At 61.7% G+C, this 43,780-nt stretch carries 38 protein-coding genes (1 of these 38 cut by a window edge); 8 read left to right on the top strand and 30 right to left on the bottom strand.

From position 1 onward, the window contains the following. Window positions 1-215 precede the first annotated feature (215 nt). Together queD and M5B42_RS23225 are read right to left on the bottom strand one after the other, a co-directional pair. Complete coding sequence (gene queD, locus M5B42_RS23230; protein WP_100940057.1) at window positions 216-572, bottom strand: 6-carboxytetrahydropterin synthase QueD; 357 nt, start codon at window positions 570-572, stop codon at window positions 216-218. An 83-nt stretch (window positions 573-655) separates the two neighbouring features. Next, window positions 656-1,735 (bottom strand): hypothetical protein, encoded by a 1,080-nt coding sequence (locus tag M5B42_RS23225; protein WP_103499623.1) that lies wholly within the window; start codon window positions 1,733-1,735, stop codon window positions 656-658. Between the two features lie 286 nt (window positions 1,736-2,021). Between M5B42_RS23225 and M5B42_RS23220 the strand changes: the two genes are divergently transcribed. The 5 genes from M5B42_RS23220 to M5B42_RS23200 all read left to right on the top strand — a co-directional run bounded on the left by M5B42_RS23220 (window position 2,022) and on the right by M5B42_RS23200 (window position 8,118). Next, on the top strand, window positions 2,022-2,330 hold the full coding sequence (locus M5B42_RS23220) for a PepSY domain-containing protein (RefSeq protein ID WP_248747138.1): 309 nt from the start codon (window positions 2,022-2,024) through the stop codon (window positions 2,328-2,330). Further along, the gene (locus tag M5B42_RS23215) at window positions 2,330-2,998 is read left to right on the top strand and encodes a response regulator transcription factor (protein ID WP_248747137.1); all 669 of its coding nucleotides are present in this window, start codon (window positions 2,330-2,332) and stop codon (window positions 2,996-2,998) included. The genes M5B42_RS23220 and M5B42_RS23215 overlap by 1 nt, the downstream gene beginning before the upstream one ends. Beyond that, on the top strand, window positions 2,995-4,308 hold the full coding sequence (locus tag M5B42_RS23210) for an ATP-binding protein (protein WP_248747136.1): 1,314 nt from the start codon (window positions 2,995-2,997) through the stop codon (window positions 4,306-4,308). Before M5B42_RS23215 ends, M5B42_RS23210 begins: the two co-directional genes overlap by 4 nt. A gap of 301 nt (window positions 4,309-4,609) precedes the next feature. Continuing rightward, the gene (locus M5B42_RS23205; RefSeq protein WP_248747135.1) at window positions 4,610-6,292 is read left to right on the top strand and encodes a methyl-accepting chemotaxis protein; all 1,683 of its coding nucleotides are present in this window, start codon (window positions 4,610-4,612) and stop codon (window positions 6,290-6,292) included. A gap of 143 nt (window positions 6,293-6,435) precedes the next feature. Continuing rightward, window positions 6,436-8,118, top strand: coding sequence for a methyl-accepting chemotaxis protein (locus M5B42_RS23200; RefSeq protein ID WP_177104248.1), 1,683 nt, complete (start codon window positions 6,436-6,438; stop codon window positions 8,116-8,118). A 114-nt stretch (window positions 8,119-8,232) separates the two neighbouring features. Here M5B42_RS23200 and yegQ read toward each other — a convergent pair whose 3' ends face one another. The 23 genes from yegQ to M5B42_RS23085 form a co-directional block, all read right to left on the bottom strand. Continuing rightward, on the bottom strand, window positions 8,233-9,567 hold the full coding sequence (gene yegQ, locus M5B42_RS23195; protein ID WP_152739818.1) for a tRNA 5-hydroxyuridine modification protein YegQ: 1,335 nt from the start codon (window positions 9,565-9,567) through the stop codon (window positions 8,233-8,235). A 238-nt stretch (window positions 9,568-9,805) separates the two neighbouring features. Beyond that, on the bottom strand, window positions 9,806-11,269 hold the full coding sequence (gene nuoN, locus M5B42_RS23190) for an NADH-quinone oxidoreductase subunit NuoN (protein ID WP_103495044.1): 1,464 nt from the start codon (window positions 11,267-11,269) through the stop codon (window positions 9,806-9,808). A 7-nt stretch (window positions 11,270-11,276) separates the two neighbouring features. Beyond that, window positions 11,277-12,809, bottom strand: a complete 1,533-nt coding sequence (gene nuoM, locus M5B42_RS23185; protein ID WP_103495045.1) for an NADH-quinone oxidoreductase subunit M — start codon at window positions 12,807-12,809, stop codon at window positions 11,277-11,279. Between the two features lie 40 nt (window positions 12,810-12,849). Beyond that, entirely contained in the window at window positions 12,850-14,703 is a 1,854-nt protein-coding gene (gene nuoL, locus M5B42_RS23180; protein ID WP_152739819.1) for an NADH-quinone oxidoreductase subunit L, read from the bottom strand. Further along, entirely contained in the window at window positions 14,700-15,008 is a 309-nt protein-coding gene (gene nuoK, locus M5B42_RS23175) for an NADH-quinone oxidoreductase subunit NuoK (protein ID WP_100940069.1), read from the bottom strand. Before nuoK ends, nuoL begins: the two co-directional genes overlap by 4 nt. 3 nt (window positions 15,009-15,011) lie before the next feature. Further along, window positions 15,012-15,512, bottom strand: a complete 501-nt coding sequence (gene nuoJ / locus M5B42_RS23170; protein WP_100940070.1) for an NADH-quinone oxidoreductase subunit J — start codon at window positions 15,510-15,512, stop codon at window positions 15,012-15,014. Window positions 15,513-15,521: 9 nt separating this feature from the next. After that, complete coding sequence (gene nuoI, locus M5B42_RS23165; RefSeq protein ID WP_032627864.1) at window positions 15,522-16,070, bottom strand: NADH-quinone oxidoreductase subunit NuoI; 549 nt, start codon at window positions 16,068-16,070, stop codon at window positions 15,522-15,524. Between the two features lie 11 nt (window positions 16,071-16,081). Continuing rightward, window positions 16,082-17,089, bottom strand: coding sequence for an NADH-quinone oxidoreductase subunit NuoH (nuoH, locus tag M5B42_RS23160; RefSeq protein WP_100940071.1), 1,008 nt, complete (start codon window positions 17,087-17,089; stop codon window positions 16,082-16,084). Continuing rightward, window positions 17,086-19,800, bottom strand: coding sequence for an NADH-quinone oxidoreductase subunit NuoG (gene nuoG / locus M5B42_RS23155; protein WP_177104242.1), 2,715 nt, complete (start codon window positions 19,798-19,800; stop codon window positions 17,086-17,088). Before nuoG ends, nuoH begins: the two co-directional genes overlap by 4 nt. 129 nt (window positions 19,801-19,929) lie before the next feature. Next, window positions 19,930-21,285 (bottom strand): NADH-quinone oxidoreductase subunit NuoF, encoded by a 1,356-nt coding sequence (nuoF, locus tag M5B42_RS23150; RefSeq protein WP_103495049.1) that lies wholly within the window; start codon window positions 21,283-21,285, stop codon window positions 19,930-19,932. Continuing rightward, window positions 21,282-21,779, bottom strand: a complete 498-nt coding sequence (gene nuoE, locus M5B42_RS23145) for an NADH-quinone oxidoreductase subunit NuoE (protein ID WP_040069325.1) — start codon at window positions 21,777-21,779, stop codon at window positions 21,282-21,284. Before nuoE ends, nuoF begins: the two co-directional genes overlap by 4 nt. Before the next feature lie 2 nt (window positions 21,780-21,781). Beyond that, entirely contained in the window at window positions 21,782-23,566 is a 1,785-nt protein-coding gene (nuoC, locus tag M5B42_RS23140; RefSeq protein ID WP_248747134.1) for an NADH-quinone oxidoreductase subunit C/D, read from the bottom strand. A 73-nt stretch (window positions 23,567-23,639) separates the two neighbouring features. Next, window positions 23,640-24,314, bottom strand: a complete 675-nt coding sequence (locus M5B42_RS23135; RefSeq protein WP_100940076.1) for an NADH-quinone oxidoreductase subunit B — start codon at window positions 24,312-24,314, stop codon at window positions 23,640-23,642. A 10-nt stretch (window positions 24,315-24,324) separates the two neighbouring features. After that, window positions 24,325-24,738, bottom strand: coding sequence for an NADH-quinone oxidoreductase subunit A (locus tag M5B42_RS23130; RefSeq protein WP_010444610.1), 414 nt, complete (start codon window positions 24,736-24,738; stop codon window positions 24,325-24,327). A gap of 639 nt (window positions 24,739-25,377) precedes the next feature. After that, window positions 25,378-26,703 (bottom strand): isocitrate lyase, encoded by a 1,326-nt coding sequence (aceA, locus tag M5B42_RS23125; RefSeq protein ID WP_103495052.1) that lies wholly within the window; start codon window positions 26,701-26,703, stop codon window positions 25,378-25,380. 501 nt (window positions 26,704-27,204) lie between these two features. Next, window positions 27,205-28,002: a secretin N-terminal domain-containing protein gene (locus M5B42_RS23120; RefSeq protein WP_152739823.1), complete on the bottom strand. Its 798-nt coding sequence runs from the start codon at window positions 28,000-28,002 to the stop codon at window positions 27,205-27,207. A gap of 256 nt (window positions 28,003-28,258) precedes the next feature. After that, the gene (locus tag M5B42_RS23115; protein ID WP_152739824.1) at window positions 28,259-28,684 is read right to left on the bottom strand and encodes a GNAT family N-acetyltransferase; all 426 of its coding nucleotides are present in this window, start codon (window positions 28,682-28,684) and stop codon (window positions 28,259-28,261) included. Further along, window positions 28,677-29,843, bottom strand: coding sequence for a cupin domain-containing protein (locus M5B42_RS23110; RefSeq protein WP_152739825.1), 1,167 nt, complete (start codon window positions 29,841-29,843; stop codon window positions 28,677-28,679). The genes M5B42_RS23115 and M5B42_RS23110 overlap by 8 nt, the downstream gene beginning before the upstream one ends. A gap of 84 nt (window positions 29,844-29,927) precedes the next feature. Continuing rightward, window positions 29,928-31,298, bottom strand: coding sequence for an adenylosuccinate lyase (gene purB / locus M5B42_RS23105; protein WP_248747133.1), 1,371 nt, complete (start codon window positions 31,296-31,298; stop codon window positions 29,928-29,930). Between the two features lie 112 nt (window positions 31,299-31,410). Next, complete coding sequence (hflD, locus tag M5B42_RS23100) at window positions 31,411-32,034, bottom strand: high frequency lysogenization protein HflD (RefSeq protein ID WP_103494152.1); 624 nt, start codon at window positions 32,032-32,034, stop codon at window positions 31,411-31,413. Further along, entirely contained in the window at window positions 32,031-33,164 is a 1,134-nt protein-coding gene (mnmA, locus tag M5B42_RS23095; protein WP_177104230.1) for a tRNA 2-thiouridine(34) synthase MnmA, read from the bottom strand. Before mnmA ends, hflD begins: the two co-directional genes overlap by 4 nt. A gap of 60 nt (window positions 33,165-33,224) precedes the next feature. Continuing rightward, window positions 33,225-33,671, bottom strand: coding sequence for an NUDIX hydrolase (locus tag M5B42_RS23090; protein WP_177104228.1), 447 nt, complete (start codon window positions 33,669-33,671; stop codon window positions 33,225-33,227). A gap of 71 nt (window positions 33,672-33,742) precedes the next feature. After that, window positions 33,743-35,968, bottom strand: a complete 2,226-nt coding sequence (locus tag M5B42_RS23085; RefSeq protein ID WP_248747132.1) for an NADP-dependent isocitrate dehydrogenase — start codon at window positions 35,966-35,968, stop codon at window positions 33,743-33,745. A gap of 496 nt (window positions 35,969-36,464) precedes the next feature. Here M5B42_RS23085 and icd point away from each other — a divergent pair, with 496 nt between their 5' ends. Further along, window positions 36,465-37,721 (top strand): NADP-dependent isocitrate dehydrogenase, encoded by a 1,257-nt coding sequence (gene icd / locus M5B42_RS23080; RefSeq protein ID WP_103494147.1) that lies wholly within the window; start codon window positions 36,465-36,467, stop codon window positions 37,719-37,721. 76 nt (window positions 37,722-37,797) lie between these two features. Here the strand turns inward: icd and cspD are convergent, their stop codons facing one another. Then, window positions 37,798-38,079 (bottom strand): cold shock domain-containing protein CspD, encoded by a 282-nt coding sequence (gene cspD, locus M5B42_RS23075; RefSeq protein WP_305123111.1) that lies wholly within the window; start codon window positions 38,077-38,079, stop codon window positions 37,798-37,800. A gap of 221 nt (window positions 38,080-38,300) precedes the next feature. Between cspD and clpS the strand changes: the two genes are divergently transcribed. Both clpS and clpA read left to right on the top strand, forming a co-directional pair. Next, on the top strand, window positions 38,301-38,663 hold the full coding sequence (gene clpS / locus M5B42_RS23070) for an ATP-dependent Clp protease adapter ClpS (protein ID WP_040069302.1): 363 nt from the start codon (window positions 38,301-38,303) through the stop codon (window positions 38,661-38,663). 28 nt (window positions 38,664-38,691) lie between these two features. Further along, window positions 38,692-40,962: an ATP-dependent Clp protease ATP-binding subunit ClpA gene (gene clpA, locus M5B42_RS23065; RefSeq protein WP_103494146.1), complete on the top strand. Its 2,271-nt coding sequence runs from the start codon at window positions 38,692-38,694 to the stop codon at window positions 40,960-40,962. A gap of 181 nt (window positions 40,963-41,143) precedes the next feature. On the opposite strand, the gene infA is transcribed toward clpA, so the two are convergent. The 4 genes from infA to trxB all read right to left on the bottom strand — a co-directional run. Further along, window positions 41,144-41,362 carry a translation initiation factor IF-1 gene (gene infA, locus M5B42_RS23060; protein WP_002553999.1) on the bottom strand — a complete coding sequence of 73 codons (219 nt, stop codon included), beginning with the start codon at window positions 41,360-41,362 and terminating at the stop codon, window positions 41,144-41,146. A 146-nt stretch (window positions 41,363-41,508) separates the two neighbouring features. Then, window positions 41,509-42,216, bottom strand: a complete 708-nt coding sequence (locus M5B42_RS23055; protein WP_103498215.1) for an arginyltransferase — start codon at window positions 42,214-42,216, stop codon at window positions 41,509-41,511. A gap of 102 nt (window positions 42,217-42,318) precedes the next feature. Next, entirely contained in the window at window positions 42,319-42,999 is a 681-nt protein-coding gene (aat, locus tag M5B42_RS23050) for a leucyl/phenylalanyl-tRNA--protein transferase (protein ID WP_248747131.1), read from the bottom strand. Further along, window positions 42,999-43,780: the 3' portion of a thioredoxin-disulfide reductase gene (gene trxB / locus M5B42_RS23045; protein ID WP_103498217.1), read on the bottom strand. 169 nt of this gene lie beyond the right edge of the window; only the last 782 of its 951 coding nucleotides appear in the window; its start codon lies beyond the right edge, outside the window — the gene reads right to left on this strand; its stop codon occupies window positions 42,999-43,001. The genes aat and trxB overlap by 1 nt, the downstream gene beginning before the upstream one ends.

The following is a 43,780-nucleotide window of genomic DNA, read 5'->3' as shown; positions in this document are numbered from 1 at the left end:
TTAGGGCCTCTTCGCGGGCAAGCCCTGCTCCTACAGTGTGGTGTCGTTCACCGATCTTGTGTACGGCACAGGACTGTAGGAGCCGGGCTTGCCCGCGAAGAGGCCGGTTCAGGCGCTGCAAGGCTTGCCGGCGATGGCGTCGGTTCAGGCGCTGCGGGACTCAAATCCCAGACATAAAAAAACCACCTGCACAGGTGGTTTTTTATAAGCGGGCTTTATTCTCCGCGATAGATACAGCCACTGGTGCAGGTCTCGTGGATGCGAATCGCCGACAGCTCGGGCAGCAACGGCTTCAACTCCTGCCAGATCCACTTCGCCAGGTTCTCGCTGGTGGGGTTCTCAAGGCCGGGAATATCATTCAGGTAGTTGTGGTCCAGGCGCTCATACAGCGGCTTGAAGATCGCCTTGATCTCCGAGAAGTCACGGATCCAGCCGGTATGCGGGTCCATATCGCCGCTCAGATGAATCGCCACCTTGAACGAGTGACCATGCAGGCGGCCACATTTATGCCCGTCCGGCACGTGGGGCAGTTTATGGGCGGATTCGAACGTAAATTCTTTGAAGATTTCCACGGTAATGTCAGCTCTGAAGGTGGCCAGCGCGCAGCCGATAAATGCAGGCCGGCAGTTTAACAGCTTGCGCGGCGGCAATCGCCTCAAAGCGCCAACAGGCGTTCACCCAGGCGGCCATTGTCGACCAGTTCGAGAAACTCGTCGCCCAGCCGTCGGCTCTGCTCCATCGCCTTGCGCCAATAGGCCTGGCGGCCCTTATCGTCGCCCATATAACGCTTGAAGTCGTTACGGTCGGGCAGCTTGCCGTGGGGCAGGTGGGCCAGGTATTCCCGCGAGGGGGCGATCAGCAGCACGTCCTGCAACCTGTCCGGGTTGCCCCGGCGCCAGGGCAGGGTCTTGTCGAACCAGCCGGGGATGACCTTGTCGGTGAAATGCGGATACAGCACCACATCATCGCCGCTGTAGGGCAGGTCCAGGTGATAGTCCAGCAGCCCGCCATCGCGGTAGGTACCGGCACCGACCCCGGCGATATCGCGCACGCCTTCCATCACCATCGGAATGGAACCGGACGCCAGCAGGCCCTGGCGCAGATTGTCGGCAGCCAAGGGCAGGCAGCGTGACGGAAAGTCAGTGAGCGCCTGCAGGGGAGGGGCCAGTCGCGGATCATGCAGGATGACCCTCTCGAAATGCCGTGACAGGCGTGAGCGTTTGACCAGGTTGTCGGCGATCACCGACGACAGCCCAAGCCCCAGGCGCCCCCGATGATCATGGGCGAGCAGGCCATGGCTCTTCACGATCACCACGTTCAGGCGGTAATGGTGGTTGGTCAGGATCGATGCGTCGCGGCCATCGAGCAGGTCATGGAGCATGCGCCGGCAGCTCTCGCTGACCTGGGCCATGGTCACGCCCTTGGCGAAGCTCTGCTCATTGTAGAGCTGTCCCAACCGCGTGATGCCCTCGGCGGCATTCGGCAGGCAGGCACTGGCGAAGCGCCAGGCACCGATAGAGGCGCCGATCAGCGAGCGTTCCCGCGGGCTGGCCGGCAGCCACTCACCGAACAGGGCCAGGTCCAGCCCCTGGATACCGAGGGCCTTGGGACCGCCGGCCGCACCGGGCAAGGTGCCGACATCGGCGGCTTTCAAGCCCTGTTCGCGAATGCGTTGCAGGGTCCGCTTGCCGGCCTTGAGGGTCAAGGCGGGAAACTTGATATGGATGGCGGTCATACAGGCCTCGTTCTACCGGGGCAGTGATTATAAGGGCGCTCGCCGGCTTCGCGGGTGGTTGTTCCGCCCAAGACAGTGCCTGGGCTGATAAGGCTCTGAAAAATTCAGTTTCGATTAAGTTGCCGTGTCTACCCTGTGAAACTGACGGATCAGCCAAGGCTGAGCGGAACAGGCAAGATGGCGACTTCACTTATCGGATAGAACTGCGCGACGCTCAGGGAGTTGAGTGGGAGGTTGAATCGGACGCCATCGGCGGGCAGGTTCCCAAGGATCATCAGGACAGTTAATGACATTGAATCTGCACGCTTGCACCCTGCTCGCGCTCGCGATCTTTTGCTCAACGGTTTCGGCCAATAACCTGGACCAGGACGAAGCCCTGCGCCTGCGTAGCCAGGGCGTCATCATGCCGCTGGAGCAACTGCTGCAGCAGGCCTTGAATCATTACCCCGGGGCAAAGCTGCTGGAGGCCGAACTGGTGAGCCGGCATGACGTCTATGTCTATGACGTCGAGCTGCTGACCCGTGCCGGTGTCGTTCGTGATATCGAGCTGGATGCCAGCAGTGGTCGTTTATTAAAAGACAAGGAAGACGATTGATGCGGTTGTTGTTGGTGGAAGACCATGTGCCCCTGGCGGACGAGCTATTGGCCGGCCTGACCCGCCAGGGCTATGCCGTCGACTGGTTGGCCGATGGGCGCGATGCGCTCTTCCAGGGCGCGGTCGAGCCCTATGACCTGATCATTCTCGATCTCGGTCTGCCGGGCTTGCCGGGGCTTGAGGTGTTGCACAAATGGCGTGCCGACAGCCTGGCGGTGCCGGTACTGATCCTCACCGCACGGGGTTCCTGGGCCGAACGTATCGAGGGGCTCAAGGCCGGTGCCGACGATTACCTGACCAAGCCGTTTCACCCGCAGGAGTTGCAGTTGCGGGTCCAGTCGCTATTGCGCCGGGCTCGTGGCCAGGCCAACCAGCCGACCCTGAAGGCCGCCGGCCTGCACCTGGACGAAGGCCGCCAATGCGTCAGCCGCGAGGGTGGCGATGTCCAGCTCACAGCGGCCGAATTCAGGCTGTTGCGTTACTTCATGCTGCACCCGGAACAGATCCTCTCGAAAAGCCATCTGGCCGAGCATCTCTACGACGGCGAAACCGAGCGCGACTCCAATGTGCTGGAGGTCCACGTCAATCACCTGCGGCGCAAGCTCGGGCGCGGGGTGATCGAAACCCGTCGCGGCCAGGGTTATCGCTTTGGTGGCGCGGCCCGGTGAAGTCGATTCAGCGCCGTTTGAGCCTGGGGCTGGTCAGTGTCTTGCTCGTCGCCGGACTGGTGGTGGCGCCGACCAGCCTCTGGCTGTTCGAGCTGGGCCTGCAGCGCTATCTGGAAGACGGCCTGCATGCTGACAGCGAGAGCCTGCTGGTGGCGCTGGTACGCACCCCTCAGGGGCTGAGGCTGGATGAGCGACGTTTGTCGCCAGCCTATCAGCGGCCTTTTTCCGGGCACTACTTTCGGATCGATTTCGCCGATCAACACTGGCGCTCGCGTTCACTCTGGGATCAGGAACTGCCCATCGTCGAAAAGGCCGGGCTGCACGCCAACCTGCAACTGGGGCCGGAAGGGCAGATGCTGCTGGTGCTGCGTTCGGACTATCGGCGGCTGGGGCAATCGATCAGTATCAGCGTGGCCCAGGACTACACCCCGGTCCGCCGCAGTTTCCAGCTGATGCAGCGTATCGGCCTGGGCATCGGCCTGGCGGCGCTGATCGCGATTCTGTTGTTGCAGCGGGTCACCGTGCGCCGGGCCCTGCGTCCGCTGGAGAACGCCCGCAAGCAGATTGCCCAGCTGCAACAAGGCCAACGTTCGCAACTCGATACCCAGGTGCCGGTGGAACTGGAACCGCTGGTGTCGCAGATCAATCGCCTGCTGGCCCACACCGAGGGCAGCCTCAAGCGTTCGCGTAACGCCCTGGGCAATCTCGGTCATGCGCTGAAGACCCCGCTGGCGGTCATGCTGAGCCTGACCTCCAGCGCCGAATTGGAAGCCCATCCGCTGCTGCGCCAGACCTTGCGTGAGCAACTGGAGCAGATTCGGCAACGCCTGGAACGGGAACTGGGGCGTGCCCGACTGGCGGGAGACACCTTGTCTGGCGCGGTCTTTGATTGCGATACGGAACTGCCGGCGCTGTTCTCGACCCTGCGCATGATCCATGGCGAGCACCTGCAACTCGAGCATGAGGTTGCGCCCGGCTTGCAGTTGCCCTGGGATCGAGAGGACCTGCTGGAACTGCTCGGCAACCTGCTGGACAACGCCTGCAAATGGGCCGATGCGCAGGTGCGCTTGAGTATTGTCGAAGTGTCGGCGGGTTATCGCCTGGAGATCGAGGATGATGGTCCGGGTATTCCGGCGCAGAGCAGGGCGGAAGTCTTCAGCCGCGGTACCCGCCTGGATGAACAGACCCGCGGGCATGGATTGGGTCTGGGGATCGTGCGCGATGTCGTCGAGGCCTGGGGCGGCGATCTGCGTTTGTCGAGCAGCCCGCTGGGCGGGCTGTTGGTAACGGTCGATGTGCCGCGTCGCTAGGCCCGACCTCCGAGCTGTGCTTCATACGATGTGAAGTTTTTTTATTTATTTAATTGCTCAATAAAAAATAAATAAAAACCTTCAGATAATCTCTATATCACTGAAAAATATAATGTTATCGAGCAAGTCGTGGCCGTTTCACAGGTGCCAGGATTCGGCGCGGAGGGAGAATAACGTCAACCGGTAATTGGCTGATATCCGTAGTGCGTCATTTGCGTGTATCAATAGCCACTATGCTCAACTTTGCTCGTCCCAAGCCGTTAACCTGTTAGACCGTCTATTCCTATAAGAGAGAACCATCATGGGTCTGAGCCTGAAGGCCAAAGTCGTGTCCCTCGCAGTGCTGCCGGTATTGCTCTGCGCACTGGTGATCAGTCTGACCACGGTATGGATGTTGCAGAATCAGGCCAAGGATGAGGTGGAGGAAACCCGTCAGCGCTTGCTGTCGGAGTCCAAGACGACGTTGCAGAATTACGTCACCCAGGTGATGACCGCGATCAAGCCGCTCTACGATGCTTCGGCCCCGGGCGACATGGCGGCCAGGGCCCAGGCGGTAAAGCTGCTGTCGAGCATCAAGTATGGCAAGGACGGTTATTTTTTCGGCTATGACTCGCAGGTCGTGCGGGTGTTCAAGAGTGACAACCCGGATGGCGTCGGCAAGAGTTTCAAGGATGCTCGCGACCCGAATGGCGTGTACGTCAACCGTGACCTGGTCCAGGTCGCCAAGGACGGTACCCATTACCTGAAATACAGCGCGTCGTTGGCCACCAACGACCAGGTGCTGGTACCCAAGATCGGTTACACCGAATTCCTGCCCAAGTGGGACATAGCCATCGGTACCTTCGTCAACCTCGATGGCCTCGAGGCCCAGGTCGCCGAGGTGGAGGCCAAGGTCCATCAGCGTCTGGAGGGCGTGATTCTGAGCATTCTCGGGATCACTCTGGTGGTGCTGCTGGTGATCGCGGTCCTCGGAATACTGGTGGCCAATACCATTTTGCGCCCGTTGCAACTGATGAAGCTCAGTCTGGACGATATCGCGGCCGGTGAGGGTGACTTGACGCGGCGCCTGGCGGTCACCAGCCAGGACGAACTGGGGCAGTTGGCCGGTTCCTTCAACCGCTTTGTCGACAAGATCCATGGGCTGGTGCGGCAGATCAGCGAAATGACCGTGCAACTGACCACGCTGGTGTCCCAGGTCAGCGATCAGGCCCAGCGTTCGGAACAGGCGATGGAGCGTCAGCGCCACGAAACCGACCAGGTGGCCACGGCCATCAACCAGATGTCCTCGGCAGCCCAGGAAGTGGCACGTGGCGCGCAAGGGGCGGCAGTCGCCGCGCAGCAGACCGATGCCGAGGGCAAAACCGCCAAGCGTGTGGTCGATGGCAGCATCCAGCAGATCCATGCACTGGTGAAGGATATTCGCCACAGCGGCACCACCCTGGACAGCCTGCAGCAGGACGTGACCTCGATTGTCAGCGTGCTCGGGGTGATTCGTTCCATTGCCGAACAGACTAACCTGCTGGCCCTCAACGCGGCCATCGAGGCCGCGCGGGCCGGCGAGGCGGGACGTGGTTTTGCGGTGGTGGCCGATGAGGTACGGGCGCTGGCCAGCAGGACCCAGCAGAGCACCCAGGAAATCCAGGGCATGATCGACCGGCTGCAAACGGGGACGCAGGTGGCGGTGGAGGCCATGCGTCGTTCCAGCGAGGCCGGTGACGGCACCTCGGACCGGGCCAACGAGGCGGGTGTGTCGCTGGATACCATGGCGCAGTTGATCGGCACCATCAACGCAATGAACGCACAGATCGCCAGCGCGGCCGACGAGCAGACCTCGGTGGCCGAAGAGATCAACCGCAGCGTGCACCAGATCGCTTCGGCGGTGGACAGCGTGGCGGATGAAACCCAGCGCAGCGCCCAGACCTCCCGCAGCCTGGCGGAGCTGGGACAGCGCCTGGGCAAGCTGGTGGGGCAGTTCCGGATCTAACAATCCGGCCCGACAGGGGCCGTGTTCGGCTTTAACTGCGTGGCGTCAGGGTTTGCCCGTTCGCCACAGTGTATTGTTCGCCGGTTGTGACATTCCGAGTCTGCAAGCCGGACCGCAACTCCACTCCATAAGAGAGAACCAATATGCGCCTGAGTCTGAAGACCAAAGTCGTGTCCCTCGCGGTACTGCCGGTATTACTCTGCGCCCTGGTGATCAGCCTGACCATGGTGTGGATCCTGCAGAACCAGGCCAAGGATGAAGTGGAGGAAACCCGTCAGCGCTTGCTCTCGGAAGCCAAGGTGACCTTGCAGAATTACGTCAACCTGGCGATCACCGCGATCAAGCCGCTCTACGATGCGTCAGCCCAGGGCGACATGGTGGCCAGGGCCCAGGCGGTGAAGCTGCTGTCGAGTATCAAGTATGGCAAGGACGGTTACTTTTTCGGCACCGATTCGCAGATCGTCCGAGTGTTCAAGAGCGATAACCCGGATGGCATCGGCAAGAACTTCAACGATGCCCGCGACCCGAATGGCGTCTACTTCACCCGCGAGCTGGTCCGGGTGGCCAAGGACGGTAGCCATTACCTGAGATACAGCGCGTCGCTGGCCACCAACGAACAGGTACTGGTGCCCAAGATCGCCTACACCGAGTTCCTGCCCAAGTGGGATATGGCCATCGGTACCTTCGTCAACCTCGACAATATCGAGATCCAGGTGGCGGAGGTGGAGGCCAAGGTCCACCAGCGCATGGAAGGGGTGATCCTGAGTATCTTCGGGATTGCGCTGGTGGTGCTGCTGGTGATTGCGGTGATCGGGGTATTGATGGGCAATGGCATTCTGCGGCCGTTGCTGCTGATGAAACTCAGCCTGGACGATATTGCCGCCGGGGAGGGCGATCTGACCCGGCGCCTGGGGGTCACCAGCGAGGATGAACTGGGGCAGTTGGCCGGTTCCTTCAATCGCTTTGTCGACAAGATCCATGGCCTGGTGCGGCAGATCAGCGAAATGACCGTGCAATTGACCACGCTGGTGGCCCAGGTCAGTGAGCAGACCCAGCGCTCGGAGCAGGCGATGGAGCGTCAACGCCACGAAACCGACCAGGTGGCCACCGCGATCAACCAGATGTCCTCGGCGGCCCAGGAAGTGGCACGTGGCGCGCAAGGGGCGGCGGTCGCCGCGCAGCAGACCGATGCCGAGGGCAAGACCGCCAAGCGCGTGGTCGATGGCAGCATCCAGCAGATCCATGCACTGGTGAAGGATATCCGCCACAGCGGCACCACCCTGGACAGCCTGCAGCAGGATGTGACCTCGATTGTCAGCGTGCTCGGGGTGATTCGTTCCATTGCCGAGCAGACCAACCTGTTGGCCCTCAACGCGGCCATCGAGGCCGCGCGAGCGGGTGAGGCGGGGCGTGGTTTTGCGGTGGTGGCCGATGAAGTGCGGGCGCTGGCCAGCCGGACCCAGCAAAGCACCCAGGAAATCCAGGGCATGATCGATCGTCTGCAAACGGGGACGCAGGTGGCGGTGGAGGCCATGCGTCGTTCCAGCGAGGCCGGTGACGGTACTTCGGACCGGGCCAACGAGGCGGGTGTGTCGCTGGATACCATGGCGCAGTTGATCGGCACCATCAATACGATGAACGCGCAGATCGCCAGCGCCGCCGACGAGCAGACCTCGGTGGCCGAGGAGATCAACCGCAGCGTGCACCAGATCGCCTCGGCGGTGGACAGCGTGGCGGATGAGACCCAGCGCAGCGCCCAGACCTCCCGCAGCCTGGCGGAATTGGGACGGAACCTGGGCAAGTTGGTAGGACAGTTCCGGATCTAAGAGGCCGGCCCCTACAGTTTTGTGTCTGACGCAATTCCTGCGTACGGCACAGATACTGTGGGAGCGTGTCCGGCTTTAACTGGGTGGTATCAGGGCTTGCTTGCCATCCACAGTTTATTGTTCGCCAGTCGTGACATCCCGCATCAACAACCCAAACCGCAACTCCACACCCTCCGGAACCGGCAGGTACACCGTGTGCCCATCCCCGGGTGCCACCGTGATCCGCTCGCCACGCTCGTTGTGCAGCTCATCCAGATCAAAATGCAGATTGCCCTCGGGCGTCATCAGTTCCAGATGATCACCGAGCCCAAACCGATTCTTCACCTTGACCTGTGCCAACCCCTCACGCCGCTCCCCCGTCAGCTCCCCGACAAACTGTTGGCGTTCCGAGACCGAACTGCCGTGCTGGTAGTTCTGGTACTCGTCATGCACATGCCGACGCAGAAAACCCTCGGTATAGCCGCGCTGGGCCAATGACTCGAGGTCATGCATCAGGCTGCGATCAAACGCTCGCCCGGCCACCGCGTCGTCAATCGCCCGACGATAGACCTGGGTCGTTCGCGCACAGTAGAAATGCGATTTGGTCCGGCCTTCGATCTTCAGCGAATGCACGCCCATGCGGGTCAGCCGCTCGACATGCTGCACGGCGCGCAGGTCCTTGGCGTTCATGATGTAGGTGCCGTGCTCGTCCTCGAAGGCCGGCATCGACTCATCCGGTCGCTGGGCCTCCTGGAGCAGGAACACCTGCTCGGTCGGCGCCCCGAGGCCCAGGGTCGGTTCGACCGGATCGAACGCCTGGACAATCTCGCCCAGCAGGTTTTCCGCCGCCGGCTGCGCCTTGTACTGCCAGCGGCAGGCATTGGTGCAACTGCCCTGGTTGGCGTCGCGACGATTCATGTACCCGGAGAGCAGGCAGCGCCCGGAATAGGCCATGCACAGCGCCCCGTGGACGAACACCTCCAGCTCCATATCCGGCACCTGCTCGCGGATCTCGCCGATCTCCTCCAGGGACAGCTCCCGGGAGAGGATGATCCGGCTCAGCCCCAGTTGTTGCCAGAACCGCACGCTGGCCCAGTTCACCGTATTGGCCTGCACCGACAGATGAATCGGCATCTGCGGGAAATGCTCGCGCACCAGCATGATCAGGCCAGGGTCGGACATGATCAGCGCATCGGGCGCCATGGCGATCACCGGCGCCAGGTCCTTGAGAAAGGTCTTGAGCTTGGCATTGTGCGGGGCGATGTTCACCACCACATAGAAGCGCTTGCCCTGGGCCTGGGCTTCCTGGATGCCGAGGGCCAGGTTGGCGTGGTCGAATTCGTTGTTGCGCACCCGCAGGCTGTAGCGCGGTTGGCCGGCGTAGACTGCATCGGCGCCATAGGCGAAGGCGTAGCGCATGTTCTTCAGGGTGCCGGCGGGCGCCAGCAGTTCGGGGGAGGGGAGGGCCATGGTCGGATCGTTCGCAAAAGGTCGCGAGACTAAGGTATCGGACCGTGCGCAGTATTGATCCAGGTCTACTGTAGGAGCGAGCTTGCTCGCGATGGGCGTCAACGATAACGCGGGGCACCTGATACCCAGCGGTGCCTGGACTACCATCGCGAGCAAGCTCGCTCCTACAAGGGAAGTAGAAACAAAACACCCCGCCGGAGTTGCCTCGGGCGGGGTGTCGGGTACAGCCGGCGACTGCTTAGCTCGCCAGTACCGCGTGTTGCACCAGTTCCAGCAGCGGTTGCGGGTACAGGCCGAGGAAGAAGGCCAGTACCGCGATCGCCAGCAGCATCACGCCGCCCGCGCGCTGTTCCCAGTGCAGCTGGGCATCGACACGACGCAGGTTCGGTTCGATCAGGTACAGGGTGACCATCACGCGCAGGTAGTAGAACACGCCGATGGCGCTGCCCAGCACCAGCGAACCGATCAGCCACCAGTGATGGGACTCGACACCGGTCGCGATGATGTAGAACTTGCCGATAAAGCCGGCGGTCAGCGGGATACCGGCCAGGGAAAGCATCATCACGGTCAGTACGGCGGTCAGGTACGGACGGCGCCAGAACAGGCCGCGGTATTCGTACAGGGCATCCGCGTCACGGCCTTTGTAAGGCGAGGACATCAGGGTGATCACGCCGAAGGCGCCGAGGCTGGTGATCACGTAGGTGACCAGGTACACGCCCATGGCTTCCATGGCCATGCCCTTGCTCGCCACCAGGGCGATCAGCAGGTAGCCGAAGTGGGCGATGGACGAATAACCCAGCAGACGCTTGAGGTTGTTCTGGGTCAGCGCCAGCAGGTTACCGATCAGGATCGACGCGATGGCGATCACCGCCAGCACATTGCTCAGGACGCCACTGCTGGCCACCGGAGAGATCTGGAACAGACGGATCATCACCGCGAACACGGCGACCTTGCTGGCGGTGGCAAGGAATGCCGCCACCGGCGCAGGGGCGCCTTCGTAAACGTCCGGGGTCCACAGGTGGAAGGGCACCAGCGACAGCTTGAACGCCAGGCCGACCAGCATCATGCCCAGGCCCAGTTGGGCAATCGGGCTTGGCAGGCCGGTGGCCGCCAGGGCGTGACCGATACCGGTGAAGCTCAGGGTGCCGGCTTCAGCGTAGAGCAGGGCCATACCGAACAGCAGGAAGGCCGAACCCGCCGCCGACAGCACCATGTACTTGATGCCGGCTTCCAGCGAACGCTTGTTGAAGAAGGCGTAGGCCACCAGGCCGTAGACCGGTACCGAGAGCAGTTCCAGGCCGATAAACAGGCTGGCCAGGTGCTGCGCGCTGACCAGGACCAGACCGCCGGCGGCGGCCATCAGGATCAGCAGGTAGAGTTCTTCACGGTTGCCCGGGTAGCCGTCGCCGCCATCGCCCAGATAGGCATGGGCCAGGGTGACGCAGGCCAGGGTGGCGACCAGGATCAGCGCCATGTACAGGCAGGCGAAGTCGTCGATCTGGATCAGCGCTGTCACCGCCAGTGGCGCGACTTTCAGCGCCGGGATGATCGACAGCAGCGCCAGGTTGAGACCGGCCACCGAGAGCAGGAAGGTCTGTGAGTGGTTGCGGCGCCAGGCGATCGCCAGCATCACCACGACAACGGTGAGACTGGTGATCAGCAGCGGTGCAAGCGCAATAAAGTGTTGAGTCGTCAGGTCCATAGCGCTCTTACCGGGCCGAAGCGAGTTGAGTGAAGGCGGTGCCGATCCACTGCTGCACACCATGCATGGTGGCGGCGGAAGTATCGAGGAACGGTTGCGGGTACACGCCGATGTAGATCAGCAGTACCGCCAGTCCCAGCACCATGATCAGTTCGCGGCCATCCATGCCGTGCAGCACGGCATCGGATTTGGACGGGCCGAAGTAGGCACGGTGGATCATGATCAGCGAATAGACCGAACCGAACACCAGGCCCGAGGTGGCAATCGCGGTGATCCACGGTGCCGCGACGAAGGTGCCGATCAGGATCAGGAACTCGCCGACGAAGTTGCCGGTCCCCGGCAGGCCCAGGGAAGCGGCCGCGAAGAACAGGCTGATGGCCGGCAGGTAGGCGATCTTCGACCACAGGCCACCCATTTCACGCATGTCGCGGGTGTGGGTGCGCTCGTAGAGCTGGCCGCTTAGGATAAAGAGTGCCGCCGCCGACAGACCGTGGGCGAGCATCTGGATCACCGCGCCTTGCAGGGCCTGCTGGCTGCCGGAGTAGATCCCGATCAGCACGAAACCCATGTGCGAGACGCTGGAGAAGGCGATCAGGCGCTTGATGTCGGTTTGGGCGAAGGCCAGGAATGCACCGTAGAAGATCCCGATCAGACCCAGGGTCATGGCAATCGGCGCGAATTCCGCCGAGGCATTCGGGAACAACGGCAGGGCGAAACGCAACAGACCGTAGGCGGCGGTTTTCAGCAAGATACCGGCCAGGTCCACGGAACCGGCGGTCGGCGCCTGGGCGTGGGCGTCCGGCAGCCAGGAGTGGAACGGCACCACCGGCAGTTTCACCGCGAAGGCGATGAAGAAGCCGAGCATCAGGATGTACTCGGTGGTCAGCGACATCTTGGTTTTCAACAGGTCGGCGTAGTTGAAGGTAATCACGCCGGTGTTGTTGAAGTTGACCAGGACCAGGCCGAGGATCGCCACCAACATGATCAGGCCGGAAGCCTGGGTGAAGATGAAGAACTTGGTCGCCGCGTAGATCCGGGTTTTCTTGCCGTCCGAAGAACTGTGACCCCAGAGCGCGATGAGGAAGTACATCGGCACCAGCATCATTTCCCAGAAGAAGAAGAACATGAACAGGTCGAGGGCGAGGAACACGCCGACGACACCGCCCAGGATCCACATCAGGTTCAGGTGGAAGAAGCCCACGTGACGCTGGATCTCTTTCCACGAGCAGAGTACCGAAAGGATACCCAGCAGGCCGGTCAGCAGGATCATCAGCAGCGACAGGCCGTCGAGGGCCAGGTGCACGTTGATGCCGAAGCGCTCGATCCAGACGTGCTTGAACTCAAGCGCGAAGGTCGGAGCGGCGCCAGGCGCCGGTGCCAGATGGAAATCCCCGTGGGCCCACAGCCAGAGGCCGAGGGCGAGTTCGAGGGACATGGTCAGCAGCGCAATCCAGCGGGGGAGGGTGGAGCCGAAACGCTCACCCATCCAGCACAGCAGGCCGCCGATAAAGGGGATCAGGATTAGCCAAGGCAGAATCATGACGGGCTCAATTCCTTTCGCAATGTCGCAAGGTTCATAGTCAGACCGCTACCAGCACAATGGCGCCCAGCACCACGACGGCACCGGCGGCGAGCGACGCGGCATACCAGCGCAGCTGACCGGTCTCGGTACGGCTCAGGGCGGTGTTGCCGCCTTTGGCCATACGCGGGATCAGGCCGATGGTCTGGTCGAGCGGGTCTTTGCGCAGCAGATGACTGATCGCCAGGTACGGCTTGACGAACAGCTTGTCGTAGATCCAGTCGAAGCCCCAGGCGGCGAACCACCAGGCCGAGAGGAAACGGCCGATGCCGCTGTTGGCGACCGCGGTCACGAAGCGACGCTTGCCGAGGAACAGCACGGCAGCCAGCAGGATACCGGCCAGGGCAATGGCACCCGAGGCGATTTCCAGGCTGTGCTTGGCTTCGCCGCCAGCATGACCGGCGCTTTCCGGCAGGACACCGGCCAGTGGCGGATGAATCCAGGCACCGACGAAGGTCGACAGCACGATCAGCACGCCCAGTGGCAGCCAGTGGGAAATCCCGTGGCCGGCGTGGGCTTCGGTCTTGGCTTCACCGTGGAAGGTGATGAAGATCAGGCGGAAGGTGTAGAGCGACGTCATGAACGCGCCGACCAGACCTGCATAGAGCAGATTGTGGTTACCGCTGGCGAAGGCTTCCCAGAGGATTTCGTCCTTGGAGTAGAAACCGGCGGTCACGATCGGCAGGGCGGACAGGGCGGCACCACCGACGATGAAGCTGGCGTAGGCCAACGGCAGTTTCTTCCACAGGCCGCCCATCTTGAAGATGTTCTGCTCGTGATGGCAGGCGACGATCACCGCACCGGACGCGAGGAACAGCAGGGCCTTGAAGAAGGCGTGGGTCATCAGGTGGAAGATCGCGCCTTCCCAGGCACCGACGCCCAGGGCCAGGAACATGTAGCCGATCTGGCTCATGGTCGAGTAGGCGAGGATCCGCTTGATGTCGGTCTGGACCAGGGCGGCGAAGCCGGCCAGGACCAGGGTCACGCCACCGACGATGCCCACCAGGTGCAGGATATCCGGCGCCAGGGTGAACAGGCCGTGGGTACGGGCGATCAGGTAGACACCGGCGGTCACCATGGTTGCGGCGTGGATCAGTGCCGAAACCGGGGTAGGACCGGCCATCGCGTCCGCCAGCCAGGTCTGCAGCGGCAGTTGCGCGGATTTACCGACCGCACCACCGAGCAGCATCAGGGTCGCCAGGACGATCCAGAAGTCGCCGACCTGGAAGTGTTGAGGGGCCTTGACCAGCAGTTCCTGGATATTCAGCGTGCCCAACTGGGTGAACAGGATGAACAGGCCGATGGCCATGAACACGTCGCCGATACGGGTGACGATAAAGGCCTTGAGGGCGGCGTTACCGTTGTTGCGGTTGCTGTAGTAGAAACCGATCAACAGGTAGGAGCACAGGCCCACGCCTTCCCAACCGAAGTACAGGAACAACAGGTTATCGCCCAGGACCAGGAACAGCATGCTGGCGATAAACAGGTTGGTGTAGGCGAAGAAGCGCGAGTAACCGTCTTCACCGCGCATGTACCAGGAGGCGAACAGGTGGATCAGGAAACCCACGCCGACCACCACGCCGAGCATGGTGATCGACAGGCCGTCGACGTACAGGGCGAAGTTGGGGGCAAAGCCCTCCACCGACATCCACTGCCACAGCACCAGGGTGTAGTGGCCACCCTCGGGCGGCGCGACGTTGAATTGCCAGATCACATAGGCGGCGACGATGGCCGACAGGCCGATGGAGCCGACCCCGATCAGGGCCGAGAGGTTTTCCGAGAGGCGTCCACGGGAGAACGACAGCAGCAGGAAACCGATCAGGGGGAATACGAAAGTCAGAAAGATCATGTTCATCCGCGCATCTCACTGGCAGCGTCGATATCGAGCGTGTGGAAGCGGCGATACAGTTGCAGCAGGATCGCCAGGCCGATACTGGCCTCGGCGGCTGCCAGGCTGATCACCAGGATGAACATGATCTGTCCATCCGGCTGCGCCCAACGTGAGCCCGCGACGATGAAGGCCAGGGCGGCGGCGTTCATCATCACCTCCAGGCTCATCAGCACGAAGAGAATGTTGCGGCGAACCATCAGGCCGATCAGGCCGAGGCTGAACAGGATACCGGCGACAGCCAGGCCATGTTCCAAAGGGATAGCAGGCATGAATTACTCCTTCGCCTCGTTGCGGCCCAGGTGGAATGCCGTGATGGCTGCGGCGAGCAGCAGCATCGAGGCGAGTTCGACCACCAGCAGGTACGGACCGAACAGGCTGATGCCCACGGCCTTGGCGCCTACGGTGGTTTGACCGAGAGCTGCGCCGCTGCTGTGGCTGAACAGCACATAGAGCAGTTCGACCAGCAGCAGGGCGCAGAGGATCACCGGACCGATCCAGATCCCCGGCTTGAGCCAGTCGCGCTCTTGCAGCACCGAGGCGGGCCCCAGGTTCAGCATCATCACCACGAACACAAACAGCACCATGATGGCACCGGCGTAGGCGATCACTTCCAGGGCACCGGCAAAGGGTGCACCGAGGCTGAAGAAGGTCATCGCCACGGCAATCAGCGAGATAATCAGGTAGAGCAGGGCATGCACAGGGTTGGTGTTGGTGATCACGCGCAGCGTGGACAGAACAGCGACACCCGATGCGAAATAGAAAGCGAATTCCATCGTTCTTCCTTAAGGCAGCAAGCTCTTCACGTTGATCGGCTCGGCTTCGTTCTGGGCAGCGCCTTTCGGCTTCCCGGCAACGGCCATCCCTGCAACACGATAGAAGTTGTAATCAGGGTTCTTGCCGGGGCCGGAGATCAGCAGATCTTCTTTCTCGTACACCAGGTCCTGACGTTTGAACTCGGCCATTTCGAAATCCGGTGTCAGCTGGATCGCGGTGGTCGGGCAGGCTTCCTCGCAGAGGCCGCAGAAAATGCAGCGCGAGAAGTTGATGCGGAAGAACTCCGGGTACCAACGACCGTCGTCGGTTTCGGCTTTCTGCAGCGAGATGCAACCCACCGGGCACGCCACGGCGCACAGGTTGCAGGCCACGCAGCGCTCTTCGCCGTCGGGGTCGCGGGTCAGTACGATGCGACCGCGATAACGCGGCGGCAGGTACACCGCTTCTTCCGGGTATTGCAGGGTGTCGCGTTTGCGGAAGCCATGGCCGAAAACCATCACCAGGCTTCGCAACTGGGTACCGGTACCCTTAACGATGTCGCCAATATATTTGAACATGGGTCAAATCCTCACTGAACCGCGCCCGCAGGCGTGTTCAACAACACAATCGCAGCGGTCACCAGCAAATTGATCAGGGTCAGCGGCAGGCAGAATTTCCAGCTGAAGTCCATCACCTGGTCATAGCGTGGGCGCGGAATCGAAGCGCGCAGCAGGATGAACAGCATGATGAAGAACGCGGTCTTCAGGGCGAACCAGATGAACGACAGTTGCGGCAGGATGTCGAACGGACCGTGCCAGCCACCGAAGAACAAGGTGACCAGCAACGCCGAGATCAGGATGATGCCGATGTACTCGCCAACGAAGAACATGCCCCATTTCATGCCGGCATATTCAATGTGGTAACCGTCGGCCAGTTCCTGTTCCGCTTCCGGCTGGTCGAAGGGGTGACGGTGAGTCACGGCCACGCCGGCGATGAAGAAGGTCAGGAAACCGAAGATCTGCGGGATCACGAACCACAGGTGTTGAGCCTGGTATTCGACGATATCGCGCATGTTGAACGAGCCGACCTGGACCACGATGCCCATCAGCGACAGGCCCATGAACACTTCATAGGACACGGTCTGCGCCGAGGCACGCAAGCTGCCCAGCAGGGCGTACTTGTTGGCGCTCGACCAACCGGCGAATAGCACCGCGTACACCGACAGACCGGCCATGGCGAAGAAGAACAGCAGGCCGATGTTCAGGTCCGCGACACCCCAGGTCGGGGTGATCGGGATGACCGCGAAGGCGATCAGCAGGGCGCTCATGGCCACCACCGGTGCCAGGGTGAAGATCACTTTGTCGGCAAAGGGTGGCGTCCAGTCTTCCTTGAAGAACATCTTCAGCATGTCGGCGGCGATCTGGAACATGCCGAACGGGCCGACGCGGTTCGGACCGTAGCGGTCCTGCCACCAGCCCAGCAGGCGACGTTCGACGAAGCTCAGCAGGGCGCCGCAGACCACCACGGCCAGCAGCACCACGATGGCCTTGACGACCGAGAGGATCACGTCGATCACTTCAGGGGTGAACCAGGTCATTGAGCTGCCTCCTGCAGACCGTCAACGGATTTGCCGAAAATCGCCGGAGGAATGCCCGCCAGGCCGGCCGGCAAGGCCACCAGGCCGGCACCCAGCTCTTCGTTGATCCGCAGCGGCAGACGCAGGGTCTGGCCGGCAACGTTCAAACTGAGCAAGGCACCGTCGTTGACGCCCAGGCGATCGGCTTCGGACTTGGCCAGGGACACGTAGGCGGCCGGGATGCGCTCTTGTACCGGAGCGGCTTTCGAGGAGGTTTCCTCGCTGCCGAACAGGTGGAAGAACGGCACCACTTGCCAGGTACCCTGGGCCGGGTTGAAGGCGCGTGGCACGTTGGCGAACCAGTTCAGCGAATCACCCTGGCTTTCGATCAGGCGGGTGCCCGGGTCGCCAGCGCGGATATGACCACCGACTTCGTCCTGGAACTTGTTCCAGGCCTGCGGCGAGTTCCAGCCCGGCGACCAGGCGAACGGCACCTGTTGGCGTGGTTCGACGGAGCCCGAGTAACCTTCCATGGAGAAGGCGAACGCGGTGTCGACGTCCTGGGAGGTACGCGGCTCGTGCACGCTGATATTGGCGCGCATGGCGGTCCGGCCGGAGTAACGCAGCGGTTCGCGGGCCAGTTTCATGCCCTTGATGCGGAACGCGGCGGAAGGGGCTGCGTCGACGATACGGGCCAGTTGCGGGGTGCTCGAAGCGCAGGCGGCGGTGACGTGGTCCAGTTGGGTCCAGTCGATTGGCTGGTTCAGCAGGGTCGCGCGCAGGGCATGCAGCCAGCGCCAGCCTTCGTGAACCAGGATGCTCGCGTCGAGGTACTTCGGATCGAAGACCTGGAAGAAGCGCTGGGCACGGCCTTCCTGGCTGACCAGGGTGCCGTCGCCTTCGGCGAAGCTGGCGGCCGGCAGAACCAGGTGGGCGCGGTCGCTGGTGGCGGTTTTCTGGTGGTCGGCAACGATCACGACTTTCGCAGCGTTCAGTGCGGCGTCGACCTTGGCCTTGTCGGTGCGGGTGTACAGATCGTTTTCCAGCACGACGATGGCGTCGGCCTTGCCGTCGATCACCGCTTGCAGGGCAGCGTCCAGGGACTCGCCACCGAACATGGCCAGGCCCAGGCTGTTGGCTTCCGGCACGATCAGGCTGATGGAACCGTTCTTCTCGCGCAGCTTCAAGGCCTTGGCGATGTTGGCCGCGGCTTCGATCAGCGCCTTGGAACCCAGGGAGGTGCCGGCGATGATCAGTGGGCGCTTGGCCGCCAGCAGGGCGTCGGCAATGCGTTGGGCCAGTGCCTGGGCTTCGGCGTCCAGGCCTTCAACGGCCGGGGCGCTGGCGTCGAGGGCGTGGGCCACGGCGAAACCGATGCGGGCCAGGTCGTCGGGCGCGGCGTGCACGCACTCTTCGGCGATATCGTCGAGCTTGGTTTCAGCGAGGCTGGCGATAAACAGCGGGTTCAGCGCGTGCTGGCCAATGTTCTTCACCGCGGCATCGAGCCAAGGCTGGACACGCATGGCCTCGGCCATGTCCTCGGCCTTGCCCTTGACCGACTGGCGCAGGGCCAGGGCCATGCGCGCGGCGGTCTGGGTCAGGTCTTCACCGAGGACGAACACGGCGTCGTGGTCTTCGATGTCGCGCATGTTCGGAACCGGCAGCGGGCTGTCGTTCAGGACTTGCAGGACCAGGCGGATACGCTCCAGCTCAGCCGCTTCGATGCCCGAGTAGAAGTGCTCGGCACCCACCAGCTCGCGCAGGGCGAAGTTGCTTTCCAGGCTGGCGCGGGGCGAGCCGATACCGACGATATTGCGACCGCGCAGCAGCTCGGCGGCTTTATCCAGGGCTTCGTCCAGGCTCAGCTTGGCGCCGTTGGCCAGCAGTGGCTGACGTGGGCGGTCTTCGCGGTTGACGTAGCCATAGCCGAAACGGCCACGGTCGCAGAGGAAGTACTGGTTGACCGAACCGTTGAAGCGGTTTTCGATCCGACGCAGTTCACCGTAGCGCTCGCCCGGGCTGATGTTGCAACCGCTGGAGCAGCCATGGCAGATGCTCGGCGAGAACTGCATGTCCCACTTGCGGTTGTAGCGCTCGGAGTGGGTCTTGTCGGTGAACACACCGGTCGGGCAGACCTCGGTGAGGTTGCCGGAGAATTCGCTTTCCAGGGTGCCGTCTTCGACGCGACCGAAGTACACGTTGTCGTGGGCACCGAACACACCGAGGTCAGTACCGCCGGCGTAGTCCTTGTAGAAGCGCACGCAGCGATAGCAGGCGATGCAGCGGTTCATTTCGTGGGAAATGAACGGGCCCAGTTGCTGGTTCTGGTGGGTACGCTTGGTGAAGCGATAACGGCGCTCGTTGTGGCCGGTCATCACGGTCATGTCTTGCAGGTGGCAGTGACCGCCTTCCTCGCAGACCGGGCAGTCGTGCGGGTGGTTGGTCATCAGCCATTCGACGACGCTGGCGCGGAAGACTTTCGCTTCCTCGTCGTCGATGGAGATCCAGCTGCCGTCGGAAGCCGGGGTCATGCAGGACATGACGATACGACCACGCTTGTCGTTCTCGTCGTTGAACTGCTTGACCGCGCACTGGCGACAGGCACCGACGCTACCGAGCGCGGGGTGCCAGCAGAAATAAGGGATGTCGAGGCCTAGCGACAGACACGCCTGTAACAGGTTGTCTGCCCCATCGACTTCGAGCGCTTTGCCGTCTACGTGGATAGTGGCCATGGTTCAAAGTTCTTCGTTGGCCCGCGTCCGCGGGCGTGGCTAATGGAATCCTGGTCCTCGCCTGGCGCATCACAAGTGCGTCTTCAGGCGAGCAAGAGGGCGGCACGGACCGCCCTCCCTTTCGATACGTTATGCGCCGACTACGATCGGCCGCGCCAAAGGCGGGACGGCTGCACTTTTGTGTGCGATGCCAGCCTCGAACTCCGGACGGAAATACTTGATGGCGCTGCCCAATGGCTCGATGGCACCCGGTGCGTGAGCACAGAAGGTCTTGCCCGGGCCGAGGAAGCCGACCAGACCCAGCAGGGTCTCGATATCGCCGGCCTGGCCTTCGCCGTTCTCCAGCGCGCGCAGCAGCTTGACGCTCCACGGCAGGCCATCGCGGCAAGGGGTGCAGAAACCGCACGACTCACGGGCGAAGAACTCTTCCATGTTGCGCAGCAGCGACACCATGTTGACGCTGTCGTCCACCGCCATGGCCAGGCCGGTGCCCATACGGGTGCCGACCTTGCCGATGCCGCCGGCATACATCTGCGCTTCCAGGTGTTCGGGCAGGAGGAAACCGGTACCGGCGCCGCCGGGCTGCCAGCACTTGAGCTTGAAGCCATCGCGCATGCCGCCGGCGTAGTCTTCGAACAGCTCGCGGGCGGTGATGCCGAATGGCAGTTCCCACAGGCCAGGGTTCTTCACTTTGCCGGAGAAGCCCATCAGCTTGGTGCCGTGGTCTTCGCTGCCTTCGCGGGCGAGGGATTTGTACCAGTCGATGCCGTTGCCGATGATCGCCGGCACGTTGCACAGGGTCTCGACGTTGTTCACGCAGGTCGGCTTGCCCCAGACGCCGACGGCGGCGGGGAAGGGCGGCTTGGAGCGCGGGTTGGCGCGACGGCCTTCGAGGGAGTTGATCAGTGCGGTTTCTTCACCGCAGATATAACGCCCGGCGCCGGTGTGGACGAACAGCTCGAAGTCGAAGCCGCTGCCCAGGATGTTCTTGCCCAGCAGGCCCGCTGCCTTGGCTTCTTCCACCGCACGGTTGAGGTGCTTGGCGGCGGTGACGTATTCGCCGCGCAGGAAGATGTAGCCCCGGTAGGTCTTCAGCGCGCGGGCGCTGATCAGCATGCCTTCGATCAGCAGATGGGGCAGTTGCTCCATCAGCATGCGGTCTTTCCAGGTGTTCGGCTCCATTTCATCCGCGTTGCACAGCAGGTAGCGGATGTTCATGGATTCGTCTTTGGGCATCAGGCCCCACTTCACCCCGGTGGGGAAGCCCGCGCCACCGCGACCCTTGAGACCGGCGTCCTTCACGGTCTGGACGATATCGTCCGTGGCCATGTCGGCGAAGGCCTTGCGGGCGGCGGCATAGCCGTCCTTGGCCTGGTATTCGTCGAGCCACACGGGCTCGGCGTCATCACGCAGGCGCCAGGTCAGCGGGTGGGTTTCTGCCGAACGCGCAATGCGGTTGGCAGGGCCGAAGGAAGTCAGGGTCATACGTAGCCCTCCAGCAGTTTGGCAACGCCAGCAGGCTGGACGTCGCCGAAGGTGTCGTCATCGATCATCAGCGCCGGGGCCTTGTCGCAGTTGCCGAGGCAGCAGACGGGCAGCAGGGTGAAGCGACCGTCGGCGGTGGTTTGACCCAGGCCGATGCCGAGCTTGCTCTGGATTTCGCCGACCACCGACTCGTGGCCGCCGATGTAGCAGACCATGCTGTCGCAGACGCGAATGATGTGACGACCCACCGGCTGGCGGAAGATCTGGCTGTAGAAGGTCGCGACGCCTTCGACGTCGCTGGCCGGAATGCCGAGGATCTCGCCGATGGCGTAGAGCGCGCCGTCAGGCACCCAGCCACGTTCCTTCTGGACGATCTTCAGGGCTTCGATGGACGCCGCGCGCGGGTCCTCGTAGTGATGCAACTCGTGCTCGATGGCCGAGCGCTCGGTTTCGCTGAGGGCGAAACGGTCTGTCTGGATAAGCGGGCTGTTCATGCTTAGCGGTCCACGTCGGCCATAACGAAGTCGATACTACCCAGGTACGCGATCAAGTCCGCGACCATGCTGCCTTTGATCACCGAAGGGATCTGTTGCAGATGGGGGAAGCTTGGGGTGCGGATCCGGGTACGGTAGCTCATGGTGCCGCCGTCGCTCGTCAGGTAATAACTGTTGATGCCCTTGGTCGCTTCGATCATCTGGAAGGATTCGTTGGCCGGCATCACCGGGCCCCACGAAACTTGCAGGAAGTGCGTGATCAAGGTCTCGATGTGCTGCAACGTGCGCTCTTTCGGTGGCGGCGTGGTCAGCGGGTGATCCGCCTTGTACGGGCCTTCCGGCATGTTGCGCAGGCACTGGTCGATGATCTTGATGCTCTGGCGCATTTCTTCGACGCGCACCATGCAGCGATCGTAGGCGTCGCCGTTGGCCGCCAGCGGGACTTCGAATTCGAAGTTCTCGTAGCCGGAGTACGGGCGCGCTTTACGCAGGTCGAAATCGCAACCGGTGGAACGCAGGCCGGCACCGGTGACGCCCCATTCCAGGGCTTCCTTGGTGTTGTAGGCGGCGACACCGATGGTCCGACCCTTGAGGATGCTGTTCTGCAGGGCGGCCTTGGTGTACTCGTCGAGGCGTTTTGGCAGCCAGTCGACGAACTCCTTGACCAGCTTGTCCCAGCCACGTGGCAGGTCGTGGGCGACGCCGCCGATGCGGTACCAGGCCGGGTGCAGGCGGAAGCCGGTGATGGCTTCGATGACCTTGTAGGCGCGCTGGCGGTCGGTGAAGGTGAAGAACACCGGGGTCATGGCGCCGACGTCCTGGATATAGGTCCCCAGGAACAGCAGGTGGCTGGTGATCCGGAAGAACTCGGCCATCATAATGCGGATGGTGTCGACCCGGTCCGGCACCTTGATGCCGGCCAGCTTCTCGACCGAGAGCACGTACGGCAGGTTGTTCATCACCCCGCCGAGGTAGTCGATACGGTCGGTGTAGGGGATGAAGCTGTGCCAGGACTGGCGCTCGGCCATTTTCTCGGCACCACGGTGGTGGTAGCCGATGTCCGGGACGCAGTCGACGACTTCTTCGCCGTCCAGTTGCAGGATGATCCGGAAGGCGCCGTGGGCCGAAGGGTGGTTCGGGCCCAGGTTGAGGAACATGTAGTCCTCGTTGGCGCCGGAACGCTTCATGCCCCAGTCTTCAGGACAGAAGCGCGCGGCTTCTTCTTCCAACTGTTGCTTGGCCAGGGTCAGGCTGAACGGATCGAACTCGGTGGCACGGGCCGGGAAGTCCTTGCGCAGCGGGTGACCTTCCCAGGTCGGCGGCATCATGATGCGCGACAGGTGCGGGTGGCCGGGGAAATCGATGCCGAACATGTCCCAGACTTCACGCTCGTACCAGTTGGCGTTTGGCCAGATACCGGTCACGGTCGGGAGGCTCAGGTCGCCTTCGGAAAGGGCGACCTTGATCATCACATCGCTGTTACGTTCCAGCGACATCAGGTGATAGAACACGGTGAAATCGGCGCCGCTCGGCAGGCCCTGGCGCTTGGTGCGCAGACGCTCGTCCACGCCGTGCAGGTCATAGAGCATGACGTACGGCTTGGGCAGGTTGCGCAGGAAGGTCAGGACTTCGACGAGCTTGGCCCGGGTCACCCACAGCACCGGCATGCCGGTGCGGGTGGCCTGGGCGGTAAAGGCCTCGGGGCCGAAACGGTTGTTCAGTTCGACGACCACATCCTGGTCGTCAGCCTTGTAAGGCGGGATGTACAGAGCACTGCCTGTAGTCATGGTTTCTTATCGCTTTGGGTCAACGTAAAGAATGAAGCCAGCTTCTCGTTTCTTTTTACAGAGCGGATCTGGATCAGACTTCGTCAGGGCTGCGCAGGTTGGTGACCTGGATACGCTGTTCGCGGCGCTGTTCCTTTTGCGACGGCATCTCGGCGCGATATACGCCTTGATCACCGACGACCCAGGAAAGTGGGCGACGCTCCTGGCCAATCGACTCCTGCAACAGCATCAAGCCTTGCAGGAAAGCCTCGGGGCGGGGCGGGCAGCCAGGCACGTAGACGTCCACGGGCAGGAACTTGTCCACCCCTTGAACCACGGAGTAGATGTCGTACATGCCACCGGAGTTGGCGCACGAACCCATGGAGATGACCCACTTCGGCTCGAGCATTTGCTCGTAGAGGCGCTGGATGATCGGCGCCATCTTGATGAAGCAGGTGCCGGCAATAACCATGAAATCCGCCTGGCGCGGCGATGCCCGGATAACTTCGGCGCCGAAGCGGGCGATGTCGTGGGGCGCCGTGAAGGCGGTGGTCATTTCCACATAGCAGCACGACAAGCCGAAGTTGTACGGCCACAGGGAGTTTTTGCGCCCCCAGTTGACCGCGCCGTTCAGCACGTCTTCCAGCTTGCCCATGTAGATGTTTTTGTGGACTTGATCTTCTAACGGATCGGAAACGGTTTCCCGTTGGCCGATCGGGTACTGCTCGTTAGGCGCATCCGGGTCGATTCGAGTGAGATTGTATTGCATTGCCAAAGCCTCATTGTTTCAGCTTCGCCTGCCGCTTCTGACGAGCTTGCGGAGCCCAATCAAGCGCCCCCACTCGGTAAAGGTAGACAAGACCTGCCAACAGAATTGCTATGAAAACGAGAGCTTCGACGAATCCGGTCCAGCCGCTTTCGCGGACGGACACAGACCATGCAAAGAGAAAGAGGGCTTCGATATCGAAGATCACGAACAGCATCGCGACCAGATAGAATTTGGCGGAGAGCCGCAAGCGGGCGCTACCGGTGGGTAGCATGCCGGACTCGAACGGTTCGTTTTTGCTGCGTCCCCAGGCTTTTGACCCGAGAAGGCTGGAAAGACCGAGCATGAAGGCGCAGAGGCCGACGACGCCGAGCAGGAAAATAGCAAAGCCCCAGTTGTGGGCCATGAGTCCGGTCGCTTCGGTCATGCGGGTAATCCTTAACAGAGCGCAAGGGTCTCTGAGCGTGATAAAGAAGTAAAAGCAGTGACGATATGTCGCAGTGCAATCTATCCCGGTGATTTTATGGCTAAACACCGGGCAAGTAAATTTTCTATAGCGAAATTATTGGCTGGAATAAGGACATGTAGAGGTCTCGATGGCTTGCAGGCCATGTACTGTGGGCATTAGGGGCCTTTTTGTTAATTATGTTTTATCCGCATTGTAATGAACGAAGTGAATATTGAATGATAATTGATATCATCTAGGTCGCTCCAATGCTGGTGGTCGCCCGCGAAGGGAAGTGTAGTGGCTTTAAACGCCGGCGCGATGAAAGTTGCATCGCGCGTCGTTTTAGCGCTTTTTGTCGCAATTGATACCGCTCTGGATCAATGTTTTGCATCGTCACGGCGAACGCATTCCTGTAGGAGCAGGGCTTGCCCGCGAAGAGGCCCCTGAGTTCTGCGCCGCTCATCCGGCCGCCTTCGCGGGCAAGCCCTGCTCCTACAAAGTGCGGTGGCGAGTCTGTAGGCGACAGGCAAAAAAACGCCCCGAACCAGTCGGGGCGTCAGGTCTTCAGGCATTCCAGTTAGTTCTGCTTCGCTCTGGAATGGCCGCTTGCTCGCTTACTCAGTGGAACTGCTCTTCTTCGGTCGAACCGGTCAGCGCGGTCACCGAGGACGAGCCGCCCTGGATCACGGTGGTCATGTCGTCGAAGTAGCCGGTACCGACTTCCTGCTGGTGCGCGACGAAGGTGTAACCCTTGGCAGCGTCAGCGAATTCCTGCTCCTGCAGTTTCACGTAGGCGGTCATGTCGTTGCGGGCGTAGTCGTGCGCCAGGTTGAACATGCTGTGCCACATGTTGTGGATACCCGCCAGGGTAATGAACTGGTGCTTGTAGCCCATGGCCGACAGTTCGCGCTGGAACTTGGCGATGGTCGCGTCGTCCAGGTTCTTCTTCCAGTTGAAGGAAGGCGAGCAGTTGTAGGACAGCAGCTGGTCCGGGTATTCCTTCTTGATGGCCTCGGCGAAGCGACGGGCTTCGTCCAGGTCCGGCTTGGCGGTTTCACACCAGATCAGGTCGGCGTACGGCGCGTAGGCCAGGCCGCGGGCGATGGCCTGGTCGAGGCCGGCGCGGACTTTATAGAAACCTTCCTGGGTGCGTTCGCCAGTCACGAACGGCTGGTCGTACGGATCGCAATCCGAAGTCAGCAGGTCGGCGGCGTTGGCGTCGGTACGGGCCAGGATGATGGTCGGCGTACCGGCAACGTCGGCGGCCAGGCGAGCAGCGGTCAGCTTCTGCACGGCTTCCTGGGTCGGTACCAGTACCTTGCCGCCCATGTGGCCGCATTTCTTCACGGAAGCCAGCTGGTCTTCGAAGTGCACGCCGGCGGCGCCCGCTTCGATCATGCTCTTCATCAGCTCGTAGGCGTTCAGCACGCCGCCGAAACCGGCTTCGGCGTCGGCCACGATGGGTGCGAAGTAGTCGATGTAGCCTTCATCGCCCGGGTTCTTGCCGGCTTTCCACTGGATCTGGTCGGCGCGACGGAACGAGTTGTTGATGCGCTTGACCACGGTCGGCACGGAGTCCACCGGGTACAGCGACTGGTCGGGGTACATGGATTCTGCGGAGTTGTTGTCCGCGGCCACTTGCCAGCCCGACAGGTAGATTGCCTGGATACCGGCCTTGACTTGTTGCACGGCCTGGCCGCCGGTCAGGGCGCCCATGCAGTTGACGAAATCCTTGTCCGGACGGAAGGACGGCTTGGCGCCCTGGGTCACCAGGTTCCACAGTTTCTCGGCGCCCATGCGGGCCAGGGTGTGCTCAGGTTGAACCGAGCCACGCAGGCGGACCACGTCAGCGGCGGAGTAAGTGCGTGTCACGCCTTTCCAGCGCGGGTTTTCAGCCCAGTCTTTTTCAAGGGCTGCAATTTGCTGTTCGCGTGTCAGTGCCATGGAGATAAACCTCGTCGCATAGGTCTTAGGTGGAGAATTCCTTGCTCCGCCGAATGCTCAAGGGAAGGCTTGGGCAAACGGCTGCTCGCTGACCAGAAGCTTAGGCGCTCAGGTGCGGTTCGGCGGGGAAGGCGACGATTGAACGATGGGCTCAAGGGGGAAGTGAGCGAGGCGAGGGCGAGCCGTCGGGCGCATTGGGGCATCGTGGGCCTTTGTGCGGACTTCAGGGATCTTGCCGTTCTACCTATTACGCTTCCGTCCCTCGGGACAACTTCGTTCCAGTCGCAACCTCGTCAAACGCGCCTTGTGGGCGGTACAGACACGAATCGGCTCAGGTGGGTAGGTTAGAGCGGCGATCCGAAGGCCCTTGCCAGGGCCCCTGATTAGCGGGAGCGAGGCCATCATGCCTTCGGTTTTTTGGCTCGTCAAACATTTTGTAGTGCTTTTTTTCAGGCACTACATCTTTAGTCTAATACGACTCGTCGGTCAGTTTTTGGTGCTTTAGTCCAGGCTGTCGACTTTCACCCGCAAAGTCATGTCGTTACGCCCAGAGGTCGAGTAGCTGCGGGTTAGCGCCTGTCGGTCGGCCTGGCTCTGGCCATTGACGCCGGCCAGGGTGATCCACTCGCCCAGGCGCCCGCTGACGGTTGTGTCGGTGCTTTGCACGTTCACTACATCCTGACGCTCCTGGCTGATCCGGTCACGATTGGTACTGATGGACAGGTGAACGATGTCGCCGGTGACGCTGGCGGTGACGTAGAAACCCTGGGTCACGTTGCGGTATTGGCTCTGGATCTGCGTCAGGGGCTGTTGATTGGGGTTCTGATTCTGGTTCGAGCCGTTACCCTGGGTCTGGTTGGTGCTGATGGCGGTGGTCAGCGGTACGCTCTGGCCGACCTGGATCAGCGCCGGGGTGCCTTCGACGGTCTGCACCTGCTGGATGCCGCCGTCGCGACTGGCGGTGCCATAGTTGATGACGCGGGTCTGGTTCTGGCCGTTGATCGTGTAGCCGTTGTTCTGGTCGTTGTTTTCGCTGGTGTCGACGCTGATCAGCAGGCGCTTGGCCGGGGTGTCGAGTTGGCCGAGGAAGTCACGCAGTTCCTTGATCTTGGAAGGTTCCGCATTGACGATCAGTTGGTTCTGGTAGGCGCTGGCCTTGCCGTCCTTGCCGAGAAAGTCCTGGGCTACCGGCAGCAGGTCGGCGCTGGTGCGGTAGTTCAGGGGAATGATTTCGGTGGCGGCCTGGGCGCTGAGGGTGCAGCTCAGTAGCAGGCCGGTGAGCAGGGTGCGTAGGGACATGTCCGTTATCTCCGCGTTGGACTGGGCAATGGGTTGAGTTTGACAGTTTCTCGGCCATTGGTGGGTCAAGTTGAATCGCGGACGGCAAAACGCCCCGGCATCGGGGATGGCGGGGCGTTCTGCGGTGTTCTTGCTGGCGTCTTCGCGGGCAAGCTCCGCTCCCACAGGGTCCATGCAACACCGAGGATGGGTGAGTGGGCACGGACATTGTGGGAGCGGAGCTTGCCCGCGAATGGCTGCGCAGCAGCACCGGCTTTTAAACCGAGTGGCGCACCATGTCGACGTGGGGAATCCCGGCTTCGAGAAACTCCTCGCTGACGATGCTGAACCCCAGGCGCTCATAGAACCGGGTCGCCTGGACCTGGGCACTGAGCATCTGTTGCTTGAGGCCACGTTTCTCGGCCTCGCCGATCACCGCCTGCATCAGCGCGTCACCGACCTTCAGCCCGCGCCAGTCCTTGAGGACCGAGACCCGGCCGATATGGCCGTCCGGCAACAGCCGGGCGGTGCCGATCGGGAAGTCCCCCTCGACGGCCAGGAAGTGCACGGCGCCACTGTCATCGGCGTCCCACTCCAGCTCCGGCGGAACCGACTGCTCGGCAATAAACACTGACTCACGAATGCGCCGAATCTCGGCGTTATCCTTTTGCCAGTCCGCGACACGTACGTGAATTCTATTCATCGGCAAATCCCAGGCTTCCTTGTTTGACCAGCTGACACAGCAGGCTGCGGCCGTCTTCATCGGCCAACCATGGCGCCAGATTATCCGCGTGCAGCGCATCGGCCGCACAGATCATTTTCAACAGCTCGCGCAGTTTGCCTGGCAACAGGCGGCTCTGTCCGCTGGCGAACAGCAGCAGGTCGTCGTCGACTTCGGACCAGGCCAGGCGCGCGCTCGGGTTGCGGATCAGGATCGCGCCATCCTGCAGGCCGCTGAGCAGGTCTTCTTCTTCGAGTTCCGGGCCCACCACCAGTTCCGGATAACGCGGCTCGGTCATGAACTGGCCGAACCAGGTCAGCAGCAGGCGTTCGTCGCTCATATGCTCGGCCAGCAGGCTTTTCAGGCGGTCGAGGGCGTCGTGCTGGATCTGGTGCGGGTCAGCCACCGGTTGCGCGTCGGCATCGGTGTAGCGTTCTTCGTCCGGCAGGAACTGGGCGAGGAAGTCGGTGAAGTGGGTCAGCACTTCGGCGGCGCTCGGTGCGCGGAAGCCGACCGAATAGGTCATGCAGTCATCCACGGCCACGCCGCAATGGGCCAGGCGCGGTGGCAGGTAGAGCATGTCGCCGGGTTCCAGGGTCCACTCGGCGGTTTCCTCGAATTCGGCGAGGATGCGCAGGTCGGCGTGTTCCAGCAGCGGGCTGGCGGAATCGCACATCTGGCCGATTTTCCAGTTGCGCTTGCCGTGGCCCTGGAGCAGGAACACATCGTAGTTGTCGAAGTGCGGACCGACGCTGCCGCCGGGCGCGGCAAAGCTGATCATCACGTCGTCGATGCGCCAGCTCGGCAGGAAGCGGAAGTGCTCCAGCAGTTCGGCGACTTCCGGGACGAACTGATCCACGGCCTGCACCAGCAGGGTCCACTCACGCTCCGGCAGTTGGCTGAAGGCGTCTTCGGCGAACGGGCCGCGGCGCAGTTCCCAGGGGCGTTCGCCGTGCTCGATGATCAGGCGCGATTCGACTTCTTCTTCCAGGGCCAGGCCGGCCAGCTCGTCGGCGTCGATCGGGCTTTCGAAATCCGGAATGGCCTGTCGGATCAGCAGGGGTTTCTTCTGCCAGTAGTCACGCAGGAATTCCCGGGCGGTGATGCCGCCCAGAAGTTGCAGAGGAGTATCAGGATTCATGTGTAACCTATTGAAAAAAAGCATTTTTAAGGCTGGAATAAAAACGCCCGGCTCAGCCGGGCGTTCAGAGCGGGTACGGCGCGATCAGATACGCTGGGCCTGGGCCACGGCGTTGCCGATGTAGTTGGCCGGGGTGAGCTTTTTCAGCTCGGCCTTGGCGTCCGCGGGCATTTCGAGGCCGTCGATGAAAGTCTGCAGCGCTTCGGGGCTGATGCCCTTGCCGCGGGTCAGTTCTTTCAGTTTTTCGTACGGGTTTTCGATGTTGTAGCGACGCATGACGGTCTGGATCGGCTCGGCCAGGACTTCCCAGCAGGCGTCCAGGTCGGCGGCGATTTTCTGCTCGTTGAGCTCCAGCTTGCTGATGCCCTTGAGGCTGGCTTCGTAAGCAATGACGCTGTGGGCGAAGCCGACACCGAGGTTGCGCAGCACGGTGGAGTCGGTCAGGTCACGCTGCCAGCGGGAGATCGGCAGCTTGCTGGCCAGGTGCTGGAACAGCGCGTTGGCGATACCCAGGTTGCCTTCGGAGTTTTCGAAGTCGATCGGGTTGACCTTGTGCGGCATGGTCGAGGAACCGATTTCGCCGGCAATGGTGCGCTGCTTGAAGTAGCCCAGGGAGATGTAGCCCCAGATATCGCGGTCGAAGTCGATCAGGATGGTGTTGAAGCGCGCGATCGCGTCGAACAGCTCGGCAATGTAGTCGTGCGGCTCGATCTGGGTGGTGTAGGGGTTGAAGCCCAGGCCCAGCTCGTCTTCGATAAAGGCGCGGGCGTTTTCTTCCCAGTCGATCTGCGGGTAGGCCGACAGGTGGGCGTTGTAGTTGCCCACGGCACCGTTGATCTTGCCCAGCAGCGGCACGGCGGCGACCTGGGCGATCTGGCGCTCCAGGCGGTAGACGACGTTCGCCAGTTCCTTGCCCAGGGTGGTCGGCGAGGCCGGCTGGCCGTGGGTGCGCGAGAGCATCGGCACGGCGGCGAAGCGCTGGGCCAGTTCGCGGATGGATTCGGCGATCTGGCGCATCAGCGGCAGCAGCACGTCGTCACGGCCTTCGCGCAGCATCAGGGCGTGGGACAGGTTGTTGATGTCCTCGCTGGTGCAGGCGAAGTGGATGAATTCGCTGACGTTGGCCAGTTCAGGCAGCTTGGCGGCCTGTTCCTTGAGCAGGTACTCAATGGCTTTGACGTCGTGGTTGGTGGTGCGCTCGATCTCCTTCACACGCTCGGCGTGTTCCAGGGAAAAGTTCTCGGAGAGGGTGTTCAAGACCGCGTTGGCTTCGGCGGAAAAGGCCGGAACTTCGCTGATCTGGGCGTGGGCGGCCAGGCGCTGGAGCCAGCGCACTTCCACCAGCACGCGTGCACGGATCAGGCCGTATTCGCTGAAAATTGGGCGCAGGGCCTGGGTTTTGCCGGCGTAGCGGCCGTCAACAGGGGAAACCGCAGTGAGCGAAGAAAGCTGCATGGGGTGTTCTCGGACAGTCGGGCAACGAAATGGGGCGCGTATCATACATGAAAATACTCGCCGGTCTGTTGCCAACCGACCGGCGTCTTGCGCTTTTCGCGGATAACGGCGCCTAGGCGCTGTGCATCAGCGGGTAGAGTTCCTTGAGCAGCTTGCGCCGGCTGACCACCAGTTGCCAGCGATGGCCACCCAGTTGTCGCCACAGGCGCGCCGAGCGGATACCGGCCAGGAGCAGGGCGCGGATCTTCGAGGCGTTGCTCGGTTGTTGCAGGTTGCGCATGTCGCCGTGCACCTGGATACGCTGGCGCAGGGTGCTCAGGGTGTCCTGGTAGAGGGCGCCGCAGGCAGCCACGACGTTTTCGTGGGACGGGCCGAAATGCTCGACCTGGGACTGGATCTGCGGCAGGCGCTTGCCGATGATCTCCAGCAAGTCATCACGCTTGGCCAACTGGCGCTCGAGGCCGAGCATCGACAGGGCGTAGCGCAGCGGTTCGCGTTGCAGGGCGCTGGGGTCGCGCTCCAGGGCACCGATCAGCGCGCGGTAGCCGTCGCGCAGTTGGAGGTCGTCGCCACCATAGACTTCCAGGGTGTCCTTGGGGTCGCGCACCAGCAGGCTGTTGAGCATGCAGCTCAGGCCGGCTTCGCTGGACTGGCCGCTCTTGGCGATCTTGTCCACCAGCACCGCGGCGAGAAACACACCGCCCAGCGCCGTCAGTTGCTCCTGGGTCGGGCTCATGGGCGCTGTTCCTTGAAGGTCCAGGGCTCGGCGACTTCGATCACGCCGCCACCGAGGCAGACCTCACCGTCGTAGAACACCACGGACTGCCCCGGGGTCACCGCGCGCTGGGGTTCATCGAACACGGCGCGATAGCCGTTTTCGGTCTGTTCCAGGGTGCAGGACTGGTCGCTTTGGCGATAACGAACCTTGGCCGTCAGCTTGCGCGGCACGCTCAGGTCCACCGGGTTGACCCAGTAGATCTCGGAGGCGAGCAGGGCGCGGGAAAACAGCCACGGGTGCTCGTTGCCCTGGCCGACGATCAGTTCGTTGTGTTCCAGGTCCTTGAGCAGCACGTACCAGGGCTCGTCGCCGGCGTCCTTCAGGCCGCCGATGCCCAGGCCCTGGCGCTGGCCGATGGTGTGGTACATCAGGCCGTGGTGACGACCGATGACTTCGCCTTCGGTGGTCTTGATCTCACCCGGTTGGGCCGGCAGGTACTGCTTGAGGAAGTCGCTGAAGCGCCGTTCGCCGATAAAGCAGATACCGGTGGAGTCCTTCTTCTTCGCCGTGGCCAGTTCGTGTTTCTCGGCAATGGCGCGTACTGCGGGCTTTTCCAGTTCACCGACCGGGAACAGGGTCTTGGCGATCTGTTCGCCGCCGACGGCGTGGAGGAAGTAGCTCTGGTCCTTATTCGGGTCCAGGCCCTTGAGCAGTTCGGTGCGGCCGTCGATGTCGCGGCGACGTACGTAATGGCCGGTGGCAATCAGGTCGGCACCCAGCATCAGGGCGTAGTCGAGGAACGCCTTGAACTTGATTTCGCGGTTGCAGAGGATGTCCGGGTTCGGCGTGCGTCCGGCCTTGTATTCGGCCAGGAAGTGTTCGAACACGTTGTCCCAGTATTCGGCGGCGAAGTTGGCGGTGTGCAGCTTGATGCCGATCTTGTCGCACACGGCCTGGGCGTCCGCCAGGTCGTCCATGGCGGTGCAGTACTCCGTTCCGTCGTCTTCTTCCCAGTTCTTCATGAACAGGCCTTCCACCTGGTAACCCTGCTCCATCAGCAGTACGGCGGAAACGGAAGAGTCTACGCCGCCGGACATGCCGACGATGACGCGCAGGTTTTCTGGGGCGGTGGCAGCTGGATCACGCATAGGGATTCAATGAGTGTCTTCGAAAAAGGACGCGATTCTAACAGGCCCGGGCCCGCAAGGCTAAAGAGAAGGGCGGATCAGCTCGAGACTGTGCAGGGGACCGGCCAGATAATCGTCCAGGCAGCGGATGATCAGCTCGCTGCGCCATTGCGGGCGCAGGGCCAGCAATTCGTCGCGGGTCAGCCAGCGTGGGCCGATGATGCCGTGGTCCAGTGGGTAGTCCGGGCGGTGCTTGAGCGCTTTGCCGGCAAAGCAGACGCGCTGGTAGGTCACGCCGTTGCTCGGGGCGGTATACAGGTAGATGCCGACGACGCCGGTCAGTTCCACCTCCCAGCCGGTTTCCTCGAGGGTTTCGCGGATGGCGGCCTCGCTGAGGCTTTCATTCGGGTCCAGGTGACCGGCGGGCTGGTTGAGGACCGTTGCTGCTTCGTAGCACTCTTCGGTGAAGAGAAAGCGACCGTTGTCTTCGACGACAGTGGCGACGGTGATGTGGGGTTGCCATTCCATAGGGTAGTTTCTCTGGTTGTGAAAACACAAACCCCGGCACTGGGCCGGGGCTTGTGGTACTGCCGAGGAGCTTACACCAGCGCGGCAATCGCCGCGTTGAGGGTTGCGCTCGGACGCATGGCCTTGCTGATCAGCTCGGCGTCGGCGTGGTAGTAGCCGCCGATGTCCACTGGCTTGCCCTGTACGGCGTTGAGCTCGGCAACGATGGTCGCCTCGTTCTCGGCCAGGGTCTTGGCCAGCTGGGTGAACTGGCCTTGCAGCGCAGTGTCTTCGCTCTGGGCGGCCAGGGCCTGGGCCCAGTACAGCGCCAGGTAGAAGTGGCTGCCGCGGTTGTCGATGTTGCCGACTTTACGCGATGGCGACTTGTTGTTGTCGAGGAACTGGCCAGTGGCCTGGTCCAGGGTCTTCGACAGCACCAGGGCTTTCGGGTTGTTGTAGGTCACGCCCAGGTGTTCCAGGGACGCGGCCAGGGCCAGGAATTCACCCAGGGAGTCCCAGCGCAGGAAGTTCTCTTCCACCAGTTGCTGCACGTGTTTCGGTGCCGAACCGCCGGCGCCGGTTTCGAACAGGCCACCGCCGTTCATCAGCGGCACGATCGACAGCATCTTGGCGCTGGTGCCCAGTTCCATGATCGGGAACAGGTCGGTCAGGTAGTCGCGCAGCACGTTACCGGTCACCGAGATGGTGTCCTTGCCGGCGCGGGTGCGGTCCAGGGTGTACTTCATCGCGTCGACCGGCGACATGATCTGGATATCCAGGCCGGTGGTGTCGTGGTCCTTGAGGTAGGTCTGGACCTTCTCGATGACCACGCCGTCGTGGGCGCGCATTGGGTCCAGCCAGAAAATCGCTGGAGTGCTGCTGGCGCGGGCACGGTTGACGGCCAGCTTGACCCAGTCCTGGATCGGCGCGTCCTTGGTCTGGCACATACGGAAGATGTCGCCGGCTTCCACGGTCTGTTCCAGCAGGGTACGACCGGTGCTGTCGGTCACCCGAACCACGCCGTCGGTCTTGATCTGGAAGGTCTTGTCGTGGGAACCGTACTCTTCGGCTTTCTTCGCCATCAGGCCGACGTTCGGCACGCTGCCCATGGTGGTTGGGTCGAAGGCGCCGTGTTGCTTGCAGTCTTCGATCACCGCCTGGTAGATGGTGGCGTAGCAGCGATCCGGGATCACCGCCTTGGTGTCGTGCAGCTGGCCGTCGGTGCCCCACATCTTGCCGGAGTCACGGATCATCGCTGGCATCGAGGCGTCGACGATGACGTCGCTCGGCACGTGCAGGTTGGTGATGCCTTTGTCGGAGTTGACCATGGCCAACGACGGACGGGCAGCGTAGACCGCCTGGATGTCGGCTTCGATCTGCGCCTGCTGCTCGGCCGGCAGGGCCTTGATGCGGGCGTACAGGTCGCCGATGCCGTTGTTCAGGTTGAAGCCGATCTGCTCCAGCACGTCAGCGTGCTTGGCCAGGGCGTCTTTATAGAACTCGGCAACGATCTGGCCGAACATGATCGGGTCGGAGACCTTCATCATGGTGGCTTTCAGGTGAACCGACAGCAGCACGCCTTGTTGCTTGGCGTCTTCGATTTCGGCGGCGATGAAGCTGCGCAGGGCGTTCTTGCTCAGCACGGCGCAGTCGAGGATCTCACCGGCTTGTACGCTGGTCTTCTCTTTCAGGACGCTGGCAGTGCCATCCTGGGCGATCAGCTCGATCTTGACGCTGCCGGCAGCGTCGATCAGTGCGGCTTTTTCGCTGCCGTAGAAGTCACCGGTGCTCATGTGAGCGACGTGGGACTTGGAGTCGGCAGCCCAGGCGCCCATCTTGTGCGGGTGCTTGCGGGCATAGTTCTTGACCGACAGCGGCGCGCGGCGGTCGGAGTTGCCTTCGCGCAGGACCGGGTTCACGGCGCTGCCCTTGATCTTGTCGTAACGGGCGCGAGCGTCTTTCTCGGCGTCGGTGCTGACGGTTTCCGGGTAGTCCGGGATGTTGAAACCCTGGGCTTGCAGTTCCTTGATCGCGGCCTGCAGTTGTGGAACCGAGGCGCTGATGTTCGGCAGCTTGATGATGTTGGCTTCGGGGGTGATAGCCAGCTCGCCCAGTTCGGCGAGGTGGTCCGGCACGGCCTTGGCGCCCAGTTGTTCAGGGAAGCTTGCGAGAATGCGGCCGGCCAGCGAGATATCACGGGTTTCCACGGCGATATCAGCCGAAGCGGTAAAGGCCTCTACGATAGGCAACAGTGAATAGGTGGCGAGGGCAGGGGCTTCGTCGGTGAAGGTGTAGATGATCTTCGAACGGTTGGGCATATTCGGATTAACTCTCTTCTTTGCTAAAGCATGCGCAGAAACTCGAGATGCGCCGGGTAAGCGCGTTCGTTCAAAAGTCATCCATGAGCCGAATGTCGAGGTTTCTTCGCGCGCGGTGATGTTGGGTGCATCAGTCGAGCGTCAAGCGGTCGGATTGCGATAACAACCCGGCTTTTTCAGGCGGAAAGTCTCGTTGTAGAGAGGTCGGCCGTCGTGACTCCATGGTCAGCGGCGCGATTATACATAGGTTGCTGGCAAAACGCCGATGCTTCATAAGCGACTACACTCGTCCATTGGTCTAAAGGTCGCAGGGCACCCTGCGGCGAGGTGTCGCAAGCAGTGCTCGACTTTGGCGCTTTTACCTTTGCTTTCAAGCTTGTAGGCCGCGAAATCGAGGTTTTTCGCGGCAGATGAGTCGGGTGTGAGGTTCCCACGGGCAAGCACCTGGGGTACGCTCGAACGCAGCCAGATGTTCAATCCATAGATGGAGTTCAACATGGGATACAAGAAGATTCAGGTTCCGGCCGTCGGCGAAAAAATCACCGTCAATCCAGACCATTCTCTCAATGTTCCTGACAACCCGATCATCCCCTTCATCGAAGGCGATGGTATTGGCGTCGATATCAGCCCGGTGATGATCAAGGTCGTCGATGCGGCGGTACACAAGGCCTACGGCGGCAAGCGCAAGATTTCCTGGATGGAAGTCTTTGCCGGCGAGAAGGCCACCCAGGTCTATGACCAGGACACCTGGCTGCCCCAGGAAACCCTGGATGCGGTCAAGGATTATGTGGTTTCCATCAAGGGGCCGCTGACCACACCGGTGGGCGGCGGCATCCGTTCGCTGAACGTGGCCCTGCGTCAGCAGCTCGACCTGTATGTCTGCCTGCGTCCGGTGCGCTGGTTCGAAGGCGTGCCCAGCCCGGTGAAGAAGCCCGGCGACGTTGATATGACGATCTTCCGTGAGAACTCCGAAGATATCTATGCCGGTATCGAATGGAAGGCCGGTTCGCCGGAAGCGATCAAGGTCATCAAGTTCCTGAAGGAAGAAATGGGTGTCACCAAGATTCGTTTCGACCAGGACTGCGGGATCGGCATCAAGCCGGTGTCCAAAGAGGGCACCAAGCGACTGGCGCGCAAGGCCCTGCAATATGTCGTCGACAACGATCGCAAGTCGCTGACCATCGTGCATAAAGGCAACATCATGAAGTTCACCGAAGGTGCCTTCAAGGAGTGGGCCTATGAAGTGGCGGCCGAGGAGTTCGGCGCGACCCTGCTCGACGGCGGCCCGTGGATGCAGTTCAAGAACCCGAAAACCGGCCGCAACGTGGTGGTCAAGGACGCCATCGCCGATGCCATGCTCCAGCAGATCCTGCTGCGTCCGGCGGAGTATGACGTGATCGCGACCCTGAACCTGAACGGCGACTATCTGTCCGACGCCCTGGCCGCCGAAGTGGGCGGTATCGGTATCGCGCCGGGGGCCAACCTGTCCGACACCGTGGCAATGTTCGAAGCGACCCACGGCACCGCGCCCAAGTACGCGGGCAAGGACCAGGTCAATCCCGGATCGCTGATCCTGTCCGCGGAAATGATGCTGCGGCACATGGGCTGGATCGAAGCGGCCGACCTGATCATCAAGGGCACCAATGGCGCCATCGGCGCGAAAACCGTGACCTATGATTTCGAGCGTCTGATGGACGGTGCGACGCTGGTGTCGTCTTCCGGCTTTGGCGATGCGCTGATCAAGCACATGTAGGCTGACCGACGGTAAACGAAAACGCCCGGCCCAAGTGATTGGACCGGGCGTTTCTCTATCTGAAAGCGTGTGGCTTTCAGGCTCTGGCGGTTACGGCGGGGGCTTGTGTCGCAGCATTCTGCGGTTTGGCAACAGGTGCGGCAGCGGTGACCAGTTGCCGGATGTTGACCGCATGCAGCCCCTTGGGACCCTGGATGATCTCAAAGCTTACTGCCTGGCCAGCCTTAAGGGTTTTGTAGCCATCCATCTGGATGGCCGAGTAATGGGCGAACAGGTCTTCACTCTTGCCTTCTTCAATGATGAAGCCGTAGCCCTTGGCATTGTTGAACCACTTGACTTTACCACTCAGCATGCTCATATCCCTCTGCAAACGACCCCATCACTGGAGTATCATCCAGTTCATCCTTCACTGCGTGAACCAGAAAAACGGTTGACGGTATGGACCTTTATTACCCAATGTGGGCTCTATTGGTTGTAACACCGTTTTGCCGATAGTCAAGGTGACGCGACGGCCAGTGTTGAAATCTGTCCGAAGTGCCCCCATCACTGCAATTGCTCAACTGACGAACCTTTCTTTCCATGCATGCAATCAGCCAGATTCGACTAACATTCAATCAGGATCGCCCGGATTCCCACGACGACGATTCAGCGGGTATTGCTGTACAGGAATCCAAGCCCGCGTTGCAGGCGCCACCGATGTACAAGGTGGTTTTGTTCAATGATGACTACACACCGATGGATTTCGTCGTCGAAGTGCTCGAGGTGTTTTTTAACCTGAATCGCGAGCTGGCGACCAAGGTCATGCTGGCCGTCCACACAGAAGGACGGGCAGTATGTGGAGTGTTTACCCGCGACATCGCCGAGACCAAGGCCATGCAGGTCAATCAGTACGCCAGGGAAAGCCAGCATCCGCTACTCTGTGAAATCGAGAAGGACGGTTAATGCCGACCACTTGGGTATGAGGTGAACTATGTTAAACCGCGAACTCGAAGTCACCCTCAATCTTGCCTTCAAGGAGGCTCGCTCGAAGCGTCATGAATTCATGACCGTCGAGCACCTGCTGCTGGCCCTTTTGGATAATGAGGCTGCCGCCACCGTCCTGCGTGCCTGTGGCGCCAATCTCGATAAACTCAAGCACGATCTGCAGGAGTTCATCGACTCCACCACGCCGCTGATCCCCGTCCATGATGAGGATCGCGAAACCCAGCCGACTCTGGGCTTTCAGCGTGTCCTGCAACGTGCTGTCTTCCATGTGCAGAGTTCCGGTAAACGTGAAGTGACGGGCGCCAACGTGCTGGTCGCGATCTTCAGCGAGCAGGAAAGCCAGGCGGTCTTCCTGCTCAAGCAGCAAAGCGTTGCACGTATCGATGTCGTCAACTACATCGCCCATGGCATCTCCAAGGTGCCCGGGCACGGCGATCACTCCGAAGGCGAGCAAGATATGCAGGACGAAGAGGGCGGTGAGTCTTCATCTTCAGGCAATCCACTGGACGCTTATGCCAGCAATCTGAACGAACTGGCGCGCCAGGGTCGTATCGATCCGCTGGTCGGGCGTGAGTTGGAAGTCGAGCGCGTGGCGCAGATCCTGGCGCGCCGGCGCAAGAACAACCCGCTGCTGGTGGGCGAGGCGGGCGTGGGCAAGACGGCCATCGCCGAAGGCCTGGCCAAGCGCATCGTCGACAACCAGGTGCCGGACCTGCTGGCCAACAGCGTGGTCTACTCCCTTGACCTCGGTGCACTGCTGGCCGGTACCAAATACCGCGGCGATTTCGAGAAGCGCTTCAAGGCGTTGCTCGGCGAGTTGAAAAAACGTCCGCAGGCGATCCTGTTCATCGACGAAATCCACACCATCATCGGTGCGGGTGCCGCTTCCGGCGGCGTCATGGATGCCTCGAACCTGCTCAAGCCGTTGCTCTCCTCGGGTGATATCCGCTGCATCGGTTCGACCACCTTCCAGGAATTTCGTGGCATCTTCGAGAAGGACCGGGCTTTGGCGCGGCGCTTCCAGAAGGTCGACGTGTCCGAGCCTTCGGTGGAAGACACCATCGGTATCCTGCGCGGCCTGAAAGGGCGTTTCGAGCAGCACCACAATATCGAGTACAGCGACGAGGCCTTGCGCGCCGCCGCCGAACTGGCGTCGCGTTATATCAATGATCGGCACATGCCGGACAAGGCCATCGACGTGATCGACGAGGCCGGTGCCTATCAGCGCCTGCAACCGATCGAGAAACGGGTCAAACGCATCGAGGTGCCTCAGGTCGAGGACATCGTGGCGAAGATCGCGCGGATTCCGCCAAAACACGTCACCAGCTCCGACAAGGAACTGCTGCGTAACCTGGAGCGCGACCTGAAACTGACCGTGTTCGGTCAGGATGCGGCCATCGATTCGCTGTCGACCGCCATCAAGCTGTCCCGTGCCGGCTTGAAGTCGCCGGACAAACCGGTCGGTTCGTTCCTGTTCGCCGGTCCCACCGGCGTCGGCAAGACCGAAGCGGCGCGGCAGTTGGCCAAGGCGATGGGGATCGAACTGGTGCGTTTCGACATGTCCGAGTACATGGAGCGCCACACCGTTTCGCGTCTGATCGGTGCGCCTCCGGGTTATGTCGGTTTCGACCAGGGCGGCCTGCTGACCGAGGCCATCACCAAACAACCGCATTGCGTGCTGCTGCTCGATGAAATCGAGAAGGCCCACCCGGAAGTCTTCAACCTGCTGCTGCAGGTGATGGACCACGGGACCCTGACCGACAACAACGGGCGCAAGGCGGACTTCCGCAATGTGATCGTGATCATGACCACCAACGCCGGTGCCGAAACCGCGGCACGTGCGTCGATTGGCTTCACGCATCAGGACCACTCGTCCGATGCGATGGAAGTGATCAAGAAGAGCTTCACGCCGGAGTTCCGCAACCGTCTGGACACCATTATCCAGTTTGGTCGCCTCAGCCATGAGGTGATCAAGAGCGTGGTGGACAAGTTCCTTACCGAGCTTCAGGCGCAGCTGGAAGACAAGCGTGTGCAACTGGAAGTCACCGATGCGGCGCGCAACTGGCTGGCGGAAGGTGGTTACGACGCGGCGATGGGCGCACGCCCGATGGCGCGTCTGATCCAGGACAAGATCAAGCGGCCGTTGGCCGAGGAGATCCTGTTCGGCGAGTTGTCCGACCATGGCGGTGTGGTGCACATCGATCTGAAGGATGGCGAGCTGACCTTCGAGTTCGAAACCACGGCTGAAATGGCTTGATGTAGGTCCTGTAAACACAACAAAGGCGCCTTCTGGCGCCTTTGTTGTATCTGTGATTTTGAAAACACTGCGTCTCCTGTGGGGGCGGCAAGCCGGCTCCCACAAAAGAGGGGCGTCACTCCCTGAAATGCACACAAACAAAAACGCCCGGCAAGTGCCGGGCGTTTTTGTATCGACTTGCTTAGCGGGCGCGGTAGGTGATGCGCCCTTTGCTCAAGTCGTAGGGCGTCAGCTCGACGCGCACTTTGTCACCGGTGAGAATACGAATGTAGTTCTTGCGCATCTTTCCGGAGATATGCGCGGTTACGACGTGCCCATTTTCCAATTCCACGCGAAACATGGTATTCGGCAGGGTGTCGACGACAGTGCCTTCCATTTCGAAGCTGTCTTCTTTCGACATGCAGTAAAGCCCTCGGTGTCCAGTGAATGGCCCGGTGCAACTGCGCCAGGCAAAAGCGGCGTGCATTGTGCCCGAAAAAGGGGGTTCACGCCAAGGGGTTAGTACCGGCCTGGAAAATACAGTTCGATTCCGGTGGGGGCGACGAGCTAACTGAGCGTCACCCAGCGCTGGTTGATCAGCAGTTCGATCGGTCGATATTGGGTCTTGTAGTTCATCTTCTTGCAGTTCTTGATCCAATAGCCGAGGTAGACCGCCTCCAGCCCCAGCCGCCGGGCTTCGCCGATCTGCCAGAGGATAGCGTAGCGCCCCAGGCTGCGACGCTCCTCAGCGGGCTCATAGAAGGTGTAGACCGCTGATAGTCCGTTAGGCAGCAGGTCGGTGACGGCCACGGCCAGCAGGCGCCCCTCCAGGCGGAATTCATAGAAACGTGAGAACGGCAGGTCGCGCACCAGAAAAGTGGAAAACTGGTCACGACTGGGTGGGAACATGTCGCCATCGGCGTGCCGTTGTTCGATGTAGCGTTGGTACAGGTCGAAGTATTCCTCGCTGAACCCCGGCTTGACGGCCCTGACCTTGAGCTCGGCGTTGCGTTTGAAGATACGTTTCTGCTGGCGATCGGGCAGGAACTGCGCCACGGGAATCCGCGCCGGCACGCAGGCGTTGCAGTTCTGGCAATGGGGCCGGTACAGGTGGTCGCCGCTACGACGGAAACCCATTTCCGACAGGTCTGCGTAGACATGCACGTCCATGGGCTGGCTAGGGTCGAGGAACAGCGTGGTCGCCTGCTCTTCGGGCAGATAGCTGCAAGAGTGGGGTTGAGTGGCATAGAACTTCAAGCGCGCCAGCTCGGTCATGATCGACCCTCGGAATAAGCTTTCAATTGCGTTGAATCAAGTGTAAGCCAGCCTGGGAAAAGACGCCTAGGTGCTGTGTGAAGGTTACCTGATCGTAGTGGGTCAGGGCAGCCAGGTCGCGCTGTTGGGCTGGTCCAGATGTTCGCCCAGGTAGCGGGCGAAGTCCTCCCGGGGAATGGCCCGGGCGCCAAGGCTGTGCAGGTGATCGGTGGGCATCTGGCAGTCGATCAGGACGAACCCCGAGGCCTTGAGGTGCCGGACCAGGGTGGCGAAACCGAATTTCGAGGCGTTGTCGGCACGACTGAACATGGACTCGCCGAAAAACAGCTGGCCCATTGCCAGGCCGTAGAGGCCGCCCACCAACTCATCGTTATCCCAGACCTCCACCGAGTGGGCAAAACCGCGCTCATGCAATTGCAGATAGGCGGTTTGCATGGCCTCAGTGATCCAGGTGCCGTCGGCATAGGTCCGTGGGGCGGCGCAGGCGCGGATCACGGCGGCGAAATCCCGGTCGAAGGTGACCTGGTAGCGTTGCTGGCGCAACAGCTTGTTCAGGCTGCGGGAGACATGCAATTCATCGGGAAACAGCACGGTGCGCGGGTCCGGCGACCACCAGAGGATCGGCTGGCCTTCGGAAAACCAGGGAAAACAGCCATGGCGATAGGCCTGGATCAGTCGATCGGCGGACAGGTCGCCGCCGGCGGCCAGCAGGCCATTGGGTTCGCGCATGGCCTTGGCCAGGGGCGGGAAGGTCAGGGAGTTGCGTTGTAACCAGGTCAGCATCAGTTATCGTCCAGGAATTTCTCGGCATCCAGCGCCGCCATGCAGCCGGCGCCGGCCGAGGTGACGGCCTGGCGATAGACATGGTCGGCGACATCGCCGGCGGCGAATACCCCGGGGATTTCCGTTGCCGTGGCATTGCCCTCGCTGCCGCCCTGTACCCGCAAATAGCCGTTGTGCATGCTCAACTGGCCCTCGAACAGATCGGTATTGGGCTTATGGCCGATGGCGATAAACACCCCGGTCAGCGCCAGTTCGCGGGTTTCGTCGGTGTCGCTGTGGCGCAGGCGGGCGCCGGTGACGCCGCTGGCATCGCCGAGCACTTCATCGAGGTTCTCGTTCCAGTGCAGGCGGATATTGCCGTTGGCGGCTTTCTCGAACAGCTTGTCCTGGAGGATCTTCTCCGCACGCAGCTTGTCCCGACGGTGCACCAGGTGCACTTCCTTGGCGATATTGGCCAGGTACAGGGCTTCCTCCACCGCGGTATTGCCGCCGCCGACCACCGCCACCACCTGGTTGCGGTAGAAGAACCCGTCGCAGGTCGCGCAGGCCGAGACGCCCTTGCCGGCAAAGGCCTCCTCGGATGGCAGGCCAAGGTACTGCGCCGAGGCGCCGGTGGCGATAATCAAGGCGTCGCAGGTATAGATACCGCTGTCGCCCTCGAGGATAAACGGGCGCTGCTGCAACTTGGCGGTGTGAATGTGGTCATAGACGATCTCGGTGTCGAAACGCTCGGCGTGTTTCTGCATGCGCTCCATCAGCACCGGGCCGGTCAGGCCTTCGA

Source organism: Pseudomonas sp. MWU12-2037 (assembly GCF_023242345.1).
Taxonomy (GTDB): Bacteria; Pseudomonadota; Gammaproteobacteria; order Pseudomonadales; family Pseudomonadaceae; genus Aquipseudomonas; species Aquipseudomonas gingeri_D.
Note: the sequence above shows the minus strand (reverse complement) of the source record. Positions and strands in the feature narration are given on the sequence as shown.

Excerpts from the sequence above, each read along its gene's own strand:
- M5B42_RS23110 (WP_152739825.1), bottom strand. The coding sequence starts at position 29,843 with ATGAATCCTGATACTCCTCTGCAACTTCTGGGCGGCATCACCGCCCGG.
- cspD (WP_305123111.1), bottom strand. The coding sequence starts at position 38,079 with ATGAGCATGCTGAGTGGTAAAGTCAAGTGGTTCAACAATGCCAAGGGC.
- M5B42_RS23215 (WP_248747137.1), top strand. The coding sequence starts at position 2,330 with ATGCGGTTGTTGTTGGTGGAAGACCATGTGCCCCTGGCGGACGAGCTA.
- nuoG (WP_177104242.1), bottom strand. The coding sequence starts at position 19,800 with ATGGCCACTATCCACGTAGACGGCAAAGCGCTCGAAGTCGATGGGGCA.
- M5B42_RS23200 (WP_177104248.1), top strand. The coding sequence starts at position 6,436 with ATGCGCCTGAGTCTGAAGACCAAAGTCGTGTCCCTCGCGGTACTGCCG.
- nuoM (WP_103495045.1), bottom strand. The coding sequence starts at position 12,809 with ATGATTCTGCCTTGGCTAATCCTGATCCCCTTTATCGGCGGCCTGCTG.
- aat (WP_248747131.1), bottom strand. The coding sequence starts at position 42,999 with ATGCTGACCTGGTTACAACGCAACTCCCTGACCTTCCCGCCCCTGGCC.
- nuoN (WP_103495044.1), bottom strand. The coding sequence starts at position 11,269 with ATGGACCTGACGACTCAACACTTTATTGCGCTTGCACCGCTGCTGATC.
- M5B42_RS23085 (WP_248747132.1), bottom strand. The coding sequence starts at position 35,968 with ATGCCCAACCGTTCGAAGATCATCTACACCTTCACCGACGAAGCCCCT.
- nuoE (WP_040069325.1), bottom strand. The coding sequence starts at position 21,779 with ATGAACAGCCCGCTTATCCAGACAGACCGTTTCGCCCTCAGCGAAACC.
- M5B42_RS23055 (WP_103498215.1), bottom strand. The coding sequence starts at position 42,216 with ATGACCGAGCTGGCGCGCTTGAAGTTCTATGCCACTCAACCCCACTCT.
- aceA (WP_103495052.1), bottom strand. The coding sequence starts at position 26,703 with ATGGCACTGACACGCGAACAGCAAATTGCAGCCCTTGAAAAAGACTGG.
- nuoI (WP_032627864.1), bottom strand. The coding sequence starts at position 16,070 with ATGTTCAAATATATTGGCGACATCGTTAAGGGTACCGGTACCCAGTTG.
- icd (WP_103494147.1), top strand. The coding sequence starts at position 36,465 with ATGGGATACAAGAAGATTCAGGTTCCGGCCGTCGGCGAAAAAATCACC.
- nuoF (WP_103495049.1), bottom strand. The coding sequence starts at position 21,285 with ATGACCCTGACTTCCTTCGGCCCTGCCAACCGCATTGCGCGTTCGGCA.
- purB (WP_248747133.1), bottom strand. The coding sequence starts at position 31,298 with ATGCAGCTTTCTTCGCTCACTGCGGTTTCCCCTGTTGACGGCCGCTAC.
- nuoC (WP_248747134.1), bottom strand. The coding sequence starts at position 23,566 with ATGACTACAGGCAGTGCTCTGTACATCCCGCCTTACAAGGCTGACGAC.
- M5B42_RS23135 (WP_100940076.1), bottom strand. The coding sequence starts at position 24,314 with ATGCAATACAATCTCACTCGAATCGACCCGGATGCGCCTAACGAGCAG.
- nuoK (WP_100940069.1), bottom strand. The coding sequence starts at position 15,008 with ATGCCTGCTATCCCTTTGGAACATGGCCTGGCTGTCGCCGGTATCCTG.
- M5B42_RS23090 (WP_177104228.1), bottom strand. The coding sequence starts at position 33,671 with ATGGAATGGCAACCCCACATCACCGTCGCCACTGTCGTCGAAGACAAC.
- M5B42_RS23225 (WP_103499623.1), bottom strand. The coding sequence starts at position 1,735 with ATGACCGCCATCCATATCAAGTTTCCCGCCTTGACCCTCAAGGCCGGC.
- M5B42_RS23220 (WP_248747138.1), top strand. The coding sequence starts at position 2,022 with ATGACATTGAATCTGCACGCTTGCACCCTGCTCGCGCTCGCGATCTTT.
- clpA (WP_103494146.1), top strand. The coding sequence starts at position 38,692 with ATGTTAAACCGCGAACTCGAAGTCACCCTCAATCTTGCCTTCAAGGAG.
- infA (WP_002553999.1), bottom strand. The coding sequence starts at position 41,362 with ATGTCGAAAGAAGACAGCTTCGAAATGGAAGGCACTGTCGTCGACACC.
- M5B42_RS23130 (WP_010444610.1), bottom strand. The coding sequence starts at position 24,738 with ATGACCGAAGCGACCGGACTCATGGCCCACAACTGGGGCTTTGCTATT.
- yegQ (WP_152739818.1), bottom strand. The coding sequence starts at position 9,567 with ATGGCCCTCCCCTCCCCCGAACTGCTGGCGCCCGCCGGCACCCTGAAG.
- mnmA (WP_177104230.1), bottom strand. The coding sequence starts at position 33,164 with ATGCGTGATCCAGCTGCCACCGCCCCAGAAAACCTGCGCGTCATCGTC.
- clpS (WP_040069302.1), top strand. The coding sequence starts at position 38,301 with ATGCATGCAATCAGCCAGATTCGACTAACATTCAATCAGGATCGCCCG.
- nuoJ (WP_100940070.1), bottom strand. The coding sequence starts at position 15,512 with ATGGAATTCGCTTTCTATTTCGCATCGGGTGTCGCTGTTCTGTCCACG.
- M5B42_RS23120 (WP_152739823.1), bottom strand. The coding sequence starts at position 28,002 with ATGTCCCTACGCACCCTGCTCACCGGCCTGCTACTGAGCTGCACCCTC.
- nuoH (WP_100940071.1), bottom strand. The coding sequence starts at position 17,089 with ATGACCTGGTTCACCCCTGAAGTGATCGACGTGATCCTCTCGGTCGTC.
- nuoL (WP_152739819.1), bottom strand. The coding sequence starts at position 14,703 with ATGAACATGATCTTTCTGACTTTCGTATTCCCCCTGATCGGTTTCCTG.
- M5B42_RS23115 (WP_152739824.1), bottom strand. The coding sequence starts at position 28,684 with ATGAATAGAATTCACGTACGTGTCGCGGACTGGCAAAAGGATAACGCC.
- hflD (WP_103494152.1), bottom strand. The coding sequence starts at position 32,034 with ATGAGCCCGACCCAGGAGCAACTGACGGCGCTGGGCGGTGTGTTTCTC.
- M5B42_RS23205 (WP_248747135.1), top strand. The coding sequence starts at position 4,610 with ATGGGTCTGAGCCTGAAGGCCAAAGTCGTGTCCCTCGCAGTGCTGCCG.